The sequence below is a fragment of the Collinsella sp. AM31-2AC genome, from assembly GCF_003469285.1.
GTDB classification, from domain to species: Bacteria; Actinomycetota; Coriobacteriia; order Coriobacteriales; family Coriobacteriaceae; genus Collinsella; species Collinsella aerofaciens_AT.
Window position 1 is genome coordinate 115,344 of the sequence record NZ_QSJB01000002.1, and the last position, 52,897, is coordinate 168,240.

General features: G+C 61.1%; 42 protein-coding genes and 1 tRNA gene (1 of these 43 running past the window's edge). 33 read left to right on the forward strand and 10 right to left on the reverse strand.

The genetic code is table 11. The annotated features are described in order from the left end of the window. The 4 genes from DW796_RS01490 to glmU all read right to left on the reverse strand — a co-directional run. On the reverse strand, window positions 1-604 hold the 5' portion of the coding sequence (locus DW796_RS01490; protein ID WP_006235793.1) for a sulfide/dihydroorotate dehydrogenase-like FAD/NAD-binding protein. It extends 236 nt beyond the left edge of the window; the window shows 604 of its 840 coding nt (coding positions 1-604); its start codon is at window positions 602-604; its stop codon lies off the left edge, out of view. A 374-nt stretch (window positions 605-978) separates the two neighbouring features. Then, window positions 979-1,608: an aminoacyl-tRNA hydrolase gene (gene pth / locus DW796_RS01495; RefSeq protein ID WP_187362346.1), complete on the reverse strand. Its 630-nt coding sequence runs from the start codon at window positions 1,606-1,608 to the stop codon at window positions 979-981. Window positions 1,609-1,847: 239 nt separating this feature from the next. Next, window positions 1,848-2,834, reverse strand: coding sequence for a ribose-phosphate pyrophosphokinase (locus DW796_RS01500; RefSeq protein ID WP_117769752.1), 987 nt, complete (start codon window positions 2,832-2,834; stop codon window positions 1,848-1,850). A gap of 191 nt (window positions 2,835-3,025) precedes the next feature. Then, complete coding sequence (gene glmU / locus DW796_RS01505; protein WP_118094046.1) at window positions 3,026-4,438, reverse strand: bifunctional UDP-N-acetylglucosamine diphosphorylase/glucosamine-1-phosphate N-acetyltransferase GlmU; 1,413 nt, start codon at window positions 4,436-4,438, stop codon at window positions 3,026-3,028. Window positions 4,439-4,636: 198 nt separating this feature from the next. On the opposite strand from glmU, the gene DW796_RS01510 reads away from it, so the two are divergent. Then, window positions 4,637-5,524: an energy-coupling factor transporter transmembrane component T gene (locus DW796_RS01510; RefSeq protein ID WP_233539630.1), complete on the forward strand. Its 888-nt coding sequence runs from the start codon at window positions 4,637-4,639 to the stop codon at window positions 5,522-5,524. Beyond that, window positions 5,524-7,167, forward strand: coding sequence for an ABC transporter ATP-binding protein (locus tag DW796_RS01515; RefSeq protein WP_118094047.1), 1,644 nt, complete (start codon window positions 5,524-5,526; stop codon window positions 7,165-7,167). Before DW796_RS01510 ends, DW796_RS01515 begins: the two co-directional genes overlap by 1 nt. A 24-nt stretch (window positions 7,168-7,191) precedes the next feature. On the opposite strand, the gene DW796_RS01520 is transcribed toward DW796_RS01515, so the two are convergent. Then, window positions 7,192-7,965 carry a helix-turn-helix transcriptional regulator gene (locus tag DW796_RS01520; RefSeq protein WP_124785727.1) on the reverse strand — a complete coding sequence of 258 codons (774 nt, stop codon included), beginning with the start codon at window positions 7,963-7,965 and terminating at the stop codon, window positions 7,192-7,194. Between the two features lie 210 nt (window positions 7,966-8,175). Here DW796_RS01520 and DW796_RS01525 point away from each other — a divergent pair, with 210 nt between their 5' ends. The 5 genes from DW796_RS01525 (at window position 8,176) to DW796_RS01545 (ending at window position 13,577) form a co-directional block, all read left to right on the forward strand. Next, a complete protein-coding gene (locus DW796_RS01525) occupies window positions 8,176-9,387 on the forward strand; it encodes a nitrate/nitrite transporter (RefSeq protein ID WP_118094048.1) in 1,212 nt (403 codons plus the stop codon). Between the two features lie 2 nt (window positions 9,388-9,389). After that, complete coding sequence (locus DW796_RS01530) at window positions 9,390-11,036, forward strand: amidohydrolase (protein ID WP_118094049.1); 1,647 nt, start codon at window positions 9,390-9,392, stop codon at window positions 11,034-11,036. A gap of 14 nt (window positions 11,037-11,050) precedes the next feature. Continuing rightward, window positions 11,051-12,241, forward strand: coding sequence for an MFS transporter (locus tag DW796_RS01535; RefSeq protein WP_158567664.1), 1,191 nt, complete (start codon window positions 11,051-11,053; stop codon window positions 12,239-12,241). Window positions 12,242-12,295: 54 nt separating this feature from the next. Further along, window positions 12,296-12,757 (forward strand): hypothetical protein, encoded by a 462-nt coding sequence (locus DW796_RS01540; RefSeq protein ID WP_158567665.1) that lies wholly within the window; start codon window positions 12,296-12,298, stop codon window positions 12,755-12,757. Between the two features lie 121 nt (window positions 12,758-12,878). Continuing rightward, on the forward strand, window positions 12,879-13,577 hold the full coding sequence (locus DW796_RS01545; RefSeq protein ID WP_233539631.1) for a DUF6580 family putative transport protein: 699 nt from the start codon (window positions 12,879-12,881) through the stop codon (window positions 13,575-13,577). Between the two features lie 536 nt (window positions 13,578-14,113). Here the strand turns inward: DW796_RS01545 and DW796_RS01550 are convergent. Further along, a complete protein-coding gene (locus tag DW796_RS01550) occupies window positions 14,114-14,932 on the reverse strand; it encodes an exodeoxyribonuclease III (RefSeq protein WP_118094052.1) in 819 nt (272 codons plus the stop codon). Between the two features lie 135 nt (window positions 14,933-15,067). Here DW796_RS01550 and DW796_RS01555 point away from each other — a divergent pair, with 135 nt between their 5' ends. The 3 genes from DW796_RS01555 (at window position 15,068) to DW796_RS01565 (ending at window position 18,363) form a co-directional block, all read left to right on the forward strand. Further along, window positions 15,068-15,820 (forward strand): NAD-dependent protein deacylase, encoded by a 753-nt coding sequence (locus tag DW796_RS01555; protein WP_118094053.1) that lies wholly within the window; start codon window positions 15,068-15,070, stop codon window positions 15,818-15,820. Between the two features lie 95 nt (window positions 15,821-15,915). Continuing rightward, a complete protein-coding gene (folP, locus tag DW796_RS01560; protein ID WP_118094054.1) occupies window positions 15,916-17,661 on the forward strand; it encodes a dihydropteroate synthase in 1,746 nt (581 codons plus the stop codon). Continuing rightward, a complete protein-coding gene (locus DW796_RS01565) occupies window positions 17,662-18,363 on the forward strand; it encodes a hypothetical protein (protein WP_118094055.1) in 702 nt (233 codons plus the stop codon). A 283-nt stretch (window positions 18,364-18,646) separates the two neighbouring features. Here DW796_RS01565 and DW796_RS01570 read toward each other — a convergent pair whose 3' ends face one another. Continuing rightward, window positions 18,647-19,420, reverse strand: a complete 774-nt coding sequence (locus DW796_RS01570) for a type III pantothenate kinase (protein ID WP_118094056.1) — start codon at window positions 19,418-19,420, stop codon at window positions 18,647-18,649. Window positions 19,421-19,617: 197 nt separating this feature from the next. On the opposite strand from DW796_RS01570, the gene DW796_RS01575 reads away from it, so the two are divergent. The 9 genes from DW796_RS01575 (at window position 19,618) to DW796_RS01615 (ending at window position 30,969) form a co-directional block, all read left to right on the forward strand. Continuing rightward, window positions 19,618-19,694, forward strand: a tRNA-Met gene (locus DW796_RS01575). Window positions 19,695-20,176: 482 nt separating this feature from the next. Then, on the forward strand, window positions 20,177-21,619 hold the full coding sequence (locus DW796_RS01580; protein ID WP_117817758.1) for an ATP-binding protein: 1,443 nt from the start codon (window positions 20,177-20,179) through the stop codon (window positions 21,617-21,619). A gap of 563 nt (window positions 21,620-22,182) precedes the next feature. Then, window positions 22,183-24,213 (forward strand): bilirubin reductase, long form, encoded by a 2,031-nt coding sequence (gene bilR / locus DW796_RS01585; protein ID WP_233539632.1) that lies wholly within the window; start codon window positions 22,183-22,185, stop codon window positions 24,211-24,213. Between the two features lie 449 nt (window positions 24,214-24,662). Continuing rightward, on the forward strand, window positions 24,663-25,058 hold the full coding sequence (locus tag DW796_RS01590; protein ID WP_089573462.1) for a helix-turn-helix domain-containing protein: 396 nt from the start codon (window positions 24,663-24,665) through the stop codon (window positions 25,056-25,058). Between the two features lie 287 nt (window positions 25,059-25,345). Next, a complete protein-coding gene (locus DW796_RS01595; protein WP_118094058.1) occupies window positions 25,346-28,228 on the forward strand; it encodes a proton-conducting transporter membrane subunit in 2,883 nt (960 codons plus the stop codon). Between the two features lie 12 nt (window positions 28,229-28,240). Continuing rightward, window positions 28,241-28,825, forward strand: coding sequence for an NADH-quinone oxidoreductase subunit B family protein (locus tag DW796_RS01600; RefSeq protein WP_118094059.1), 585 nt, complete (start codon window positions 28,241-28,243; stop codon window positions 28,823-28,825). Next, window positions 28,825-29,526, forward strand: coding sequence for an NADH-quinone oxidoreductase subunit C (locus DW796_RS01605; RefSeq protein ID WP_118094060.1), 702 nt, complete (start codon window positions 28,825-28,827; stop codon window positions 29,524-29,526). The genes DW796_RS01600 and DW796_RS01605 overlap by 1 nt, the downstream gene beginning before the upstream one ends. Window positions 29,527-29,531: 5 nt before the next feature. Continuing rightward, window positions 29,532-30,620: a nickel-dependent hydrogenase large subunit gene (locus tag DW796_RS01610; protein ID WP_118094061.1), complete on the forward strand. Its 1,089-nt coding sequence runs from the start codon at window positions 29,532-29,534 to the stop codon at window positions 30,618-30,620. Between the two features lie 7 nt (window positions 30,621-30,627). Beyond that, window positions 30,628-30,969, forward strand: a complete 342-nt coding sequence (locus DW796_RS01615) for a 4Fe-4S dicluster domain-containing protein (protein WP_118094062.1) — start codon at window positions 30,628-30,630, stop codon at window positions 30,967-30,969. Between the two features lie 567 nt (window positions 30,970-31,536). On the opposite strand, the gene DW796_RS01625 is transcribed toward DW796_RS01615, so the two are convergent. Both DW796_RS01625 and DW796_RS01630 read right to left on the reverse strand, forming a co-directional pair. Then, a complete protein-coding gene (locus DW796_RS01625; protein WP_117637167.1) occupies window positions 31,537-32,166 on the reverse strand; it encodes a response regulator transcription factor in 630 nt (209 codons plus the stop codon). Beyond that, the gene (locus DW796_RS01630) at window positions 32,163-33,308 is read right to left on the reverse strand and encodes a sensor histidine kinase (RefSeq protein WP_147351002.1); all 1,146 of its coding nucleotides are present in this window, start codon (window positions 33,306-33,308) and stop codon (window positions 32,163-32,165) included. The genes DW796_RS01625 and DW796_RS01630 overlap by 4 nt, the downstream gene beginning before the upstream one ends. A gap of 196 nt (window positions 33,309-33,504) precedes the next feature. Here DW796_RS01630 and DW796_RS01635 point away from each other — a divergent pair, with 196 nt between their 5' ends. From DW796_RS01635 to DW796_RS01660, 6 genes are all read left to right on the forward strand, one after another. Further along, window positions 33,505-34,443: an ABC transporter ATP-binding protein gene (locus DW796_RS01635; RefSeq protein WP_055251488.1), complete on the forward strand. Its 939-nt coding sequence runs from the start codon at window positions 33,505-33,507 to the stop codon at window positions 34,441-34,443. Between the two features lie 9 nt (window positions 34,444-34,452). Then, on the forward strand, window positions 34,453-35,640 hold the full coding sequence (locus tag DW796_RS01640; protein ID WP_117583675.1) for an ABC transporter permease: 1,188 nt from the start codon (window positions 34,453-34,455) through the stop codon (window positions 35,638-35,640). Beyond that, window positions 35,627-36,832 carry an ABC transporter permease gene (locus tag DW796_RS01645; RefSeq protein WP_118094064.1) on the forward strand — a complete coding sequence of 402 codons (1,206 nt, stop codon included), beginning with the start codon at window positions 35,627-35,629 and terminating at the stop codon, window positions 36,830-36,832. Before DW796_RS01640 ends, DW796_RS01645 begins: the two co-directional genes overlap by 14 nt. 274 nt (window positions 36,833-37,106) lie before the next feature. After that, entirely contained in the window at window positions 37,107-37,820 is a 714-nt protein-coding gene (locus DW796_RS01650; RefSeq protein ID WP_118094065.1) for an ABC transporter ATP-binding protein, read from the forward strand. A gap of 8 nt (window positions 37,821-37,828) precedes the next feature. Beyond that, window positions 37,829-40,495, forward strand: a complete 2,667-nt coding sequence (locus tag DW796_RS01655) for an ABC transporter permease (protein ID WP_118094066.1) — start codon at window positions 37,829-37,831, stop codon at window positions 40,493-40,495. Window positions 40,496-40,696: 201 nt separating this feature from the next. Beyond that, window positions 40,697-41,902 (forward strand): DUF362 domain-containing protein, encoded by a 1,206-nt coding sequence (locus DW796_RS01660; protein WP_118094067.1) that lies wholly within the window; start codon window positions 40,697-40,699, stop codon window positions 41,900-41,902. 250 nt (window positions 41,903-42,152) lie between these two features. Here DW796_RS01660 and DW796_RS01665 read toward each other — a convergent pair whose 3' ends face one another. Then, window positions 42,153-43,118, reverse strand: a complete 966-nt coding sequence (locus DW796_RS01665; protein WP_117797342.1) for an alpha/beta hydrolase — start codon at window positions 43,116-43,118, stop codon at window positions 42,153-42,155. Between the two features lie 186 nt (window positions 43,119-43,304). Here DW796_RS01665 and DW796_RS01670 point away from each other — a divergent pair, with 186 nt between their 5' ends. The 8 genes from DW796_RS01670 to DW796_RS01705 all read left to right on the forward strand — a co-directional run bounded on the left by DW796_RS01670 (window position 43,305) and on the right by DW796_RS01705 (window position 52,519). Next, the gene (locus DW796_RS01670) at window positions 43,305-43,988 is read left to right on the forward strand and encodes a hemolysin III family protein (protein ID WP_187362347.1); all 684 of its coding nucleotides are present in this window, start codon (window positions 43,305-43,307) and stop codon (window positions 43,986-43,988) included. 110 nt (window positions 43,989-44,098) lie between these two features. Then, entirely contained in the window at window positions 44,099-45,472 is a 1,374-nt protein-coding gene (locus tag DW796_RS01675; RefSeq protein WP_118094068.1) for a hemolysin family protein, read from the forward strand. A gap of 24 nt (window positions 45,473-45,496) precedes the next feature. Next, entirely contained in the window at window positions 45,497-46,321 is an 825-nt protein-coding gene (locus DW796_RS10585) for a hypothetical protein (protein WP_222847471.1), read from the forward strand. Window positions 46,322-46,457: 136 nt separating this feature from the next. After that, window positions 46,458-46,847, forward strand: a complete 390-nt coding sequence (locus DW796_RS01685) for a YtxH domain-containing protein (protein ID WP_035136593.1) — start codon at window positions 46,458-46,460, stop codon at window positions 46,845-46,847. Further along, complete coding sequence (locus tag DW796_RS01690; protein ID WP_055252569.1) at window positions 46,847-47,602, forward strand: hypothetical protein; 756 nt, start codon at window positions 46,847-46,849, stop codon at window positions 47,600-47,602. Before DW796_RS01685 ends, DW796_RS01690 begins: the two co-directional genes overlap by 1 nt. 72 nt (window positions 47,603-47,674) lie before the next feature. Continuing rightward, entirely contained in the window at window positions 47,675-49,081 is a 1,407-nt protein-coding gene (locus tag DW796_RS01695; protein ID WP_233539633.1) for a polysaccharide deacetylase family protein, read from the forward strand. A 322-nt stretch (window positions 49,082-49,403) separates the two neighbouring features. Beyond that, a complete protein-coding gene (locus DW796_RS01700; protein ID WP_118094069.1) occupies window positions 49,404-51,248 on the forward strand; it encodes a magnesium transporter in 1,845 nt (614 codons plus the stop codon). A 74-nt stretch (window positions 51,249-51,322) separates the two neighbouring features. Further along, window positions 51,323-52,519 (forward strand): Nramp family divalent metal transporter, encoded by a 1,197-nt coding sequence (locus tag DW796_RS01705; RefSeq protein ID WP_055252163.1) that lies wholly within the window; start codon window positions 51,323-51,325, stop codon window positions 52,517-52,519. Window positions 52,520-52,897 lie beyond the last annotated feature (378 nt).

A 52,897-nucleotide genomic window follows, 5' to 3' on the forward strand; every position in this document is an offset into this window, starting at 1 on the left:
TCTGGGCGGTGAGGGTCGAGAACTTCATCATCGGAACGGGGCCGACGCAGAAGACCTGGCTCACGGCCTTGTCCTGCAGCAGGCGCTCCAGCGGAGCGGTGACAACGCCCTGCTCGCCGTAGGAACCGTCATCGGTGGTGATGTGGATGTGGTCCTCGTCGAGGAGCTCGCGGAACTGGTCCTCCATGAGCAGGAGGTCCTTGGTGCGGGCGCCCATGATGGCGTGCACCTCGTGACCGGTCTCGACCAGGTGCTTGGCGACCGGGAAGGCAATTGCCAGGCCGACGCCGCCGCCAATGACGGCGCAGGGGCCCTCGGCCATCTCGGTGGGAACGCCCAGCGGGCCCACGACGTCGCGCAGCGACTCGCCGGCCTCGTAGGTGGACAGCATCTCGGTGGTCTTGCCGATCACCATGAAGATGAACTCGACCCAGCCCTCGTCACCGTTCCAGCCGGCCAGGGTAAACGGGACGCGCTCGCCCGTCTCGTTGGCGCGGACCATGAGGAACTGTCCAGCGTGCGCATGCTTGGCGATTGCAGGCGCCTCGATGCGGAACTTGAACACCTTCTCCGAGAACTGCGTCTTCTCCAGGATCTTATACATAGAACCCCTCTCTTGTTAGGGCTGCCGAACCGTGCCTCCACGGAAATGGACGGTAGCCCGAATAAAACCGTACGCGCACAGGCGTTGTGCAGACATACGGTGCAAATTATACCCTCATGGACATGCCGTTTACGTGTATCTTCGGCGGTTGGGAAAAGGGTTTATCCACTTCGACCTACCAAATAGGGATAGGTTTATTTTGGTCGGTTTTATCAGGCAAAACGGCAAAGGGGGCCGGTCTCGGGTTGTGATGAGGCCGGCCCCCTTTGGGGTGTTATGCGTGTATGGCAGCGCGGGGTTTATTGCGATGCGGCCACCGGGGCGTTTCTGCAGATAAAACCTGCCAAAATAAACCTGTCCCTAAACGGTAGGTTTTAGTGCTTGCCGTTGGCGGAGGCGGCGCCGTTGACGTGGTCGCGGGCATAGATCACGCCGTGCACGATGGCGAGGCCCGCGGCGTCGGCCGCGCGGGCGCAGGTGTCCTGGAAATCCTCGGCCTCGCGGGCACGCAGCTGCTTGAGCACGTAGTCGGCCACGGCCATCTTGCCGGGAGGGTTGCCGATGCCGGTGCGGATACGGCTAAAGTCGCGGCTGCCCATCTTGTCGATGATGGAGCGCAGGCCGTTGTGACCGGCATGGCCTCCGCCCACCTTGACGCGCACGTTGCCGGCGGGAATATCGAGCTCGTCGTGGATGACGAGCAGCTCCTCGGCCTTGATCTTGTACTCGCGGCAGAGCTTGGAGATGGGGCCGCCCGAGGTGTTCATGTACGACTGCGGCTTGACCAGTACAATCTGGCGCTTACCGCCCTCTTCCTCGGGATCGTTGATGTTGATGAGCGCGACCTCGGCGCCGGCCTGGTTTTTCCAGTACGTGACGCCGGCCTGACGGGCCAGCTCGTCAATCGCCTTAAAGCCGGCGTTGTGGCGGGTTTCGGCATATTCCTCGCCCGGGTTGCCAAGTCCGGCAACCATGCGAATCTTAAGCGGCTGTGCAGCTGCCATATTTATCCTTCCGTTAAACAAATAGTTCAATCAACGACAAAGGCTACCACGCCCGCCGAAGGCGAGGAAAGGGTACGGCAAAGTCATTTCAGAAAACAGCTGCCCCGAGACAGCAGGAAGCCCGGTAGGCCGGGAGGGGTTATCTAAGCCGACATCCCGCAGCCGCGAAGCGGCGAGGACGTCGGCGTGATAACCCCGCAGGCCTACCGGGCTTCCGGTGAGATGCGAGGGTCAAGCGACTACAGCGCGAAGTCGCCGCCGACGAGCGTGGAGACGGGCTCCTCGTGGTAAACGGCGGAGATAGCCTGGGCGAACTCCTCGGCGACCGAGATGGTCTTGATCTTGCCACCGACCTCGACGGGGATGGCGTCGGTGACGACGCACTCGACGATGGGGGCGTCGTTCAGGCGCTCGATGGCCGGGCCGGAGAAGATGCCGTGGGTGGCGCACACGTAGATGTCGCCGGCGCCCATAGCCTTGAGCTCCTTGACGTTGGCGCACAGGGTGCCAGCGGTGTCGATCATGTCGTCGTTGATGATGCAGGTCTTGCCCTTGATGTCACCGATGATGCCCATGACCTCGGCGGCGTTGTGGCGCGGACGGCCCTTGTGGGCGATGGCCAGGTCGCAGCCGAGCATGTCGGACAGCTTCTTGGCGGCCTTGGCACGACCCACGTCGGGGGAGACGACAACCAGGTTGTCGGTGTCGAAGTTCATGGCGTTGTAGTACTGGCCAAACAGCGGCAGTGCGGACAGGTGGTTGACCGGGATATCAAAGAAGCCCTGGATCTGACCCTGGTGCAGGTCGAGGGTGATGATGCGGTCGACGCCGGCGCGCTCGAGCAGGTTGGCGACGAGGCGGGCGGTGATGGGCTCGCGCGGGCCGGCCTTGCGGTCCTGGCGGGCATAGCCGTAGTGGGTGATAACGGCTGTGATGGAGCGGGCGGATGCACGCTTGGCAGCGTCGGTGGCGATGAGCAGCTCCATGAGCATGTCGTTGACGTTGCCGCCGGCCACGGACTGAATCAGGAAGACGTCGGCGCCGCGGACAGTCTCGTCGTAGCGGGCGTAAATCTCACCATTGGCGAACTGCTTTAGCGTAAGGCCCGAAAGCTCGACCCCAAGGTACTCAGCGATCTTCTGAGCGAGGGGACGGTTGGAGGAACCGGAATACACGCGGATGGACTTGCGCATATTCTCCGACTTCTCGGGATCATTAATCGGCATTACCCTTCTCCTTTATATCGAATGCCATATAGATGCCTTGTTGCATTGTAACCGCGCGGCGGGGTTTATCGGGTCCTGATAACGTCTTTACCGTCAACGGACACGAACCGACCACTCATCCGGTCGCGCAGGTCACGATAGAAAAAAGGAGCCGTCCCCATGGAACAGCTCCTTTTGTGCTTGATAAAACGTTATACCTCGTCGTCCTCGTGCAGACGGCGGCGATAATCGGCGGCCCAGCCCTCAATATTTACCTGGCGGGCGCGGCCCAGACCGAGTGCGTCGGCCGGGACCGGCTCGGTGATGACGGAGCCGGCGGCCACGAGTGCACCGTCGCCAATCTGGGCGGGCGCGACCATCATGGTGTCGGAACCGATGAAGGCATCCTTGCCGATGACGGTCTTGTGCTTGTGGACGCCGTCGTAGTTGCAGGTGATGGAGCCCGCGCCCACGTTGACGCCGGAGCCCATGGTGGTGTCGCCGATGTAGGACAGGTGCGGAACTTTGGAGCCCTCGCCGATCGTGGACTTCTTGATCTCCACGTGCGTGCCGGCCTTGGATCCGTCGAGCATGTGGGTGCCCGGGCGCAGGTAGGCGCGCGGGCCGCAGTCGACGCCGTTCTCGATGACGGCCTCGATGGCGATGGTTTCATCGATGATGCATCCGCTGCCGACGGTGGTGTCGGTGAGGCGGCTGTTGGGGCCGAGCTGGCACTCCTCGCCCACGGTGACGTGGCCGATCAGGTGCGTCTGCGGCCACACGACGGTGTCGCGGCCGATGGTGGCGTCGGGGCCGATCCAAGCCTGCGTGGGGTCGATGAACGTGACGCCCTCGGCCATCCAGTGCTCGTTGATGCGGTCGCGCGCGATGGCGGTGAGCTGTGCGAGCTGGATGCGGCTGTTGACGCCCAGACCGTCGCGGTAGTCGTCGCAGTGGAAGATGGAGACTGCCTGGCCGTGACCCTTGAGGATCTCGAGCATGTCGGGCAGGTAGTACTCGGATTGCGCGTTGTCGTTGCCGATCTCGTTAATGTGGGCGGCGAGCTGCGCGCCGTCAAAGGCGTAGCAGCCGGCGTTGCACTCCAGCAGCGTGGCGGCCTGCTCGGGCGTGCAGTCCTTCTGCTCGATGATGCGCTCAATCTGGCCGTCGGCGCCCAGCTTGATGCGGCCGTAGCCAAAGGGATCGGGCGGGGTCATGGTCATGACGGTGCAGGCGAGCTCGCCGGTGGCGACGGTTTGCGCGAACTTGGCGACGGTGTCGGCGGTGATGAGCGGCAGGTCGCCGTTGAGCACCACGACGGGGCCTTGCGTGATGCCACAGGCCTCGAGTGCGACCTTCACGGCGTGACCGGTGCCCAGACGCTCGGTCTGCTCGACGCACTCGACCTTGGTGGCGCTGTTGGCGTAGGCGCCGTCGATAAGGGCGCGCATCTCGTCGGCGTGGCTGCCGATGACGACCACGACGCGGCTGCAGCCGGCCTTGATGGTGGCGTCGACGATCCACTGGACCATGGGCTTACCCAGGATCTTGTGCGAAACCTTGCAGTGGTTCGACTTCATGCGGGTGCCCTCGCCGGCAGCGAGGATAATTGCGGTTGCGTCCATGTGATCTCCTGTTACGTTATAGAGACGTGTGTTTGGAAACGATACACGGCGCAATATGATACCGCAGGCATATGATGAGCGCGTAACGTTTGGGCCGCGGCGGCTGGGTTTGTGGTTCCGGCGCGGCGGTTGCGCTGGTTACGAGCGGTGCCGGCAGTGCTTCGGCGTCGGTGATTTGGCGGGAGAGCGGGGATGCCTATGAACAACATGCGAGAGGGTTTGGGCGCCGAGCCCGTCGCGGCATTCTCGATGTCGCACCCGGCGGTGCCTGCGCTCTACATGACGCTAACGCTGGGGCTCACCATGTTCTCGATGCAACCGGTGCTGATCGCGCTGTCGCTCGCAGGCGGGCTGGCATACGGCTTTGCGACGCGCGGGGCTGCTCGCACACTGAACGCGTTTCGCTGGCAGCTGCCGGTGATTTTGATCATTGCGCTGGTGAATCCGCTGTTTAGCGCCTCGGGCTCGACGGAGTTGTTCCGCATCGGCATGCGCGCAGTGTATTTGGAGAGCATGGTATACGGCCTGTGTATGGGCGGGCTGTTTGTGGCGAGCGTGCTGTGGTTTGAGGCTGCGGCGTCGATGCTCGAATACGACAAGGTGCTCGCGCTGCTGGGTAATGCCGCACCGGTGATTGCGCTCATGATCTCGATGTGCATGAGGCTTATCCCGCAGTTTTTGCGCCGCGGTCGTACGGTGCTGGCGGTGCAGGATGCGATTGATGTGCCGGGCCGCGCGCTGGCCGACCCCGTACGCTCGCGCCTGCGGGCGTCGAGCGTGTTGATGGGCTGGGGCATGGAAGATTCGCTGGAGCGCGCGGACGCGATGCGCTCGCGCGGGTGGGGTGCCGCGACGCGTCGTACGACGTATGCGCGGTATCGGCTGGGGCGCGGCGACGCTGCCGCGCTGGTTGGACTTGCGGTGTTTGGTGCCGCCGCGGTGGCGGTGGCATGGACCGCGACAACGCAGTATTCGTTTTACCCGCAGCTTTCGGTGCCCGCGCCGTGGCTGGGCTATGTCGTGTGCGCTGCCTGGATGGTGCTGCCCTGCGTGCCGCATGCGATTGACGAGAAGAGGTTCGGCTGATGGCTCGGTTGGATAGTGGCCCGGTGTCGGGCGCGGCGTGCGACCCGGATATGCCGGCGATTGAGGTGCGGAGCCTGAGCTTTGCCTACCCCGGGGCCGATGCTGCGGTGCTCGAGGGGCTCGACTGGTCTGTTCCCCAAGGTGCATTTGCGCTGCTTGTTGGCGGTACCGGATCGGGTAAGTCGACGCTGCTGTCGCTGCTCAAGCCCGAGATCGCTCCGGCGGGCGAGCGTACTGGCGATGCGCGCGTGCTGGGCGAGAACGTTGCCGACATGGACGTGCGGGCATCGGCGGAGCGCGTGGGCTATGTGTTCCAGGATCCCGAGAACCAGATCGTGTGCGAAACCGTGTGGCACGAGATGGCGTTTGGCCTGGAAAATCTGGGTATGTCGCGCGACGAGATGCGCCGTCGCGTAGCCGAGACCAGCTATTTCTTTGGGCTGGAGGATTGGCTCCACCGCGATACCGATACACTTTCGGGCGGACGCAAGCAGCTGCTGTCGTTGGCGGCCGTGCTGGCCTTGCGCCCGCGCGTGCTGCTGCTCGACGAGCCCACGTCCCAGCTCGATCCTGTTGCCGAGAAAAATTTTCTGCACGCGCTGTTTCGCGTGAACCGCGAGCTGGGTTGCACGGTTGTTGTGGCAACGCACCAGCCGCGCCCGATGCTCGAATATGCGACGTGCGCGTATCGGATTGAGGGCGGCCGCGTGCGCGAGGTGGCCGACATTGCCTCCTTGGGGCATCGCGAAGAGCTGTTTTCTGGCGAGGTGCCAGGGTGGGGTGGCTCGCGGCGTGCAAAAAACGGAATTTTCAGCATCGCTGGTGGCCGGCAGGGCTCTTTAGACCCGCACGCGGACGTTGCGGGTGCGAAAAAGGGACCGAAAACGGACAAATCGGCTAAATTTGAGGCGCAAATCCTGCCGCAGGACGACTCGGGGGCGTCATCGCGCGCCGGTGGATGCAGAATATTCCCAAAAATGTACGCTGGGTCGGCTACCACCCTGGCAGGGAGCTGGTTTCGCTACGATCGAGCGTCCGGCTGGGTGCTGCGCGGACTCGATGTGGCGTTTTCGACTGGCGCGGTGCATGCGATTGTGGGCGGAAACGGCTGCGGCAAGTCGACGATGCTCTCGGTGCTGGCCAAAACGGTCAAGTTGCAGCGTGGTCGCATGGTGCGTGGGGCGGCTTCGGCTGCGCTGCTGCCGCAGAACCCCAAGGCCCTGCTGGTTGCCGAGACGGTGCGCGACGAGCTGATGGAATGGGCCTCGACCTGCGGATATGACGAGAACTTGGCGCGGGAGCGTGCGGCGCAACTGGGATTGGACGGCCTGGAGACGCGCCACCCCTACGATCTTTCGGGCGGGCAGCGTCAACTGCTTGCATTGGCAAAACTGCTGCTAATCGGCCCCGAACTGCTATTACTCGATGAGCCCACCAAGGGTTTGGACCTGGCCAGCCGCCGCATCATCGCCCGCGCCCTGCGCGACCATGCGCAGGCTGGCGGCACCGTCGTCATGGCGACGCACGACCTGGACTTTGCCGAGCAGGTTGCCGATGACATTTCCATGATGTTTGATGGCGAGATCGCCTGCATGGAGCCGCCGACCGACTTCTTTGCCGACAACGTGTTTTATAGGGCGTGAGCGGGTTCGCGGGCGAGAACGGTCTTACTGCTTGAGCGCCGTGTACTGCTGAAGGAGCGCCATGAGCCCAACGCGGCTGTTGACCTGTGTTTTTCGAAAGATGTTCTCCAGATGCTTTTTAACGGTGCCAGTGCTGATGGAGAGCTCTTCGGCGATGGCCGCGTTGTCCATGCCCGATAACACGCAACGACACACATCGATTTCGCGCGCTGAGACGTCGTAGTCGTGAGCAAATACGATTTCAGACGAGCTGCGGTCGGCGCGTACACGCCATTTTGATAGTCGGTTCGTGAGGTGTGGTTCGATGAGCTCAAGGATTTGAACTTCGCGATCGCTAAAGTCGCCCTCTTCTTTCTTGCGATTAAGATTGAGCGATCCCAAAAAGCCCTCGTCATTAAAGAAACTGACGTTGACGACGTGGCGGCCGCCAAGATAATCCTTCATATAACTGCTGTCGATATCGCCAGGGCTGAGCTGATCGGACTCGCGCAGCACCGTCGAGCGCGTAAGATTGCGGTGGGCGACGATCATGTCCTGCTGCCAGTACTTTTCGGTGTAGAGCTCGAGCATCCCAGCGGGGACATCGATGCCAAGAGGGTCAAGAAAGACGCGCGTTTTCCATTCTTGCGGGGTGGATACGAGATCCCTGGAAAGGTCGCTCAGGAAAAATGCAGCCGACTCGTAGGGGATGAGAAAACGCAGCTTTTTGAGGACGGTCGAGCGAAACTCGCGGTCGCTGTCGATGGAATTAATCGAAAGCACGAGATCGTTTAAGCAGAGCCATTCAGAATCGGACAAAAAGCTCAAGATGACCTCCGATGAGATTGCGTAGTGGTTTAGCTGGCATTTTAGTTAATTTGCGTAGAGATACTACTCCTTTTTTCGAATGATGATAAGCCGTTAGCCGAATGGTTTCGGTGAGGGGCCAATCGCAAAATATGAATACCTAAGAGCCAGGGCCCGGTTCTCCAAGCTGTTTGATTATTCCGACTTATTAAAGGAGTCATCATGGAAGAGAAGCTTCCTTCATGGCGTTGGGCGATTGTTTCAGTCGTTTGCTTGCTGTGCTTTATGGCTAACTACATGCAGTACCAGGTCTCAGCACTCGCCGTCGAGGTCATGCCTATGCTCAATATCGATACCGTCGGCTTTTCGATGCTGTTCCTCGTTCCTATGCTTACCGCCGTTTTCTTCTCAATTCCGCTGGGTGCCCTTGGTGACCGTATCGGTTCTAAGAAAGTTGTCACGGTTTGCACCGCAATTTCGGTTGCCGGCGGTTTTCTCCGCTGCTTTACGCTCGATTCGTTCACGATGCAGATGGCATCGATGTTCCTGATTGGCATGGGAATTTCGGCACTCAACGCCAACCTCATCAAGGTGCTCGGCACCTGGTTCCGTGAACAGACTGGTTTCGCCATGGGCTTGTTCCACGCGGCTTCGTGCGTTGCCATCGTTGTCGCTCAGATCTGTGCTGGCTTGTTCGGCAGCGTCTTTAACTCTTATATGGTCGCTGCTGTCGTCATGACCATCTCCTGGGTTCTTTGGATCGTGCTTGACCGAGATGTGCCCGAGGGGCAATCGCTCCCCGAGCCCGAGCCCGTGCTCGACTACCTCAAGGTTGCTATCAAGAGTCCTGGCGTGTGGCTAATCTCCATCGGCGTCGGTTTTGGACTTGCCTCTACCACTGCCTATGCCGGTTTCCTGCCTCAGGCGCTTCAGCTTGGCAAGGGCATAGACGTCGCCACTGCTGGTTTCATGGCCGCAATTGTTACCGTCGGCAGCTTTTTCGGCTGCATCGTTGGGCCTGCGTTCTGCGATAAGCTTGGGAAGTTCAAGGGTTTCCTCATCGTCACTACTCTCATCGGTGCCATATCGATGTTCGTGACGTGGTACACCCCGGTCGGCTTCCTTCTGTGGACGATTTTGGTCATCAATGGCTTCTTTACCGCCATCAACGGCCCGATTATGCAGTCCATGCCTGTTCTCCTTCCCGAGATTGGTGATAAGTATGCTGGTTCCGCTGGCGGTATCGTGGGTACCATCTCCCTGCTCATGAGCTATTTCCTGCCTATCGGTATCTCCGCCATTGCCGGTGCCGATTACACTATGAACATGGGTCTCGAGAGCCTCTGCTTCCTGCTTTCCGTGGTTCCGGTTTTCTTCCTGCCCGAGCTCGGTCGCAAGGCCATGCAGGCCGCCGTCGCTAAGGACAGTGAGTAGCCATGGAGGCGGTAGTCCCTGCCGATATCGTCCTTAAGACGACGGCGCTGTTTACGGCCGAGGAACTTGAGCCTCGCGCTGGGTGCGTTGCAGTTCGCGGCAGCGAGATTGTGGCCGTGGGCTCTCCCGACAAGGTGCAGCCGTTTATCGGTCCCGATACTGAGGTTATTGACGCCGGCAACAAACTGGTCATGCCCGGATTCAACGATTCACACATGCATTTTGCGCTTGGTTCAATCCAGAAGGATGAAGACTTCTGTTGCGATCTGATGTTCCTGCCGAGTGAGCAGGCTTGCGTGGATGCTGTGGCAAAGTTTGCTGCCGAACACCCTGACAATCCGTGGATTTACGGCCAGGGTTGGTATTCGCCTGCATGGGAAAACCCGATTGACCCTGATTGCCGCAGCCTCGATGCACTCGATATCGACCGCCCAATCGTGCTTTCGGATTTTTCGATGCACGTGGTGTGGTGCAATACCGCCGCGCTTAGGGCGGTTGGTATTGATCGCAATACACCGACGCCTGAAGGTGGTCTTATTCGCCACTTTGACAACGGCGAGCCGAATGGCTTTTTATCCGAGCCCCAGGCGACGAACATCTTGCTCGATGTTGTGCTCAATAAGCCGGACCTTGATGCGTCGTTGCTCAAGTCGATGCGCAAGTTCAACAAGCTCGGCATAACTTCGATTGGTGATATGTATCCTTTGGGCGTGACTACGCCCGGCGTGTACGACATCTATGACCGTCTGGCGAGCGAGGACCTGAGTACGCTGCGTATTAGCTACTATTCTGCGCTCGACGCTCCGATGTCAGAGTCGCAGGCCCTGCGTGTGCGTCATCACGGCGAGCGCGTCCGAATGGCAGGCCTCAAGTACATTTTGGACGGCTGTCCCGAGGCGTACACGGCCTACATGCATGAGCCGTATCTTAACGCTCCTACGGGGAAGGACTTTCGCGGCGAACCAGCATGCAACCAGGAGACGCTTGACCGCATGATGCTCGAGGCCAGCAAGAATGGCTTCGATGTTCGTATCCATGCTATCGGCGACGCATCGGCCACGATGATTATCGATGCCGTCGAGCGTGCCGAGGAGGTGTGCGGCAACAAGGGGGCGCGTTTTGCTATCGAGCATACAGATAACCTGAAGCTCGAGGATATTGCTCGCATGAAGCGCCTGGGCATTAATGCTGCGATTCAGCCGCAGCATCCCATCGGAGGCCTTGGGCAGGGCGTGTACGAGGAGTCTCTTGGCGAAGAGCGCATGAGCCACATGTGGCGCTATAGGGAAGAGGCCGATGGCGGAATCCACTTAGGGCTTGGTACTGACTGGCCTGCGGTGATGTCAATCGATCCTATCGATACCGTGTATGCTGCGGTGACGCGTAGCGAGTTTGACGGGCACCCGGCGGAGGGATACTTCCGCGAGAATGCCCTGACGCTCGGCGAGACGCTGCAAGCGCACACGCTCGGCTCAGCATATGTCGAGGGCTTTGAGCGCCGTTTGGGCAGCCTTGCCGCCGGCAAGCTTGCCGATATCGTCATCCTGTCGGGCAATCCGTTTGAAATGAACCCGATGGCGCTTCGCGATCTCGAAGTCGAGACGACGATCTTTAACGGACGCGTCGTCTATCGCAAGGATGAAGCATAGATAGGGTGATGAACGTGAGCAAAGGGACGGTCGAAAAATATGCCCTGCTGTTTGTGGTGTGCGGCATCGTGTTTGCTGCGAACTACGCGCAGTATCAGGTGTCGGGATTGGCACATCTGGTTGTGTCGGACCTGCATCTGACCTCGGCCGAGTTTTCAGCCGTCCTGTTTGCCCCGTTTGTTCCTGCCGTTGTATTCGGCATGCCTGTCGGCGTTTGCGCCGATCGATATGGCGTGAAGGTGCTCGTATTCATCGCATCGGCGATTTCTGCAATTGCAGCGGCTGCTCGCGCGGAGTGCACATCGTTTGCGACGCTGTTCACGGCGACCATGCTTCTGGGCGCGGCACCATGCGTCGTGAATGCCATCGTTCTAAAAGTGCTTGGTTCCGCTTTTGGCGGAGAAACCGATAGGGCCATGGGATGGTTCTACGCTGCGGGGTCGGGCGGAATCGCCTGCTCGCTTGCAACCTCTCCTCTCTTTGCAACGCCCGGACGAGCATATGCCCTTGCTGCCGTTTTATTTGCCGTGTTTGGATTGCTGTGGCTGCTGGTTGCGCCATCGGCAGATGTTCTGCAGGCTGCAGATGGCCTTGGCGTTCAGGGTGCGGAGCCTGCTTCGTCGTCGGCAAGTGCGTTTGCGACGGTAATCAAGATGCCGATGGTTTGGCTCGTGGCGATACTGCTTGGAGTCGCCCTTGCATCGGCTACGGCGTACTCGGGCTATCTTGTTTCAGCGCTTGAGGCTTCAATCGAACCTCAGGTCGCCGGGCTTCTTGCTTCTTTCGTGACGCTTGGGTCGATTGTCGGCAGCGTGGCCGGTTCCTACGCGCGAGCGCAATTTGGCGACTATCGCGTGTTTATGGCCATCGCCGCAATGGCGGGGAGTGCCCTTATGTGGGCCGGAGAGGCTTTTGTCTCTCAGCCTTCTGTCGGGCTCATGTTTGCGATTGGCGTTTCGACTGCCGTCGCCGGTCCGGTCGTTCAGTCGCTACCCTACATGTTGCCCGAGGTGCGCGAGGGGCTTGCGGGAAGCGCCGGTGGCGTGGTGAGCACCGTTTCGCTGGGGCTTACGTTTTTGATTCCCGTGGCCCTCTCCTTCTGCATTGGCGAGAGCTATGAAACGCTTCTATTTGGGTGCGCTGTTTTGTTTGGCGCGACGGCGCTGGCGTCTCCATTCCTGCCGTCTCCCGATTCACTTATGTAACACCTGTTTTCGCCCTTTGGGCCTGGCCGACAAGGGCAAAAGGAGTTGGTCTACTTGACACTAAAAAAGAGTACCGCTGTGACCATTCTCAACGGCATCGTTAATCCTCTATTCATGTGTTCATTTCTGCCTATTGTTGAGGGAAAGCCTGGCTTAGATTTTCAGGGACTTACTGGTTTCTGGGGGCAGCTTATTCTGGCCATCGGTATTGCACAGTTCGTGGGTTTTTTGCCGCTCTTTGGCAAAGCAATTGAGACGTGCGTTGAGTTTTTTGGTTTTGATCGGAACACTCCGGGCGCACGGATTTGCGGAACCGTTGTGGGCGCTACTCTGCTCTTCTGCATTATCGGGCTATTTGAAGTCGCGTTTCAGTCAGGCGTTGGCGTTATCGACGGTGTGCCGTTTTTCTCGCGTTGGGTTCGCCTCGTGGTGGGCGGATGGGCCTTTGTCGTTGTGGGCGGCTTGCTGTTTGATCCCTTTGTCGCGGCCATTGCCGCTAAAGTTACGGGCGAATAGCGCCAAGACCGGTCGCGTGGCGAAAGCCTGATCGACTGGCAGCCAAGGCCGGCCGGGGGATTGGTCGGCCCCATTTTGCCCGTGCTACCATAAACGGACATTCGTTTGATGGGGGCTGCCGTTGTCGCGCGTCTTGCAACATATGGAAATCCCGCTGCTGCTGGCGGTTCCTGCGGTGATGGCTGCAGCGTTGCTGGCAGGTATTGAGCAGGCGGCGCTTGCCATGCTTGTCGTGGTGGCGCTGGTGCTTGCGCTGTTCTTTGCGGGTTACGAGGCGTCGCGCCCGGGCCTGCGCCAGATTATGCCCACGCTGGTGTTGGCGGCGTTGGCCGCGGCGGGGCGCATCTTGTTTGGCCCCATTCCCGACTTTAAACCGGTGAGCGCCATCGCCATTATCGCGGGGGCGACGCTTGGTCGCCGCAATGGTTTTATGGTTGGCGCGTTGGCAGCGCTGACCAGCAATTTCTTTTTTGGACAGGGTATGTGGACGCCGTGGCAGATGTATGCCTGGGGGCTCGTGGGATACGTTGGCGGTGCGCTGGCGCATGCCGGCGCTTTTGATCGCGCCGATGGCACCGTGCGTATGCCGGCGCTGCTGACCTACGGCTTTGCTTCGGGTTTGCTGTACGGCGTTGTGATCAACGCCTACGACATTATCGGATTTGTTCAACCGCTCACGTGGGCGGGTGCCATGGCGCGTCTTGCCACCGCCGTACCGTTCGATATCACGCACGGCCTTGCGACCTGCGTGTTTTTGGTCGCCCTGTACAAGCCTTGGTGTCGCCGCATCAACCGAGTTGTCGTGAAGTACGGACTGTAGGGCTGGTTGCGCCGGGGCGGGAATCAATACTGCCGAAGTGCCATTTTAAAACTATGCCGGTTTACGGGGCCAGATTGGCACAAGCAGACCATGCCGGCTATTTTTGAAATAGGGCAAGCCGTTTACCTGCGGTTTTATTATTTCGGAATTGCGTATGGTTGGGGGTTCGCGATTCAGCCCCGTAAACCGGCATAGTTTTGAAATAGCCGGCTGATACGACGGGCATCGTGGCCCTCGGAGAGCCAAATTGATCCGTTTTCTTTCGCCTCCAGACGTTCCCAGGGAATCAGCTGAACCCGCCCGCCACGAAATCGGTCTATCTACTACGTTTGGCCCGACACCCCCAACCACAACCGTGTTTTATGAAAAACCGTAGGCTTTCTACCTGCGGTTTTCTTTTTGCGTTGTTCGCTGTGGTTGAGGGTGGTGGCTTAAACGTAGTAGATGGGCGTGTTTCGTGGCGGATGGGTCACGCGGATACCCTCACGAGGCCCAAAATGATCCGTTTTCCTCCGTCCCCAGAGGATCAGTTGGGGCTAGAGCTCTAGCGTGAGGGTGACGGGGCAGTGGTCGCTGCCAAAGATGTCGCTGCGGATGCCGGTGTCGCGTACGTTGTCGGTGATTGCGTCGCTTACCAGGAAGTAGTCGATGCGCCAGCCGGCGTTGTTCTTGCGGGCATTAAAGCGATAGCTCCACCAGCTGTAGACGCCCTCGACGTCGGGGTTTGCCGCGCGCCAGGTATCGGTAAAGCCGGCGTTGAGCAGCTCGGTAAACTTGCCGCGCTCCTCGTCCGAAAAGCCTGCGTTGCCGCGGTTGGACTTGGGGTTCTTAAGATCGATCTCCTCGTGTGCCACGTTAAAGTCGCCGCAGGTCACCACGGGCTTGCCGGTCTCGCGCTCTAGTGCGCTCAAAAAGCCACGATAGGCATCGTCCCAGGCCATGCGTACATCGATGCGCGCGAGCTCATTTTGGGCGTTGGGCGTATAGACGTCGACAAACCAAAACTTGTCGAACTCGAGCGCGCAGACGCGGCCCTCGGTTGCGGCCTGGGCGACGAGCTCGGCCTCATCGCCCTCGCTAGCGTAGGGTAGCAGTGCGTCGGCGCGCAGCACGCGCAGCGGTTCCTGGCGGCTAAAGACCGCAGTGCCCGAATAACCTTTACGCTCGGCGTAGCTCCAAGTTTGGTGATAGCCGGGCAGGTCGATATCGACCTGGCCCTCCTGCAGCTTGGTCTCCTGCAGCGCCAGGATATCGACGTCGAGTTCTTGCGCGATCTGGATAAAGCTTGGGTCCTTTTTGAGCACGGCGCGCAGGCCGTTGACGTTCCACGAGGCGAAAGTGTAAGTCTGAGGCATGGTGTCCTTTCGACGGGGTTTGCAGGCTTAAGATTAGCGCAACAGGGGCGGGGTGGGCTCCGCGCGTGCTGACTCAAAGGCCGCATGCCGGGATGTCGCCCGACGCTGCCCGACCAACATGGACGGAGGACAAACATGACGCAAGCGATAACAGATCCCAAGCAAGCCTCCGCCGCGCTGGCGGAGCTGTTCAATACCCACAAGCGCATGGTGTTCTTTGGTGGCGCTGGTGTTTCCACGGCAAGCGGCATCCCCGATTTCCGCAGCGTGGACGGCCTGTATCACCAGCAGTTTGCCTATCCGCCCGAGACCATGCTCTCGTACAGCTTTTACGAGACACATCCGGCGGAGTTCTTCGACTTTTACCGCACCAAGATGATCGCGCTTAACGCTAAGCCCAACCGCTGTCACACCAAGCTGGCCGAGCTGGAGCGCGCCGGCAAGCTTGATGCCGTGGTGACGCAAAACATCGACGGCTTGCATCAGATGGCGGGCTCGCAGCGCGTGTTCGAGCTGCACGGATCGGTCCATCGCAACATTTGCCAGTCGTGCGGCGCGGTCTATAGCGCCGAGTGGATTTGCTCGCGCGAGCACGAGGACGCCGCGGGCGTGCCCGTGTGCCCCGCGTGCGGTGGTCGCATCAAGCCCGATGTGGTGCTCTACGAAGAGCCGCTCGACGAGCATGTGTTGACCGGTGCCGTTGCCGCCATCGCCGCGGCCGATGCCCTTGTCGTGGGCGGAACCTCGCTCGTGGTGTATCCGGCGGCAGGCCTTACGCGATACTTTACCGGCGATACGCTGGCCATATGCAATTTGGCGCCTACCGATCAGGATGCAAATGCCGACCTGCTGATTTCTTGCGACATCGCGGCCGCGTTTGCGTTCTAGCCCGTGTGCGCGGATACAATAGAAAGACTGAGTGCAAAGCGACCCCGCCGCCAGCTCCCCAAGCTCGGCGGCGTGGGCATTTTAGGAGGATGTTCATGGCGAACGACAGCAAGACATGGCGGTGCGGAAAGTACGAGCTCAGCTTTGACCGTCCGCGCATCATGGGCGTCCTCAACGTGACGCCCGATTCGTTTAGCGACGGCGGGGAGCACTTCGACCCGGATGCCGCCATCGAGTATGGCCTGGCGATGCTCGACGCCGGCGCCGACATCATCGACGTAGGCGGCGAGTCCACGCGCCCTGGCTTTACCCCGGTCAACCCCGACGAGGAGGCTCGCCGCGTGCTGCCCGTGGTGCGCGCGCTGGCCAAAGAGGGCGCCATCGTCTCGATCGACACGCGCCACGTGGCGGTTGCCAAGGCGGCCGTGCGTTGCGGCGCCTCGATCGTCAACGACGTGACGGGCTTCACCGACCCCAAGATGGTCGAGTTTGTTAAGACGAGCACCTGCGGCGTCATCGTGATGCATGCCGGCGAGGTCGCCGCGCCCGCACGCACGCACGCAACGGTGCAGCTCGATACCTCGGCTGCGGCGTTTGTTGCCGAGAAGGCGCGCGAGGCGGCTGCCGAGGCCGCGCGTGAGGCTGAGAAGCCGGCTCGCCGCCGTCGCGGCAAGTTGCTGGGCGAGCCTAAGCCGGAGGCCAAGCTTCCGGGCGGCGTGGTGCAGCCCTCGTTGCCGTTTGGCGATCCGGAGCCCGCGTCCGAGCCTACGGACGAACTGGGGCAGGAGACGCCGGGCGCCGAGCAGGCCGCGCCTGCCGCCGATACCGCTGCGCCCGAGGCCACGCCCGCGGCTACCGAAACCGCGCCGGAGCCCAATGATCACCTGGCGGCCATGATGCGCCGCAGCGCCCGCCGCGAGGAAGCCTACGTGCCCACCTCGCAGCTCCGCCGCTTCACCCTGCCCGATTCGGCGCCCATCATGCGCCGCGTCATGGGCTTTCTGTCCGACCAGGCCCGTGCGCTCATCCACGCCGGCGTGTCGCGCGACCGCATCTGCATCGATCCCGGTCCGGGCTTTGGCAAGACGGCCAACGAGGACATCGTCATCCAGCGCGAGACTGCCAAGATGGCGTCACTGGGCTATCCGCTCATGTGCGCCGTATCGCGCAAGCGCTTTGTGGGCGCCGTCTCGGGCGTGACCGAGGCCGCCGAGCGCGATGCCGCTACGTTTGGCGTGTGCCTGGGCGCTATCCAGGCCGGTGCCAACGTCGTGCGCGTGCACGACGTTACCGGCTTTGCGCAGTTCCTGAACGGTTACTGGGCTGTAGCCAAACCGCAGCCGCGCCGTGCGTTTGTGGCCGTGGGCTCCAACCTGGGGCATCGTTGCGACAACATCCGCGCCGCACGCGACATGATCGCCGAGATCCCGCTCACCTGCGTGTCCAACTGCTCGCGCATCTACGAGAGCGAGCCGGCTTACGAGACGCGCCAGGACGCGTTTGCCAACGCCGTCATCGAGATCAAGACCGAGCTGGCGCCGTTGGTGCTGCTCGACGAGCTTATGAGGATCGAGGCCGAGCTGGGCCGCGACCGCTCCAAAAAGGCCAAGGCCAACGGTCCGCGCACCATCGACCTGGACCTGCTGTGGATGGACGGCGAGACCCACGGCGGCAAAAAGCTGCGCCTGCCGCATCCACTGATCGGCGAGCGCGACTTTGTGCTGGTGCCGCTTGAGGACCTGATGCACGACCCGGCGCGGTTCTTCCGCTACAACGGCGTCGAGGTCAAGGAGCCCGAGGACCGCGTGGGCCATATCGTGGGTGAATTGGGGCGTATGTAGATGATCGAGATGAATGCTGTTGCCGCTGGCACCGAGCTCGACGCGGCGCGTGACGCGGGCCGCGAGGGCGTGTCCGCGGGCTGGTGCGCGTGGAGCGTGGGCGATGCTTCGCTGACGTTTTCGCTGGTTGTGCGCCCCGATGTGAACATGCACGCCTTCCACGGCCTGCCGTTTGTGGCCGCGATGGGCATGATGGACGCGCTCGTGGGCACGGCTTCGATGCCGGGGTTGGGCCTTGCCGGTAAAGTGGGTATCCAGTGGCCGAGCGATATCGTGTGCGGTGCGCCTGCGTTTGAGGCGTCGCTCGCGCGTGTTGCCGTGAACGGCGGTGCCGGTGCTGCGGGCATGTTTGCCGCGGTGACGGTTGATATTGAACGTGCGGCGCTGGGCGAGCTTGGCGTGGATATGGCCGACGAGGTGCTGGTCGAGGCATTGGCCACCGCCGTGCTGACCCGCGTGGACACCTGGGCGGTTGCCGCCAACACACCACAGGGCGCTGCCGGCCCGCTGGCTCCGGTGCTGGGTGAGTACTTCGATATGGTGCCGCTGCTGGGTCGTCAGGTTGCGGCGGTGTCGCCCAACGGTTTGCCGCTTGCGGTCGGTGTGTTTGCGGGCCTGGACATCTGGGGTCGCGCGACCATCAAGACCGATGCCGGCGAGCAGGAGTTTCCGCCCGAGGCCGTACGGATTCGCGGACTGTAACGCGAGGTGCCCGCGCTCAAAGATAGCGATGACAACGAAGCCCTCTTCGGCCTGTGCTGGGGAGGGTTTCGCCTATCTGGGGAATGGGTTGCCAGCGCCCTATTCTTCAAAACTGAAAAATTTTCGTTTTTGAGGAATAGGAAACATGCACGATATCGCTGTGCTGGGTGTATTCGAGGAGCCGCTATTCCTCATAATTGAAAATAATTCAGTTTTGAGGAATAGGCTTGGCGAACGTTTGCGGGGGCTGTGGCATCGGGCATGCTCGACTTAAGCCCCTGTCCTACCCCAGCTCCTGCATGCGGCGGTAGATTTCGCAGATGCCCTTGATGGTGAGTTGCCCGTCGACCACGTCGAAGGCATCGGTCGAATCGGCGACAATGCCGGCGAGACCGCCCGTGGCGATAACGGTGGCATCCTCGCGGCCCAGCTCGCGCTTCATGCGCGTGACCAGGCCCTCGGCCATGGCGGCGGCGCCCATCACGGCGCCGACCTTGATGCACTCTTCGGTGTCGCGACCGATGGCGTGCTCGGGCGCCTCGAGCGGCACGCTGGCGAGCTTGGCGGCTCGGGCGGCAAGCGCGTCCATGGAGATGCGGATGCCCGGCGCGATCGCCCCACCAATGTAATAGCCGTCCTCATCGATGACGTCGATATTGGTCGCGGTGCCAAAGTCCACCACGATTGCCGGCGCGCCGTAGAAAGTCTCGGCCGCAACGGCGTTGGCGACGCGGTCGGCACCTACGGCCTGGGGGCGCGCCGCGCGCAGCTTGGTCACGGCGGCCGTCTGCGGCCCGATGACGATGGCGTCCGCCGCGATGCGGTCGGCCACGGCGTGCCACTCACGTGAGAGCTGCGGAACCACGCCGGCAAAGGCGATCGCATCGACCGCATCGAGCGAAAGGTCGTACATCTTAAAGAAGCCCATCAGGCGCACGTGGATCTCGTCGGCGGTATAGGAGCGGTCGGTGGGCATGCGCCACGACTGCACCAGCTCGTCTCCGTCAAACAGGCCCATGGCCGTCTGCGTGTTTCCCATATCGATAGCGAGCAGCATGTCTACTCCCGGTGTCGGCGTAAAAGGACGCGCACCATTGTATACGTGCCGTCGGCGGCGCTCGGCTGCGATTCGTTCACGGCGATATGGGCTGAGGGGTTTTAAATATGAAGGAATTATGCTCTACGAGATTTTCCTTGCCGTTTACCGAACTCCCACGTAATATTCTTTCTTGCGCACATGAGGCGCCCAGACATTGCGGGGTGGAGCAGTCTGGTAGCTCGCCGGGCTCATAACCCGGAGGTCGTAGGTTCAAATCCTGCCCCCGCGACCAAGAACTTGCAGCTCGTCGGCCTAGCCGGCGAGCTTTTTTGTTATTCCGGGACTGTTCTCTCAGCCCAATTCCCAACATCTCAAACAAAATCTCGATCTGTAACATCTAGACCCGATTTGGGCGGCCAGGTGTTACAGATCGAGATATACCGGTGGGTTGGGTCCCGTTTGTCTAAATCTGTAACACGAGGGACGGATTTTGCCGAGTTGTTGTTACAGATTGAGATTTTGTTGTTGCTCTCCTTTATGAGTGAATCTTGACTCTTTTTATTATGTGAGGCGGACGGGCTATCGATAATCACGGGCCGGATGGATTGACTTGTCGATTGATAGACTCCAATTGGAAGGAGCTGCGACGACCCTTAACGATCCTTAACTAGAAACAGTGACGTCTTAAAAACAATAAAGGGGCCGCTATGTAGGGGCCGTCTATACGATGCCTTTGACTTACACTTCTTTATGGAGCCATGTAAGGAGGCGGCAATGCAGCAACCCATTGCGACAAACGATGTGATTCTATTTTCCACTCTCAGGGAGAATCAGTACTTCGATCGAAAGAGCGCCCGCAAGGATGACAAGGAGATTGCGAAGCATATTAGTGCATTCGCCAACTCGGCGGGAGGCAAGCTCGTTATCGGTATCGAGGATAATGGTGAGGTAACGGGCTTCAAGCGTAACGGCGCGCGCGACATTGAGAAATTCGAGCGCGCTGCGCTCACGACTTGCACGCCAACCCCTATTGTCCGCAAAGACCGAATCCCCGTGGTCAATTCTTCGGGCGAGGAGGACTTCGTTCTCGTTTTGGACATCGATGCCTCGACCAACCACTCTGTTGCTCGCGTGAGCGACGGCGAGGTTTTCTTGCGGCAGGACGACAAGAGCGTGAGGCTCAGCCGCGAACAGGTATTTGCCCTCGAGTACGATAAGGGGCAGAGAATCTTCGAGGACGAGCTTGTTGAGGATTCCTCCCTAGATGACGTGGACCATGAAGTGCTTGATCGCTACAAAGGGATTCTTGGAACCGAAGTTTCCGACGAGCAGGTCCTTAGAAGTCGTCGTTTTATGCGTGACGGAAAGCTGACCGTTGCTGGAGCCCTGCTATTCGCGCTGGATCCGTCCGCGATGATGCCACAGGCGCGAGTCCGTGTCCTGCGCTACGACGGCGTCAAAATGGAGACGGGCGAGCGTCTCAACATCACGAAAGAACGAAGCTTCTGTGGGCCGCTGCCTAAGGTGATCCAAGACGCCTACGAACTCATCTCGAGCATGCTCCGCGAATTTCAGTTCCTGGGGCCCGACGGGAAATTCCAGACCGTGCCTGAGTATCCTGAGTTCGCCTGGTTCGAGGGCTTGGTCAACGCGGTGACACATCGCGACTACTCGTTCCGCGGCGACTACATCCGGGTCTCGATGTTCGACGACCGTTTGGAAATCATCAGTCCAGGCGCGCTTCCCAATATCGTGACGCTCGACAACATGAGGACCACTCGTTACTCGCGCAACCCACGCATCGCGCGCACGCTGGTTGAATTTGGTTGGGTTCGGGAGCTAAACGAGGGCGTCAAGCGCATTTATACCGAGATGCAAAACTCTCTGCTCAATGATCCGGTCTACACGGAACCTGATGGGGCAAGGGTTCAGCTAACGCTTGAGAACAATATCGTTGCCAGAACCGTAAGGAGAAGCGAGGCTCTCGAGGACAAGGTATCACCGGAGGTGATCGCCTCATTGGGGGAGTATGAGCTCGCCGCCGTCAGGTTGGCCTTTGCGAACGGAAGGGTGACAGCAAGGGAGCTTGCAGCGCACATCGGGAGAAATCGCCGCACAGCAAGCCGGGTGCTTGGTAAGTTAATTGAGGAAGACGGGCTGCTCGAATGGCACGGCTCATCCCATAACGACCCAAAACAGTTCTACACGATAAGGTAAGGTGGTCGATCTATTTCGCACCTCTGTCGCAGTAATGTCGCACCTCTGTCGCAGTAATGTCGCACTTCTGTCGCAGTGGCTTCGATGACGCGTGGATATAGTCCCTCGGCAAATCTCAAACAAAATCTCAATCTGTAACGGGTAGGGGTCAAAAGCGGGCCTAGATGTTACGGATTGAGATTGTTGAGGATGGGCCGAGGGGAATGTCTTGATCTGTAACACGTGGGGCCGTTTTTGGCCGATAGATGTTACAGAACGAGATTTTTCGGCAGCCGGCCCCCGTTTATCTAATTCTGTAACACGAGGGATGGATTTTGCCGAGTAGCTGTTACAGATTTAGATGTTCTAGCGGGCCGGGTTGGTTTGTCTCGATCTGTAACAGGTGGAGGCCAAAAGTGGGCCTAACTGTTACGGATTGAGACAAACCGACGGGCCGCCCCGCCCCATCCACCTGCCGCTACCTGCTGTCTGCCGATTTCCGTTGCGCCACTGTGCTCCCATGCCATATCCTCTAAACAACTACGCGGCAACATCGCCGCCGCGCCTACAAGAGAGGAATGTCCATGACCGCACCCGCATCCAAGCTGCTCCAGCCCATTACGGTTGGCCCCCTTGAGCTCAAAAACCGCATTATGTTCCCGCCGCTAACCACCGGCTATGAGGAGCGCGACGGCTCCATCGGCGAGCGCAGCCTGGCCTTTTACGAGCGTCTGGCCCGTGGCGGCGTGAGCTACATCGTTATTGGCGACGTTGCTCCCGTTATGACCGCAAGCCCCACGCCCAAGTTGGCGACCGACGCCCAGATCCCCACGTTTAAGGCGCTGGCCGACGCCGTTCACAAGCACGGCGCCAAGGTCGCGCTGCAGCTGTTCCACCCCGAGTACGACGTGCCCGGCGTCGGCCGCATGGTCATGGGTTCCATGGCCGCCGCCAAGGCCGCGCAGGAGGCCAAGGCCGCCGGCGACGAGGAGACCTTTGCCGCCAAGATGGCCGAGTCCAACGAGATCCGCAAGCAGGCCTACGCCAAGTTGCACCACGATATGCAGCACTTTGTGAACGAGGCGAGCGTAGAGCAGCTCACCCAGATCAAGGAGGCCATCGCCGCCTCGGCCGCCCGCGCGCAGCAGGCCGGCATTGACGCCATCGAGGTCCACGGCGACCGCTTGGTGGGTTCGCTATGTTCGGCCATCCTCAACAAGCGTACCGACGAGTACGGCGGTTCGTTCGAGAACCGCGTTCGCTATGCGCTCGAGGTCGTCGCCGCCATTAAGGAAGCCGCGCCGCAGCTGATGGTGGAGTACAAGCTCCCCGTGATCATGGAGAACCCCGACGGCACGCCGCGCGGCAAGGGCGGCCTGCAGCCCGATGAGGCCTGCGAGTTTGCCAAGCTGCTCGAGGGCGCCGGCATCGACATGATCCAGGTTGCACAGGCCAACCATACCGGCAACATGGGCGACACCATTCCGCCCATGGGCGCCATGCCCTACAACTGGACGCTGCCCGTGGCCGAGCGCGTCAAGGCCCTGGTCTCCGTGCCGGTGGCCACTGTCGGCCGTGTTGTTTCGGTCGAGGCCGGCGAGAAGATTCTTGAGGACGGCGCGGCCGACATTATCGCCTATGGCCGCTCGCTCATGTGCGACCCCGACATTGCGCTGAAGGCCGCCACGGGTGAGCCCATTCGCGAGTGCCTCAATTGCAACAAGGGCTGCGTCGACGCGATTCAAAACCGCAAGTACATCTCGTGCGTGCTCAATGCCGAGAACGGCGACGAGGCGACCATCGCCATCAAGCCGGGCGAGGGCGACAAGAAGGTCGCCGTGGTGGGCGGCGGTATTGCCGGCTTGGAGGCCGCGCGCGTGGCGGCCAAGCGCGGCTACGACGTGACCGTCTATGAGGCGAGCGATCACTTGGGCGGCCAGATTGTGCTGGCAGCCGCGCCTCCGCGCAAGGACGAGATCATGCGCTCGGTCGAGTACTACGAGAAGATTCTGCCCGGCCTGGGCGTGAAGGTCGAGCTCAACCATGCCGCTACGGCCGAGGATCTCAACGCCGCCGACGCCGCGATTGTGGCCGTGGGCGCACACGACGTGGTCATCCCCGTTCCGGGTGCCGACTCGGACAAGGTCGTCTCGAGCTGGGACGTGCTGGCCGGCAAGGTGGAGCTCAGCGGGCGCGTCGCCGTCATTGGCGGTGGCCTGGTGGGCACCGAGACTGCCGAGTACCTGCTGCAGCACGGCTGCGAGGTGGCGATCGTCGAGATGCTCGACAAGATTGCCGCGGGCGAGTCCGAGACCATTCTGCCGCTGATCATGAGCGACTTCGCCGCCCACAACGTGGAACAGCACGTTAAGACCCGCCTGACCGCCGTTACCGACGAGGGCGTGGAGGCCGTGCACACCACCGAGGACGGCCCCGAGGAGCCGGTGAAGATCGCCTGCGATTACGTGGTGATGGCCGTGGGCTCCAAGGCCAACGCGTTTGACCTGGATGGCGTGACGGTGCCCGTGACCTGCGTGGGCGACTGCTCGGGCGAGCGCACCGCCGACATTGCGAGCGCCATCCGCACGGCGTATCACGCGGCCAACGAGCTGTAGTTGAACATCGCGGCCAGGCGGGGCGGTAGCACGGATCCGCCTCGCCCGGCTACGTCCCGTCGGGTGTCAACCGGTGCGGGGCCTGCAAGCGCAGCAGGCCCCGCCCTTTTTGTTTTGCTCCGGTGGATGGCAATGCGCGGTAATCATGAGGAGTAAGGACGTCTACTGCCTTGCCGATTGCTCAAAATTATTGGGGGAGGGGTTAATAACTATATCCTCTATGCCAAAGGACATAAAGAGATGTCAATTTTGTTGACAAGCGAATGACGATTAGCTGCGAGCCAGCTACCAGCGTAAATAATCGATAAAGAAATGTCGTAAATTGGTGCCAAATGCCCAGATAACACCGCGTCTATTTTAATTAACTGCTTTGAGCAAACAGTAAAATGCTACTATCTAACTTGCACGTAAGAAAGCAGATTAACGGTTAAGGCTAAGAAGTGGCAGGTATGTCGGAAGCAACTAGGACTCGCACGCATGCGCCCGAGGTTAGGCAGCGCGCCGTCGAGATCCTCCAAGAGGGGGTCGGTCATCGCGCCCTCGCCGCGGAGCTTGGCATTCCCCAGGCCACGGCTCGTCAGTGGGCCCGCGCGTATGCCGTAGGCGGTGCCGACGCCGTTCTCAACGCCGGTTCGCATCATCACACCTATTCGTACGAAGTTAAGCTCGCCGTGGTCAAGGACCGCTTGGAAAACGGCTTAACAGTTCGCGAGGCCATGATCAAGCACAAGATTCCCAGCGAGTCTTCGGTCAAGGCTTGGTGCCGCCAGTATCGCGAGAGCGGTGAGTCCGCGCTGGTTGATAAGCCGCGCGGTCGCAAGCCGCGCGTTAAAAAGGCGGAATAGCGAACGGGATGGTGCGCCCACAGGGGCGCATTTTTCTTGCCGCGCCAACTTTTTGGACCGTCGTGAGCCTACTGGAACATCCTCCAAAGTGGTTAATAAACCGCGCGCAGTGGCCCGTGCGCCCGCCGCCGCGATAGGGGGAGCGTCGCCTCTCTGCTCCAAAGCGGACAGACTCGTTACCCCGTACGCCTAAAATTCCCCAGTTGACCGAAAACCCGCCGCCGCTACTCCTCAACTGAGCTATAACGTTAAACAATTGCAGCGTTTTTGCATGGGGGAGTGATGGTATGACGCTACTGTATTTCCTTACCCTGTTTCCGCTGGTACCGGCGCTGGGCATGCTGCTCGCGCGCGGTGACCGCGCCCGCGATGCGGTAGGGCTTGTAGGCTCTGGCATCATTATGGCGGTGACGGTTGTAGTCGCCGTCATGTTTTTTGGCACGGGCCCGCAGGGCTTCGAGGTTGCCCCCGGCACCTCGCGTGTGCTCTCGATCATCAGCTCCGTCATCGACGTGATCCTGTGCGCCGTCATCCTGTACAACGCGCGTAAATATAAGAGCACGCTCACCACGGTGCTCGGCGTGGTGCAGCTGGTGGGTTCGGTTGCCTTCGCTGCCATGACGCTGCCCGCGGCCGAGGTTGTCACCGCCACGCCGCTCTACCTGGATTACATGAGTGTGATCATGGTGCTTGCCGTCGGCATTGTCGGCAGCCTAATCTGCGTGTATGCCCTGGGCTACATGAAGGACTTCCAGGCCCACGACGAGCACGAGGCAGCGCTGCACGGGCAGACCGCGCCCGACCGTCGCCCGCAGTTCCTGGCGCTTATGTTCCTGTTCCTCTCGGCCATGTTCGTCATCGTGACAAGCGACAACCTTGAGTGGCTGTTCTGTGGCTGGGAAATCACCACCGTGTGCTCGTTCCTCATGATTGGCTACACGCGCACGCCCGAGGCCATCAAGAACGCCTTCACCCAGATCATCCTCAACATGCTGGGCGGTATCGCGTTTTTGGTGGGCCTTATGTTCTTGCACGTTAACGGCATGTCGCTGACCATTTCGGGCATGATCGAGCTTTCCGGCGCCGGAACCGCGCAATCCGCGCTGCTGGTGATGCCGGTCCTGTTGCTGTCGCTTGCCGCGCTCACCAAGGCCGCACAGATGCCGTTCCACACTTGGCTGTTGGGTGCCATGGTTGCCCCCACGCCCACGAGCGCCCTGCTGCACTCGTCCACCATGGTCAAAGCCGGCGTGTTCCTGATGGTCAAGCTGAGCCCGCTCTATGCCATCTATCCCGTGACCGGCTTTATGGTCACGAGCGTGGGCGCCATCACGTTTTTGCTCGCTGCCCTCATGGCCATCTCGCAGAGCAACGCCAAACGCGTGCTTGCGTACTCCACCATTTCCAACTTGGGCCTTATCAGCGCCTGCCTGGGTGTCGGCGCGCCAGAGGCCGTGTGGGCCGCGATCTTCCTGATCCTGTTCCATACGGTGGCAAAGTCGCTGCTGTTCCTGTGCGTGGGCACCGCCGAGCATCATATCGGCAGCCGCAATATCGAGGACATGGACGGTATGTTCAGCCGCATGCCGCACCTGACGCGCCTGATGATGCTGGGCATCATGGGCATGTTTGTGGCGCCGTTTGGCATGCTCGTGTCCAAGTGGGGCGCCCTGGTGGCGTTTGCGCAGACCGGCAACGTGCTCATGATCATGGTGCTGGCCTTTGGCTCGGCCGCGACGTTCTTCTTCTGGGGCAAGTGGCTTGCCAAGCTTTCGGGCGTCGACCCCACGGCTCAAAACGTTGAGGTCAATGTCCATAAGACCGAATGGATGGCCCTCAACACCATCGCCGCGCTGCTGATTCTGTGCTGCGTGGCATTCCCGGTTATCTCGAGCGGTCTGGTGTCGCCTTACTTGGCCATGGTGTTTGGCCGCGTGCCGTACGTTATCGGCAAGGATGCCATGTATCTGATGGTGGTTATCGTGGCGTTCATCGCCGTGGTGCTGCTGACTTCATTCCGCGTGAGCAATAAACCGCACGTAAACGTATATCTTTCGGGCGTGGGAACCGACAATTACCGCCATTTCCGCGGCTCGATGGGGCACGAGCTAAAGGCCGAAAAGCGCAATTGGTACTCGGAGGACGCCCTTGGCGAGAAGCGTATTGGCCCCGCGGGTAGCGTCGTGTGCTGCAGCATTATCTTGTTTGCGCTGCTGTGTTGCGCGTGGATTGGGCCCGAGCGACTTGCCATGAGTGCGCCCTCGGTGCTGCGCGGCAAGTATTTCGAAGGCTCGGGTGTCGTGGGCATATTAATTGGCACCGTGGCGTTTGCCTTGCTGGCGCCTTTGGTTGGTGGCCTGATCGACGGCCTTGACCGTAAGCTTTCGGCTCGCATGCAGGGCCGCGTGGGCCCGCGCTTGCTGCAGCCCTTCTACGACGTTGCCAAGCTGCTGCGCAAGGCCCCCGCCAGCGTAAACACCATGGACGACACCTATATGGCGTGCGCGCTCATCTTTACCGTGGTGGGCGGCGGCATCTTTGTGTCGGGCTCCAACACACTGCTGTGCGCTTTTATGGTGACGCTCGCCGCGATCTTTGTGGTGTTGGCGTCCGCCTCGACGCAAAGCCCGTTTGCCCAGGTTGGCGCCGATCGTGAGCTGCTGCAGGTTATGAGTTACGAGCCCGCCGTTCTGCTGATGAGCGTTGGCCTGTACCTTGCCACCGACAGCTTTGATTCCATCGCCGTGACGGGGCAGTCGGCCCCCATCATCGTGTACAGCGCGCCCATTTTCCTCGCGTTGCTCGCGGTGCTTACCATCAAGCTGCGCAAGTCGCCGTTTGACCTTTCGTACTCGCATCACGCGCATCAGGAGATCGTCCAGGGCGTCGCCACCGAGATGAGCGGCGGCACGCTGGCCAAGATGACCCTTATGCACTGGTGTGAGATCGTGCTGTTTTTGATGTGGGTGGGCATGTTCTTTGTTTGGGATAACCCGGTGAGCTGGGTGGTCGCCCTGGTCGTTATGGCCGCGACGTACTTTGTCGAGGTGCTGATCGATAACACCTTCGCACGCAGCACCTGGCGCAGCTGCTTTAAGCTCGGCTGGGGCGTGGCGCTGGTGTTTGGCCTGCTCAACCTTATGCCCATCCTCGTCGACGTGTTTATTTAGGAGGCGGCATCCATGGATCATAAAATGTCGCGCTCACCGTGGGTTATTCATTACGACGGCTCGAGCTGCAACGGATGCGATATCGAGGTGCTGGCCTCGCTTACCCCACTGTTCGATGCGGAGCGCTTTGGCGTGGTCAACACCGGCAATCCCAAGCATGCGGACATCTTTTTGGTGACGGGGTCGGTCAATGCCCAGAACCTGCCCGTCGTGCGTCAGATTTACAACCAGATGCTCGAGCCCAAGTGCGTGGTGGCGTGCGGCATCTGCGGGTGCTCGGGCGGCGTGTTCCGCGATGCCTACAACGTGATCGGCGGCGTGGACCGCGCGATTCCCGTGGACGTGTACGCGCCCGGGTGCGCCATTCGCCCCGAGACGGTGATCGATGCCATCGTGGAGGCGTGCGGCATCTTGGACCAGAAGGAGGCCGTGATGCGCGCCGGCGGCGATCCGCTCACCGTGGGCGGCGCCGCCACCTGGGACGGTGGCGTTGAGCTGGGCGAGGACGGGTTTGTGGCCGCGGCTGAGGCCGGCGACGCGCCCGCCGCTGGCGACGCACCTGCTGGGACACCCGCCGCTGCAAAGGAGGCCGAGTAATGCAAAAGGCTATCTATACCACCGTTGGGATCGACGAGCTCCTGTCGCATGTCCAGGCGCTCAAGGGCGTCGGCGCGCGCTTTGTGCAAATGCACACCGAGCGCAACGTCGACGACGGCTCGTATCGCTTGGTCTATACGTTTATCAACGTTCACGCTGCTCAGGAACATATTGCGCAGGACGGCAGCTATGCGATCGAGAATCTGGTGGTTGAGGGCATCGACCAGTACCAGGAGATTCCGTCCATCAGCTCGTATTACCCCGCGGTGTTCCCATTTGAAAATGAGGCCCACGACCTGTTTGGTCTTGCCATTACCGATATGCAGATCGACTTTAAGGGCTTTTTCTACCAGGTTTCGACTGCCGAGCCCATGAGCGTTATCACGCCCGAGGTGAAGGCCGCGCGCGAGAAGGCCATGAAGGTCCGCGCGGCTGCCGAGGCCAAGGCGCGCAAGGCCGCGGCCGAGAAGGCCGCCGCGGCTGCGGGGGAGGGCGCTGGCGGTGCCGCGGGCGATGTCGTTGCTCAGCCCGCTGCGGCTGCCGGCTCCGATGCTCAGCACGATGAGGCTGCCGCCAAGGCCGCGCTCAAGGCTGCCGAGATGGAGGCAAAGCTCGCCGCCATGGATCCCGAGAAAGCGGCCAAGGTCCGCGCGGCGCTTGCCGCCAAAGTCGCCCGCGACAAGCAGAAAAAGGAGGCGTAAGGTCCATGGCACATCGCTCCGTTATTCCGTTTGGCCCGCAACACCCGGTGCTGCCCGAGCCGCTTCATCTGGACCTAGTGATCGAGGACGACCGCGTTCTCGAGGCAATTCCGCAGATCGGCTTTGTGCACCGCGGACTCGAGAAGCTCACCGAAAAGCGCGATATGCACCAGTTTGGCTACATCGCCGAGCGCATCTGCGGCATCTGCGCCGTGGGCCACAGCTACGGCTATGCCAGCGCCTGCGAGCGCATGCTCGACATCGAGGTGCCCGGCCGCGTGCAGTATATCCGCACCATTCTGCACGAGCTTTCGCGCATTCACTCGCACCTGCTGTGGCTGGGCCTGCTCGCCGATGCCTTTGGTTTCGAGGCGCTGTTCTATCGTTCGTGGACGCTGCGCGAGCAGATTCTCAAGATCTTCGAGAGCACGTGCGGCGGCCGCGTGATTCTGTCGATCAACGAGATCGGCGGCCTTAAGCACGACATTGAGGACTCCGAGCTGGCGGGCATTGTCCAGACGCTCGATGCCATGCGCCCCGATTACGAGGCCCTGGTGCATACGTTTTTGGATGACGACAGCTGCGGCGAGCGCTTGCATGGCGTGGGCGTGATCAGCAAGAAGGACGCGCTGGGGCTGTCGATGGTCGGTCCGTTTGGGCGCGCCTCGGGCGTGGATTACGACGTGCGCATGTTTGGCGACGGCGCCTATGCGGACCTGGCTGCGTTTGAGCCGATTGTCGCTACCGACGGCGACTGCTATGCCCGCTGCCAGGTGCGTTGCGCCGAGGTCACGCAGGCCATGGACATTATCAAGGAGCTTGTGGACAAGATTCCGCACGACGGTATCGGTGGGCGCACCAAGCTTACGCCGACCGACGGCGCGCGCGGCGAGGTTGTGATTGAGCAGCCGCGCGGCGAGGCGTATTACTATGTGCGCGGCAACGGCACCAAGAATCTGGACCGTTTCCGCGTGCGCACGCCGACGTCGCAAAACCTGGCGGGTTTGACGCATGCGCTGCAGGGCGTGCTTATCGCCAACGTGCCCATGATTATCCTGACCATCGACCCCTGCATTAGCTGCACGGAAAGGTAGGCGCGGCATGAGTTTACTGACATTTGCCAAGACGGCCTTGGGCTCTATGGTCAAGCAGCCGGTAACGGTGTGCTACCCGCAGGAGGAGCTGACGGCGCCCGAGCGCTTACGCGGGCATATCGTCAATGACATGGACGTGTGTATTTGTTGCGGCATGTGCGCGCGCCGCTGCCCGGCGGGCGCGCTCGCGGTCGATCGCAAGGGCGGAACGTGGTCGATCGACCCGTATGCCTGCGTGGTGTGCGGCGAGTGCATCGAGAGCTGCCCCAAGCACTGCCTGACTATGGATGCCGCCCGTACTCCGGTTGCGGCGGATAAGACTCCCACGGTAGAAACCAAGCCGGAATAGCGCGAAAACGGGGCCGGTGGGGCAAAATTGCCCCACCGGCCCCGCGCGTGAACGCGTGTGCGGGCCGCCACGCGACCCGTCCAGCCCGAAAATGACCCGTCTGCCATGAAATGGGCCCATCTACTACGTTTAAGCCGCTACCCTCAACCATGGCAAGTAATGCGAAATAAAAACCGCAGGTAGAACGCCTGCGATTTTTCATGAAAAGCGGGTATGGTCGGGGATATTGAGTCAAACGTAGTAGATGGGCCGATTTCGTGGCGGGCGCTGTCAGCCGGTTTCCGCGGGTGGAGGAAAATGGATCATTTTGGTCCCGCGAGGCTTGCGGAGGCACTCGTGCAGGGCCGCCCGAACAAAACTATGCCGGTTTACTACGATGAATTCGACATTCCCGACCATGACTGCATTTTTCTAAATAATGCAAGCGTTCTACCTGCGGTTTTGTAAGCGCGCAATTTGCCGTGGTCGAAGGCGGGCGATTCATCGTAGTAATCCGGCATAGTTTTGAAATGGCATTAAATCGGTGGCAGCCATTTTACTTTGCCGGGGTGGTCGGTTGTTGGGTAATTACCCTCGCAGGTAGGCGATGGCGATCTGCGTGCGGTTGCGCAGGCCCATTTTGGCTAGGATCGAGCTAATGTGGTTGCGCACGGTGCCTTCGCCCATATAGGCGGTGGCAGCGATCTCCTTGTTATCGAGGCCGCGGGCGATGAGCTCGGCGACTTCGAACTCGCGGTCGGTCAGGCTGGCAAAGGCTGCGGGCCGGCGGGGCGTGCCCGTCTTGTCGCCCATCCCGTCAAAGTCAACATCTTCGATCGCCTTGCCCTCGAGCACGCGTTTGCCATCCATGACCTGCGCCAACGCTGGCGGAATGGCGGCGACATCGGTCTTGATCAGGTAACCGCGGGCGCCCAGCTTGAGCGCCGATACAATGTACTCGTCATCCGAGAATGTCGTCAGAAACACCACGCGTGCCGCGGGGTCGTGCTCAAGGATTTCGCGCGCCGCCGAAAGCCCGTCGCGCCCCGGCATCTGAATGTCGAGCAGCGCGATATCGGGCGCGTGCTCGGCGTAGAGTGCCACCGCGTCGTTGCCGTCGGCTCCGGTGCCCACCACTTCGATCTGCGGCTGGGCGCCCAGGATAATCTTGAGCGAATCGACTACCAAGCGGTCGTCGTCGACAACTATGAGCCTCATCGGGCGTCATCTCCTTGCTGTTTGGGGACGGTGGCAAACACGCGCCAGCCGGGGGCGCCGGCGCGCAGGCCGGCGGTGAAGGTTCCGCCAAGCGCCTCGACGCGCTCGCGCATGGAGACGAGCCCCATGCCCTCCGCGGCGCCGTGGCCGCTTGCTTGAACCCCGCCCGCGCCATCGTCGGTAACGATGAGCTGGTAAAACGACGGATGCTCCATGCAACGTACAGTGACAGCATGGGCGCAAGCGTGGCGCATGGTGTTGGAGAGCGCCTCGCGCAGGACCGCCGCAAAGCAGTTCGCGACGTTTGCGGGCGCATGTTCGGTCATAACTTCAAGCTCAATCCGCGGACCGCCGTCCGAGCGCGCGCCTTCAACAATGCGTTCGAGCTGCACGGAAAGGTCGACGGCGTTGTCGTTGAGCGCGTGGACGCTGGCGCGCACGAGCCGGAGCGCCTCGTCAACGGTGTATTTGACGTCGGCGAAATCGGCGGCAACGCCGGGCTCGTTGGCATGGACCACGCGCAGGGCTTCGGTTTGAAGCGAAGCGCGCGTGAGCTGGTGGCCCACGTTATCGTGGATCTCGCGCGCGATGCGGGCGCGTTCGGCGAGCGTCGCGAGCTCGACTTCGTAGTCCTGGCGGTCGGCGAGGTCGCGGTTGCGTGCCTCGAGTGCCAGGGCGCGTTCTTGCAGCTTGTCGCGGGTGCGACGCATGCGTTCCTGTTCGCGCTCCAGCTGCGCGGTGCGCAGCGACAGCAACGTGGCGGCGACCGAAAGGATGGCGGTTAGCAACAGCGTTCGGGTGGTGAGCGCGCCGCAGCGAAGGTCCGTGGCAAGTGCGCAGGCAAACACGGAGCCAATTGCCAGCGCGGGCCAGATGCGTTCACGGCGCACGCGTCGCGCGATGTCATAGAGGGCGAGAGGTGCGAACGGCACAAACGGCGGCACGAAGACAGCCGCGATGACGTAGGCGTAGCTGCCGGCCTCGCTGGCGCGACGGGCGCGTTCTCCCTGCGCGACCTCGGCCAGCGCGGCGATGACAACGCCAAGGCAAAACGCCGCGACCAGGCGAGCATCCACAGCAAGGCCCGTGGCGGCTGCGATGCAGCACGCCAGCACGATCGATTTGTCGAATAGCCTGTTCATACGGGTATTGTACGCGATGCCGCGCACGGGGGAGGCGCCACTCAAAGCAAGCGTGACATTCCTCCCACGCGGCGGGGCGGTCGCGTCAGCAGGCTACGCGACCGCCCCGCACTCGTGACAAAGCTCACTGGTGCGCGCCGTCAGCTCCTGCGATGATGCAATCATACCGGGCCACAAGCAACAGAAGGGCCGCCTCATGACAGACATCGTCCACGTCGAAAACCTCGTTAAGCGCTACGACGACCTTATTGCGCTCGACCACTTTAACCTGAGTATCGCCCCCGGCGAGATCTTTGGCCTGCTGGGCCCCAACGGCTCGGGCAAGACCACGTCCATCAACTGCATCCTGCAGCTGCTCGCCTACGACAAGGGCACCATCGAGCTGTTCGGCGAGCGCATGACGCCCGCCCGCTACGATCTCAAGCGCCGCATCGGTGTGGTGCCGCAGCAGGTGGCGGTGTTCGACGAGCTCACCGTGCGCGAGAACATCGACTATTTCTGCAGTCTCTACGTCAACGACCGCAAGCGCCGCCGCGCGCTGGTGGACGAGGCGATCGACTTTGTCGGCCTGGGCGACTTTACCAAGTTCCGCCCTGGCAAGCTCTCGGGCGGCCTGGCGCGTCGTCTCAACATTGCCTGCGGCATCGCGCACAAGCCCGAGCTCATCTTTTTTGACGAACCCACGGTGGCGGTCGACCCGCAAAGCCGCAACGCCATCCTGGAGGGCATCTGCCGCCTGCGCGACGAGGGCGCCACGGTGGTGTATACCAGCCATTACATGGAGGAAGTCGAGCAGATCTGCAGCCGCATCATGATCATGGACGGCGGCCGCGTGCTGGCGCAGGGCACTAACGACGAGCTCAAGCGCATGATTCAGATGGGCGAGAAGATTGTAATCGAGGTCGGCGAGGTTCCGAGTGCGGCGCTCGGTGCCGTCGCAAGCCTGCCGCACGTTCTGGACCTTTCGGCAACGGCGGGACAGCTCACGTTTTCGTGCGAAGCGAGCCCGCACAACCTGACGGACATTCTCGATGCGCTGCGCTCGCATGACGTGCCGCTCGGCCGCATCTATTCCGAACCGCCGACCCTCAACGACGTGTTCCTCGAGATCACCGGCCGCGAGCTGCGCGACTAGGGGGCGGCCATGTTCAACACCATCATCACCACGGTCAAGACGCTGCTGCGCCGGCCGAGCACGTGGGTCTGGGGCGCTCTCTTTCCTATCGCGCTTTCCACGATGTTCATGTTTATGTTTGCGAACCTCAGCTCCGACGGCACGGTCGACCCGGTGCCGGTTGCCGTCGTGGCGGACGAGGCCTGGGATGCCTCGACCTTTAAGGATGTGGCAGCTTCGCTTGCCAAGGCAGGCGACGACCAGCTGCTCGATGTGAGCGAGTACGAAGACTTGGCTGCCGCGCGCAAAGCGCTCAAGGCCGGCGAGGTCGCGGGCATCTATACGGTTGATGCCGCGGGCACGCCCAGGCTCACGCTGCTATCGAGTTACGACAGCTCGCGCGCCTCGTCGGTGCTTACCGACCGCAGCATCCTTGAAACGGTGGCAAGCTCGTATACGCAAAATGCCGAGCTCATGTCCCAGATTGCCCAGGACAACCCGGCGGCGCTCGCCGATCCGGCGGCGGTTGCGCGCGCCCTGTCGCTCGAGGGCGGAACCCGCCGCGTGAGCCTGACTCGTGCCACGCCCGATGGCACGGTCATCTACTATTACGCGCTTTTTGGCCTGGTCGCGATGATGTCTGCCGAGTTTGCCGCCTTGAGCGTCGTCGATTTGCAGCCCAATCTGTCCGGCCTCGGCGCGCGCCGCTGCGTGGGCGGTCTTTCCAAGACGGCGTCGCTGGCCGGCATTTTTGTCGGCTCGTGGCTGGTTTCCTTTGCATCGATGGCGGTTGCGATCGGCTACGTGCGCCTGGTCGTGGGCGTTGACTTTGGCGGGCGCGAGGGGTTGTGCCTGCTGGGCGGGGCTGCATCCGCGCTTGCCGCCACGGGCCTGGGGCTTTTTGTGGGCACGCTTCCCGTTAAGGGCGGCAAGGCATCCAAGTCGGGCATCCTCACGGGCTTTGCCACCACGTGCGCCCTGTTCGCCGGCCTCTACGGCGAGCCGGCGATGGCGCTTGCCGACGACGTCGCCCGCGCTTGTCCGGTCGAGTGCTGGCTCAACCCCGTCAAGCTCATCTGCGACATGTTCAATCGCCTGTATTTCTTTGAGGACCTGGGGCCCTTCGCTGTTCGCGCCGGCGCGCTCGTCCTGATGGCCCTGGTGTTTGTCGCCGCCGCTACGCTGATCTTTGGAAGGAGCCGCTATGAGCACCTTTAAGACCGCGCTTCGCATGGCGCTGGCGCACCCGTTCTACCTGCTCATCTATACGGTGTTCATCTCGCTCATGGGCGTATTCATCGCGGCTTCGGTGAGCTGGAACTCGTCGCAGCTTACCGAGTACAAGCCCTACGACACCAACGTGATCGTGGTCGACCGCGACAATAGCGACCTTTCGCGGGCGCTTACCAAGCACCTGGGCTCACGCTTTGACCTGGTCACGGGCGTCGGCGACGACACATACGACCTTGCTGACGCGCTCTCCAAGAGCAACAGCGCCAAAGGCAGCGCCGACTGCGTGTTCTTTATCCCGGAGGGGTTTGAGGACGATCTTGTTGCAGCCGCCCGCGCGGGGGAGTCCCTGCCCAAGCTCGATGTGACCTACGGTGCCGGCACCATGGCGGCGGCGCTTTCGTCTGCCGAGGCCTCGCGGTGGATCTCGCTCGCGGGCGCTGCGGCCGCACTAGAGCCCGCTGCCTCCAACGGCGACGTCGCAAGGGCCGCCGAGCACGCGGCCGCAAAGCGCGCGGAGGTCCAGATCGAGCAGGTCAAGGTCGACTCGACTGCTGCTACCACGCTCGAGTCGTACTTCAACTTTGGCGCGTACGCGATCATCTCGTCGGTCATCGTGTCGGTGGGACTGGTGTTCTCGGGCATGAACGAGCCCGAGCGCGTGCGCCGCATGGATGCCAGCCCGGTCTCTGAGCGCCAGCGTTCGCTCGCTGTGTTCGCGGCCGCCGCCGTGCTCACCGTCTGCATCTGGCTCGTGTCGAGCATGATGGGCGTCGTGGGCTTTGCCAGCGCGGTTGCCGAGGTCGGCGTGGGTCGCGTGTGCCTGGCGCTGGCGGCAACGTTTGCCCTGGCGTGCACGCCGCTGGCCGTTGGCTTTACGCTGTCGAGCCTGGGCGCGCGCGAGGAGCTGCTCAACGGTGTGGGCAACCTGCTCGGCATGCTCATGACGTTTTTGGGCGGCGCCTGGATGCCGCTGTCGCTCATGGGCTCGGCCGTGCAGACGGTGGCGCACTTTGTGCCGACGTATTGGGTGAACGACGCGATCGGCAAGGCGCTCGCTTCGGACCTGACGTCTGCCGTGCTGGGCGACATCGCCTGCGACCTGGGCGTCACGGTGCTCTTCGCCGCCGCCATCGCCGCCGTAGGCCTAGCCCTCGCCCACAACAAATCCCACGCCTAGCCACAACCCGTCACTTGGGAACCCGTCACTTGGGGACGTTCCTTTTCTGCCGGCAGATGGGGACACTCCTTTCCACCTAGTCATTGGGGACGTTCTTAAACGACGACCACTCATTGGGGACAGACTTAAATGAGTGGTTTCAGTCATTTAAGTCTGTCCCCAATGAGTACCCAATGACTGGTTTGGAAAAAATTGCGCCTGTCGCTTAAAAATAGTTCGCCTGGGTTTACTATTACCCTAGAAAAGTAGCTGAAGGCTAACAACGGGGGATAGCATGGCGACAAAGCAAGCGTATGTCCAGGTCAGCGGGCTCAGGAAACACTACGGCGACGGTGATGCGCGCCTGACGGTACTCGATGGCATCGACACGTCCATCAACCGCGGCGAGATCTGCGTCATGCTGGGGCCCTCGGGCTCGGGCAAGTCGACCTTTCTCAACCTGATCGGCGGCCTGGAGGATGCCGACGGTGGCTCCATCATGGTGGACGGCTGCGACCTCACGGTGCTCAAACCTACCGATCTGGGCGAGTATCGCCGCCGTGAGCTGGGTTTTGTCTTCCAGTTCTACAACCTGGTGCCCGATCTCACCATCAAGGAGAACATCGAGGTCACGGCGCACCTGTCCAAAAACCCGCTCAATGTCGACGACCTGCTGCGTTCGCTGGGCCTCTACGAGCACCGCAACAAGTTCCCGCGCCAGGTCTCGGGCGGCCAACAGCAGCGTTGCGCCATCGGCCGCGCACTCGTCAAAAACCCGGGCCTGCTGCTGTGCGACGAGCCCACCGGCGCGCTTGACTACAAGACATCCAAGGAAATCTTGCAGCTCATGGAGGATGTTAACCGCACCTACGGCTGCACCATCATCATCGTCACCCACAACGCCGCCATCGCCCGCATGGCCAACCGCGTGCTGCGCCTGCGCGACGGCCGCATCGTCGAGGATGAGCTCAACGAGTCGCCCGTTGCGGCCGCCGAGCTCGATTGGTAGGCGATGCCATGACACCTCTCGCAAAGCGACTCCCGCGCGAGCTGCGCCGCAATATCGGCAAGTACCTGGGCATCTTTTTGCTTATGTGCGGGGGCATCGCTCTCACCTCGGGCTTTTTGCTCGCGGCGCATTCCATCGGTTGCCTTATCGACGACATGCGCGATGCGTACACGATTGAGGACGGCCGCGTGACTACCTCCTTCGAGGCTACCGACGACCAGCTCAAGGCAGCCGAGGATGCAGCCGACGACGTCGGCGGCGTCACGCTCTACAAGAATTTCTTCATCGACGCCATCATCAAAAAGACCGCCGGCGACGACGGCACCAAGCGCACGTTGCGCACCTATGCGCACCGCACCAAGGTCGATATCGCGTCCTACTGCGAAGGCAAGCAGCCCAAGACGGACGATGAGGTGGCTATCGACCGCGTTTTTGCCACCAACAACGACCTTGTCGTGGGCGATAAGGTTGAGCTTGAGGGCCGCACCTACACCATCTGCGGCATCATGACCCAGCCCGATAGCCAGGCGCTGTTCCTCAACAATTCGGACTTTACGGTGAACACCATCACCTATGGTGTGGCCGAGGTCACCGACGCCGGCTTTGCCGCGCTCGAGGATGCCGGTGGTGCACCTGCCTACACTTACTCCTTTGCTTTTACCGATCGCGACCTCCCCACCGCGGATCGCATCGATGCGGAGCAGGATATGGTCGAGGCGCTGACCGATGCCGATGCGCGCGTGGACGATCTGATCGATGCCGATTCCAACCAGGGCATTGGCTATGCGCGCGACGACGTGGACGGCGACTCCATGATGTGGATGACGTTGCTCGACATCATCATCGTGATCATGGCGTTTGTCTTTGTGGTGCTCACCGACGCCACCATCGAGGAGGAGAGCGCCATCATCGGCACGCTGCTCGCCAGCGGCTATCGCCGTCGCGAGATCGTGCTGCATTACCTGGCACTTCCCGCCATCGTGGGCGTGCTCGCGGCACTTTTGGGCACCGCACTCGGCGTTGCGTTCTTTACCGAGCCCATGCGCGGTCTCTACTACGGCTCGTACAGCCTGCCGCCCTTCCAGGTGTACTGGAGCTGGGAGATCTTTGTGAAGTGCGCCGTGGTTCCTGCCGCCGCGCTCATCCTCATCACGCTGGTGGGCCTGCTTCGCAAGATGGGCAAGACGCCGCTGCAGTTCCTTCGCCACGAGGCGAGCGGTAAGTCGGGTACCAAGCGCGGTCTGCAGCTGCCGGAACGCATGGGCTTTGTCTCGCGCTTCCGCCTGCGCGTCTTCCTGCGCAACCTGGGCAACTTCGCCACGCTCTTCGTGGGCATTGCGTTTGCCTCGCTGCTGCTGCTCTTTGGCCTGGCGATTCTGCCCACGATGACGCACTACGCGGACAACCTCGAGACGAGCCTGGTCGCCGAGCACCAGTACACGCTCAAGGCGCCGCTGGAGCTCGAGGGCACTGCCGAGGAGCGCGAGCAGTGGTCGGCACTCGAGCGCTTGCAGTCGGTTGACGGCGCGCTGCTTTCTGCCGCCCAAGATGCCGATGACGAGCTTGACGACGCGGCCGATGCGGCGCAGGCGGCAGCCGATGCCGCGACCAACTCTCCGTCTGCCGAGAGCCTGGCCGGAGCGCAGGACGCGCTTGCAAACGTCCAGGACAAGAAGGATGCGCTCTATGCGCGCCTTGACGATCTTGCCGATGCCCTCGGCTGCAACCGCGATGAGGCCATCGATCTGATCGACAAGGCCTCTAAGATCGACACTGACAACGACGATATCCACCCGGTCAATACGACCGACAGCGGCGCGGACGCAATCGCGCAGGCCGAGAAATATGCCGTTTACCAGCTGCAATACGACCGTGGCGATGGTAATGGCGAGGAGACGATTTCTGTCTACGGCATCTCGGCAGACTCGCGCTACTGGAAGGACCTCAACGTCGGCGATGGGCGCGTCGTCTTTGGCGGCGGTCTGCTCGATAAGTTTGGCTGGAGCGAGGGCCAGAAGGTCACGCTCAGCGACAAGTACGAGGGCGAGCATTATTCCCTTGAGTATGCGGGCAAGGATTGTGCCTGGGGCTCCAAGTCGGACATGAATATCTATATGAGTATCGACGACTTTAACGAGCTGTTCGACAACGACGCCGCCTACTTTAACGGCTATGTGAGCGACGAGAAGCTCGACCTCGACGCGCGCTACTTTGCCGGCGACACCACGCCCGACGACATGCGCGCCGTGGGTGACCAGTTCATCGGCATGATGAGCAAAATGATCGGCATGATGGTCGGGCTCGCGGTGTTTATCTTCCTGCTGTTTATGTACCTGCTAACCAAGGCCGTTATCGACCATAGCGCCCGCTCGATCAGCTATATGAAGGTCTTTGGCTATCGCGATGGCGAGATCTCGCATCTGTACATCCACTCGATTACGCTGTGCGTGGCGGCATCGCTCGTGCTGAGCCTGCCGGTCATTATTGGCTCGCTCACGGCCATCTTCCGCTCGATGCTGCTCGCCTACAACGGCAATATCGAGATCTACGTGCCCGCTTGGTCCATGGCTGCATGCGTCGGCATTGGCTTTGCGACCTACCTGGTCGTGGCGCTGCTACACACGCGCTCTATCAAGCGCGTCAGCCTGGCCGAAGCCCTCAAGGTGCAGGAGTAGTCATTGGGGACGTTCTTAAACGACTAGTCGTTGGGGACAGTCTTTGCCGGATCGCCGGCTCGCCGGCCGGGCGGCAAGCACTCATTTAAGTCTGTCCCCAATGAGTGCCTAACGACTCGGCGTTGCGCTTGACTTCGACCCTACTTCAACGGGTACCATCCTCTATGTCTGTAACGCCATATAGACCGAGGGGAAATATCTATGACCGCAACTGCACCCGTCGCACCAGCAAAGGTGTACTTCACCAACCTGCGCACTCATGCTCGCGAGAGCCAACTCGACAAGCTTAAGCGCCTCATTCGCCGCGCCGGTATCGAGCAGATCGACTTCGAGAACAAGTTCGTCGCCATTAAGATTCACTTTGGCGAGCTGGGCAACCTGAGCTTTTTGCGCCCCAACTACGCCCGCGCCGTCGCAGACGTCGTGAAGGAGCTGGGCGGCAAGCCCTTCCTCACCGACTGCAACACGCTCTATGTGGGCAGCCGCAAAAACGCGCTCGAGCACATCGATACCGCCTACCAGAACGGCTTTACCCCGTATGCCACGGGCTGCCAGATCATCATCGCCGACGGCCTCAAGGGTACCGACGAGGCGCTCGTCCCGGTCGAGGGCGGTGAGTACGTGCGCGAGGCAAAGATCGGTCAGGCGCTCATGGACGCCGACATCGTGATTAGCCTCACCCACTTTAAGGGCCATGAGCAGGCCGGCTTTGGCGGCGCCATGAAGAACCTGGGCATGGGCGGCGGCAGTCGTGCTGGCAAGATGGAACAACATGCCGCCGGCAAGCCGAGCGTCGATACCACCAACTGCGTAGGTTGCCGTGCCTGCGAAAAGATCTGTGCGCACAACGCCATCACGTTTGACGACACGCGCGAGCGCGAGCTTGCCAACGGCAGCACCCGCACGGTTCGCGTGGCTGCCATCGACCACGATCGCTGCGTGGGCTGCGGACGCTGCATTGCGGCGTGCAACCAGGACTGCATCAAGCCCGACTATGATGCCGCGGCCGACGTACTCAACTACAAGATCGCCGAGTACACCAAGGCCATCGTCGACGGCCGCCCGAGCTTCCACATCTCGCTCGCCATGGACATCAGCCCCAACTGCGACTGCCATCCCGAGAATGACACGCCCATCGTCAACGACATCGGCATGTTCGCGAGCTTCGACCCGGTCGCCATCGACCAGGCCTGCGCCGACGCCGTCCTGGCATCCGAGCCGCTGCCTAACACCGAGCTTACCGACAGCGCGGCCAAGATGGAGCATAATCACGAGCATCTGGAGGGCGAGCAGGCCAAGGATCCCTTCTGCATCACGCATCCCGACACCGACTGGCGCGCGTGCATCGCGCATGCCGAGAAGATCGGCCTGGGCACGAGCAAGTACGAGCTCATCGAGGTCAAGTAGCACCTAACTATTGGACATATCAAGCGCTTTTGTAGTGCAACGTTAGTAAAAGCCGCCCGCGAGCACAGTGCCCACGGGCGGCTTTTCGGAAGTGCGGTGAAAAATCGAATACCGCCGACCACAAACCGTTTTTTGACAACAAAACCCCTGATAAATTGTTGGTAAAACTGTGGTCTGGTCGGGCTTCGTGCGATTTCCCCGCACTTCCGAAAACAGGGGGTCAGATAGACAAGTAAACCGTACTATTTGCCTAAAAATTCTCGTCGAGGAAGCTGTCGACCGTGTTCCAGTAGAGTTCGGGGTCGACTTGCGCGCTCTTGGCATGGGTGGCGCCGTGGATAGTGAGCTTTTGCTTGACCTTGCTGGCGCACGCCTCGTAGTTTTGGTCGAGCATGCTGTACGGTACAAAGGTGTCTTGGTCGCCGTGGATAAATAGCATGGGAACCGTCGCGTGTTTGAGTTGCTCCACACTGCTCGCCTTATGAAAGTCGTAGCCCGCGCGCACGTTGCACACCAAGTTTGCTACATCGAGCAAGGGAAAGCTGGGCAGGCCGAACACGTCCTTGAGCTGCAGAGAAAACTCGTCCCAAACACTCGTATAACCACAGTCCTCGATAATGCATTTCACGTTGGACGGCAAAGATTCCCCCGCGACGTCCATGGCGGTTGCCGCACCCATCGACTCGCCAAAGACCAGGATGCGCGCCTCGGGGTCAGCCTGAACGATCCGCCCAATCCATGCAACGACATCGAGCCGCTCGGGCCAGCCCATGCCGATATAGTCGCCGCCGGAGCGCTCGTGGGCACGGGCGGCAGGCGCGAGCACGTTCATGCCGCGGTCATGGAATCGTTTGGCGTATCGGGCCATACCGATGGGCTCATCGGTGTATCCGTGTAGGCAGATAGCGTAATTGTGCGTGCTCTCTGGGGCGGCAAAATACCAAGCGGAGAGCTCGGTTCCGTCATCTGCGGTGAGGCTGCTGCTCTCGCGGTTCTCTTTAAACCATGCCCGCGCCTCGGTTCCCTCGGCATCCGGCTGCTCACTTTCTTTGTCGTCCTTGCCGTCCTGCATCATCTTCATGGTGTATGGCGCGCGGGGATTCAGCGCGAAGTCAAACAGAAAGTTGCCGGCAAATCCGAGCAGCACAATGACAACCACCAGTGCAACGATGCCGGCTATCTTGAGCTTTCGATGGGAATGTTCGTTTTGAGCCATGCGGTATTCTCCTATAAGATGTTAATACATCAACATTTAAAACAAGCGCATTATGGATGTTCGCCGTTGATGCGTCAACAAGCAAAGAATGGGTAAACAAAGGGTCACGTATGGTGCAAATTTCGCACGTAACCAGACGCTTTGATATAGTGTTGAGAACTCTTTACATTGGAGGATGTAACCGGCATGTCCGATTCGAGCGACAGTTCCAAGCCGCGACCCAAGATCGCGGCCGTTCCGCACTACACGGTGGGCGAGGAGATCATGAACTCCGTCACCCATGGTGTCGGCTGCTTGCTGGGTATCGCGGGTCTGGTGCTCCTGATCGTATTCGCTGCACTGCGCGGCGGTGGCCCGGCCCACATGGCCGCGGCAATTGTCTATGGCGTCAGCATCATCCTCGAGTACCTAGCCTCCACGCTCTACCATGCGATTCAACCCGCGCGCGCCAAGCGCGTGTTCCGCATCATCGACCACAGCTGCATCTACCTGCTCATAGCCGGCAGCTATACGCCGTTTTGCCTCATCACGCTCGCAAACGACGGCGGCGCTGCGCTGTTCTTCGCCGTATGGGCCATCGCCATTATCGGCATTGCCCTCGAGTGCTTTATGCGCGAGCGCCAGCCGCACTGGGTAAGCGGCCTGGTCTATCTGCTGATGGGCTGGCTCGTTGTCTTTAAACTGCCCGCACTCGTGGCGCTGCTGAACCCCGTGGCGCTTGCCCTGCTCGCCGTCGGCGGCGTGTGCTACACCGTGGGCGTGCCGTTCTATATCGCCAAAAACGTGCGCTATCTGCACAGTGTTTTCCACTTGTGGGTGCTCGCCGGCAGCATCTTCCAGTTCATGGCGGTGATTCTCTTCGTAATCTAGCGACCGCGCCCGCGCGCCCGCGTCCTCGTTTGGGCGCCGGTGCAATTGCCGTATCCGTCATCAACGTTTTGACCTGACGTCCCGAATCTTGGAGGTTCGAGAAACTCCCGATGGACATAACCATCTCCCTTATCACTACCCTCGTTTTGACCCTCATCAACGGCTACTTCTCTATGTCCGAGATGGCGCTCACCACGGCCAAGCGCGCCGTGCTGGAGCATGAGGCCGAGGAAGGCGACAAGCGCGCCGAGCGTGCCATTAAGCTGGCCGCCGACTCCGACCAGCTGCTCGCCACCATCCAGGTCGCCATCACGCTCGTGGGCTTCGCCTCGTCCGCCGTCGCCTCGACGAGCCTGTCCGACCCGCTTGCCACGTGGCTCATGAGCTTTGGCATCGCGCCGCTCTCCGCCATCGCGCGCGGCCTGGCGCCGGTCATCATCACCGTCGCGGTCGCCTTCGTATCCATCGTGATCGGCGAGCTCGTCCCCAAGCGCATCGGCCTGGCCAATGCCGAGGGCGTGTCCAAGCAGGTCGTGGGACCGTTGTCGTTTTTCCAAAAGATCGCCCGTCCGCTCGTGTGGCTGACTGGCGCTTGCTCCGATGGCCTGGCCCGCATCCTGCGCATCAAGAGTGCCGACGACCGTCAGAATGTCTCGGAAGAAGAGATCAAGTACATGGTCTCGGAGCAGGACGACCTGCTCGACGAGGAAAAGCGTATGATCCACGAGATCTTTGACCTGGGCGACACCGTTGCCCGCGAGGTCATGGTGCCGCGCGTGGACACCACCATGTGCGAGGACGACGAGACGGTCGCCGACGTGTTGTCCACCATGCGCCAGACCGGCTTCAGCCGCATCCCCGTCTATCACGAGGACCCCGACAACGTCGCGGGCATCGCGCACATCAAAGACCTGATCCAGCCCGCGCTCGATGGCAAGGGCGACCAGCCCATCGCCGGCTTTTTGCGCGACGCCACCTTTGTGCCCGACACCAAGGACATCCTGCCGCTGCTGTCCGAGATGCAGACCTCGCACGACCAGATCGTGGTGGTCGTGGACGAGTACGGCGGCACGGCCGGCATCATCACCATCGAGGACATCGTCGAGGAGATCGTCGGCGAGATCGAGGACGAGTTCGACCCCGACAACAAGTATCTCACGCGCCTTTCGCGCCGCGAGTGGCTCGTTGATGGGCGTTTTTCGTGCGATGACGCGATTGAGCTTGGTTGGCCGCTCGAGGAAAGCGATGATTATGAGACCATCGCCGGCTGGATTTTGGAGCTTTGCGACTCGGTGCCCGACATCGGAGAGGTGTTTGAGGTCGCGGGGTACAAGTTTAAAGTGCAGTCGATGCGTGGCCAGCGCATCTCGCTCATTCGCGTGATCGCTCCGGCCGAAACCGATAAGAAGGATTCCGAGTCTTCGGCAGACGAGCCGACGACGCCGGGTGCGGGTTCCGCGAATCCGCATGACGGCGACGAGTAGGACAAGGAAGAGTAGGGGAGAGTTATGGCAGGCCTGTTCAACATCCTTAAGGTCACCGTCAGCGAGGACAAGATCTGCGCGCATGTGCTGGTGAACCCCGGCATGCCGCTGATGACCTCGGAGGACATCGAGGCCACGGCGCGCGTGTACTACCTGGTGCCGGCGATTGCCAAGCATCTGTGCCTGGGCGATTCCGGCCGCGAGTTCCAGGACTGCATGGGTCAGACCGAGCTCTGCCATCTGCTGGAGCACGTGACGGTCGAGCTCATGAACGAGACCGGTCTTGCCGGTAGCATCTCGTGCGGCCGCACGCGCGTAAGCGAGCACGATGAGCGTGTCTTTGAGGTTGAGCTTTCGTGTCCCGACGACGCGCTGGCCATCGGTGCGCTGTCTTCGGCCACCTTTATGATGGACTGGGCCTATCTGCACGCCGACCAGCCGGCTCCCGATGTGGACGGTACGGTCGCGGGCCTGCGCAACCTGGTGCTAGGCATGCGCGCCGAGGCCGAGGGCAAGGATCCTCACGAGGCCGTCGCTGCTGCGAACGGCGAAGATGCTGCCGAGGACGAGGGCGCTGACGAGGGCGATGTGCCGGTCGACGCCGAGCCCGTTGCCGATGCGACCGCCGAGCCCGTTCCCACCGAGCCCCAGGGCGTCCCCAACTTTGACGACGAGCCCCAGGTGGCGATTGATACCGAGGGCGCGGTTGCCGAGAACCACGAGGCCTCCGCTGCCGTCTTTGGCGGTGCGGCGACGGTTCCGGCAGGACCTGCGCATGAGGGCGGCCTGCCGCTCGTGGACGGTGCCGGCGAGGACCCGGGTGCCACGGTGGCTATGCCTCAGGAGTAGGCCTACGCGTTTATCACCATCACGTACCTGCGCCTTTGCCGTACGCAGATGAGCGGAGCGGCAAGTGATGCGCTGCGGGTATAATGGACAGCATTCAAACGGTGGGCACCGACGTGCCCGCAGGAGAGGAATGATCATGGGTAAGACTTTCAGCTTTGTCTCCGGCGCACTTTTTGGTGCCGCTGCCGGCGCTATTGTCGGTGTTGCTCTGGCCCCGCGCTCGGGCGCCGAGACCCGCGCCATGGCTGCCGATATCGCCAACGACGCTTGGGACAATATGCGCGACACCTACGAGCACAGCGCCGAGGAGGCCCGTGCTGCGGTGAATGACTTTGGCCCGATGGTCGACGCCAAGACCGACGACCTGCGCGCCAAGGTCGACCTTGCCCGCGAGCGCATGGACCAGCTGCGCGAGCAGCTCAACGACGCCATTTCGGGCGGCAACGTGACGCCTGCCGCCGACGTCGTGGTCGAGAACGCCGTCGAGGCTGATACCGAGGCTGCGGAGCCCTCGACCGAGGCATAATGCGCGCCGGGGATTTTGTCGGCGCCAAGATTTATCGCAAGCCTACCGAGGACAAGCGCACCAAAAAGGACGGCACGCCGCGCAGCCCTAAAAAGCTCGGAAAGATTCACTTTCCGGTCTTTACCCCGGGCGGTACGCGCGTGGTCGGCTTTATGGTCCGCCAGTCCGATATCGCGGGCATGATCGAGCGCCCCGACCGATTCGTAGCGCTCGACGCCATTGGTGTCTACGAGGGCGCCATTGCGGTCGATGACGTCAAGGACACGTACGATGCTGCCGCCGCCAAGCGCCTCGACATCAACCTGGACGATTGCATCATCTGGGTTGGTATGGACGTGCGCACGGAATCGGGCGATGTCGTGGGCTATTGCTCGGACGTTGAGTTTAAGCCACGCTCGGGCATCGTGCAGGCATTCTATGTGACCGCCGGTGCTGCTTCGAGTGTTTTGGTTGGTGACACGCAGGTGCCACCGACGATGCTGCGCGGCTACGAGAACGGCGCGATGGTCGTCTCGGACGAGGTCAAGTCGCTCGGGTATTCGGGCGGTGCGGCTGCCAAGGCCGCCGAGGCCAGCGTCGTGGTGGGCGATAAGGTCAAAAAGGGCGCCAAGGTGCTCGACGACAAGGGGTCGGTTGCCGTGGACAAGGGCAGTCGCGCACTGGGCAAGCAGCTCGGCAAGACGCGCGGCATGTTCAAGGCCTTTAAGGACGAATACCAAAAGGCGAGCGGAGGCTCGTCAAAAGCTACAAAATAGCGACGTACCAAATGATGGGAGGCAAGCCGGAGACCTGTTGCTCCGGCTTGCTGTGTTTATGGGGGAGGGCATATGCGCCAAAACGGATCCAACTTAAACGGGCGTTCGGGTACGCGTCCGACGGCGCGCCGCGATCTTGGGCAGCTGCCCAGCGGTCAGCGCAAGCGTCACCGTAAGCCCGGCGCGATGTACCTCAACCATAGCCGCGGCTTTAGCGATCGCAGCGCGCGCATCGGCAACAGCCGTACGCCCCGTCGTTCGTCTCGCCTGCCCTATGCGCTCATCGCCGTGGGTTGCGCACTCGTGTTGTTTATCGCTGCCGTCGTGGGCTACGTCAACCGCAGCGTGGACGTGGAACTCAACGGCCAGAAGACCGCGGTGCGCGTGGGCTCTACGCTGCAGAATCTCATAGACGACCAGGAGTTGACTGACACCTACGACGCAGGCGACCTACTGGCCGTCGATGACAGCGTGCTGACCCGCCATGGCGGCGAAAAGCTGTCGGTTAAGGTGGACGGCAAGCGCATTAAACAGGGTAAGTGGAAAAGCCGCGAACTTGAGGGCGGCGAGAAGGTGGCGGTCAAGGACGGCCGCAACGTGTACGAAAAGCACGAGGTCCAGGCCACGACTATCGAGCCAAAGCTTAAGGTCGAGGGCACGGGTGCCATTGAGTATGTCAAAACCTGGGGCGTTCAGGGCCGCTCCGAGGTATGGGTCGGCGAGCAGTCGGGCAAGACGCAGGACCGCGGCGAGGTCGTGCCCGCCACCGACTGCGTAGTCGAGTGCGCAAGCGTAGCGCCCAAGGGCAACGAAAAGTACGTGGCCCTGACATTTGACGAGGGTCCGAGCGGCGCGACCAAGCAGATCTTGCAGGTGCTCAAGGAAAAGGGCGTCACGGCGACGTTCTTCCTGTCGGGCGATGCCGCGGAAGCCTCGCCCGCTACTGCCAAAGCGATTGTCGATGCCGGGTGCGAGATCGGCTCCAACAGCTACAGCGATGATTCGCTCAAGGGCGAGGATCGCGAGACGGTGCGCAAGCAGATCGCGAAGGGCACCGAGGCGATTAAGTCGGCGACCGGCGTCGAGACGATGTTGCTGCGTGCCCCCTACGCCGCGTTTGACGAGCAAAACTGGATCGACTCGATGGACCTGGTGTCCGCCGTGGTTTCGTGGAATATCGATTCGGGCGACTGGCTGCTCAACGGCGCTGACGAGCAAGTATCGACCGTGCTCGATTCGGTGACGCCGGGCAATATCGTGCTGCTCACCGATAGCGATGAGTGCGCCGAGCAGACGCTCGAGGCACTGCCGCAGATTATCGATGGCCTTGTCGCCGACGGCTACAAGATCGTGACGCTCAGCGACCTGGTCAAGACGGACACGGCATTGAGCAAAAAACTCACCTCGCTCACCAAGGTTTCCATGCCCAAAAACGCCGTGTTTCCCCAACTCCCCGAGGACGACGACACCACGGACTAATCATGTAAGAACGTCCCCAATGACTATGTCGCGGATACGTCAGTGTTTGGTATGCCTGCAATGTGCAGCGCATAAATTCGGTGCCGCAGCGCGATGCTGATGCTATAGTTACTGCGGTTAATGAGGGTCAAGAGAAAGGTTACAGGTGAAATCCAAACCTCGACCATACAGTCGATGACCCCATGCAGGTGCTTTCTGCGCGTGCACGGGGTGTGAGCGTCGAGCGGCGTGCCGCCCGCGCATGCGTATACATGTCTAAAAGTCCACGGATTGCGTGCCGGCATGGCCACGCGGTCCGCAGGAATAATGATGGGGAGCACCAGTGAATTATCTGAGTGAGATGCTCAAATTGCCGGTCTTGGACGTCGACGGCGAAAAGCTCGGCGTGGTCAACGATTTTGGTATTGCTACCGGCGAAGTTTTTCCGCACGTGACGTCGCTCGCGTTCCGCGGACCCGGCAAGACGCCGTTTATGATCAGTTGGCGCAAATGGGTCGACCGTATCGACGAGACGGGCGTTCATCTTAAGTCGCCGGCCACCGAAATCCGTTTTTCGTACTTGCAGCCGACCGAGCTGTTGCTGGCTCGCGACGTGCTCAACAAACAGATTGTAGACACGCAGGGCATGAAAGTCGTGCGCGTCAACGACATCAAGTTCTCCATGTCGGGCGAAAATCAGTTGCGCCTGCTGGGTGCTGAGGTCGGCGCCCGCGGTCTGCTGCGTGCAATCAGCCCCGCGCTCGAGCACGTCGTCGAGGGCTTTATGAAGCACTTGGGCAAGCCGCTCAGCGAGGACATTATCGCCTGGTCTTACATGGACCTGCTCGATCGCTCGACTAAGAACATCCAGCTCTCGGTGTCGCACAAGACGCTTGGCGAGCTGCATCCTGCCGACATCGCTGACATCATCGAGCAGCTCGATCCGCGCCTGCGCGCGCAGGTGTTCGCCCAGCTCGATACGGCACAGGCCGCCGAGGCCATCTCGGAGTTCGATGACGACGAACTCATGACCGAGATGCTCGAGGGCCTGTCCGACACGGACGCATCGTCGATGCTGGCCATGATGGACCCGGACGACGCTGCCGACCTGATCGACGAGCTCGATTATGAGAAGGCCGAGAAGCTCCTGCGCCTGATGGGCGTCAAGGAGGAGAAGGCGATTCGTAATCTGCTGGGCTACGAGGACAACACCGCCGGCCGCATCATGACCTCGGAGTTTGTCTCGCTGCCCGCCACAGCGACGGTCGGCGATGCCATCGAGGCGATTCGCAAACTCGACGAGGACTTTGAGAGTGTCTATTACGTCTATACCGAGGATCCGAGCGGTATGCTGACGGGCGTGCTTTCGCTGCGCACGCTGATCGTGGCCGACCGCGACGCCACGCTGGGCCAGCTCGCCTATCGCGATCTGGTCTACGTGTCGCCCGACGAGGACCAGGAAGACGTGACGGACGAGATGACCAAGTACGACCTGGTTGCCATCCCCGTCTGCGACGAGAACCGTCATATCCTGGGTATCGTGACCTTCGACGACGCCATGGACGTTATCGCCGAGGAGCATCAGGAGGACCTGCAGATCGCCGGTGTCGGCTCGGGCGATAGCGCGTCGGACGACTCGACGAACGTGCTCAGCTGGTTCGTGCATCGTCAGTACTGGGTTGTCGTGTGGGGCATCGCCTCGTGCATTATGGCGACGGTGCTGGGGACGGCGCTGGGCTCCGCGCATCTGGTGGTGTTCCCCATGTGCGCCATGCCGCTCGTGCTGCTGGCTGCCTCGCGCATGGTGTCGTTCGTCAAGAACTACTTCCTCGAGTACGACGGTCACGACGACGAGCCCAAACCGTACCTGGGATTCTTCTTCCAGAGCACGGGCATGGGTCTGATCCTTTCGCTTGTTACTTACCTGTGCGCGCAGCTGGTGCGCACCGCTGCGTTCCCCGATGCCTCTATGTTTGAGGAGCAGCTCTTTACCGGCTGCTTTAACATTGCCGCCATCATCTGCCTGGTGGGCAACATGAGCGCCGTGATTTACCTGATGGTGCTGTTCTGGCGCGACGAGCACGACCTTAACACGTCGGGTACCGCCATGAACGTTATTGCCGTCATGATCTCGTGTGTGGCGTACTGCATCGCCGCGGTGCTGCTCACCATGTCGGTCATGGGATAGGTGGTCGCGTGCAAAACACGAAGCAAAAGGCGAGCGCCAAGCAAAAGCTGACCATCGCCGCCATCTTTGGCGCTATGGGCCCCGGTCTGTTGGCGGCGCTTTCGGGTAATGACGCCGGCGGCATCGCCACGTATTCCAGCGCGGGCGCCAGCTATGGTTACAAGATGCTCTGGATGCTTCCCGTCATGACCGTGCTGCTCATCGTGACGCAGGAGACCGCGGCGCGCTGCGGATGCGTCACGGGTAAGGGCCTGGCGTCGCTCATTCGCGAGCGCTTTGGCGTGCGCAAGAGCGTGCTGGCCATGGCGGCGCTGTTGATCGCCAACACGGCCGTGACCATTTCGGAGTTTGCGGGTATCGCGAGCGGACTTGCCCTGTTTGGCGTGCCGGCGAGCATTTCGGTGCCGCTCGTGGCGCTGCTGGTGTGGATGCTTACCATGTCGGGCAGTTTCCAGCGCATCGAGAAGATTTTGCTGCTGGTAAGCTGCGTGTTCGTGACCTACATCGTCGCCGCGTTTATGGCCGGCCCCAACTGGGGCGAGGTCGCGGTCGACTTGGTCGTCCCCAATATTCAAAACGACCCCAGCTACGTGTCGCTCGTGGTCGCAACGATCGGTACCACCATCGCACCGTGGATGATCTTCTTGGCTCAGAACAACGTGGTCGATAAGAATGCGGGCGAGGACGACATCGTGCTGCAGCGTATTGATACCGTGAGCGGCTCGATTGCTGCTGATATCATTGCGGGCTTCATTATCATCACGACCGGTACGGTGCTGTTCCCGGCGGGTATTCAGATTAGCGATGCCGCCGATGCCGCCCGCGCGCTGGAGCCCATCGCGGGCCAGTGGTCCACGGTGTTGTTTGCCTCGGGCCTGGTCGCAGCGAGCTTTTTGGCTGCCTGCGTGCTGCCGGGCGTTACGTCGAGTGCCATCTGCGAGGCATTTGGTTGGGAACGAGGCGCCGATCGCAGCTGGGACGAGGCCCCGGTCTATCGCGGCATCATTACGGCCATCATCGGCATTTCTGCCGTGTTGGTGCTCATGCCCGGCGTCGATTTGTTCCAGATTATGATGACCTCGCAGGTCATCAACGGCGTGCTGCTGCCCGTAGTTTTGGTATTCCAGGTGGTTATCGCGGCGGATCGCCACATTATGGGGGCCAACCGCAACGGTCGCGTGTGGAACGTGCTCACGTGGGCGACTATCGGCGTGATTACGGTGCTGACGGTCGTCATGTTTGTGCTGCAAGCGATGGGCTACAGCGCGTAGCGCCTCTTTTGGGTTTCGAGCGGGCCGCGGCCATGGGCTGCGGCCTCTTTTTTGCCCGCTACAGGGGGTCAGTTATATAACGATGGGCAAAAAATGCCAAATATGAGTACTGTTGCTAGACTGATGACATTTACGGCCAAGAAGATAATGAACATAACCTATAGTATGTTCATTAAAATTGGCTCCAATACACCTTAAACAAGTCAGGTTGGCTGCTTTAGGGGGTTGTAGGGGTTGCTCGGACGTCATTTTGGGTGGTTTTGCCTGCTACTAAAATGGTAACAGTACTCATATTTGCCACTTTTTGTCCACGACCTCTTGGAGTCGGGTGGCGCGCGCAGACGTGGTGTAAGAGCGTCCCGAGGTCCGTCGCTGCAA

Excerpts from the sequence above, each read along its gene's own strand:
- DW796_RS01640 (WP_117583675.1), top strand. The coding sequence starts at position 34,453 with ATGTTCAACACCATCATCACCACGGTCAAGACGCTGCTGCGCCGGCCG.
- DW796_RS01625 (WP_117637167.1), bottom strand. The coding sequence starts at position 32,166 with ATGAGGCTCATAGTTGTCGACGACGACCGCTTGGTAGTCGATTCGCTC.
- DW796_RS01705 (WP_055252163.1), top strand. The coding sequence starts at position 51,323 with ATGGGCCCCGGTCTGTTGGCGGCGCTTTCGGGTAATGACGCCGGCGGC.
- DW796_RS01605 (WP_118094060.1), top strand. The coding sequence starts at position 28,825 with ATGCAAAAGGCTATCTATACCACCGTTGGGATCGACGAGCTCCTGTCG.
- DW796_RS01595 (WP_118094058.1), top strand. The coding sequence starts at position 25,346 with ATGACGCTACTGTATTTCCTTACCCTGTTTCCGCTGGTACCGGCGCTG.
- DW796_RS01695 (WP_233539633.1), top strand. The coding sequence starts at position 47,675 with ATGCGCCAAAACGGATCCAACTTAAACGGGCGTTCGGGTACGCGTCCG.
- DW796_RS01660 (WP_118094067.1), top strand. The coding sequence starts at position 40,697 with ATGACCGCAACTGCACCCGTCGCACCAGCAAAGGTGTACTTCACCAAC.
- DW796_RS01690 (WP_055252569.1), top strand. The coding sequence starts at position 46,847 with ATGCGCGCCGGGGATTTTGTCGGCGCCAAGATTTATCGCAAGCCTACC.
- pth (WP_187362346.1), bottom strand. The coding sequence starts at position 1,608 with ATGGCAGCTGCACAGCCGCTTAAGATTCGCATGGTTGCCGGACTTGGC.
- DW796_RS01600 (WP_118094059.1), top strand. The coding sequence starts at position 28,241 with ATGGATCATAAAATGTCGCGCTCACCGTGGGTTATTCATTACGACGGC.
- DW796_RS01515 (WP_118094047.1), top strand. The coding sequence starts at position 5,524 with ATGGCTCGGTTGGATAGTGGCCCGGTGTCGGGCGCGGCGTGCGACCCG.
- DW796_RS01510 (WP_233539630.1), top strand. The coding sequence starts at position 4,637 with ATGAACAACATGCGAGAGGGTTTGGGCGCCGAGCCCGTCGCGGCATTC.
- DW796_RS01555 (WP_118094053.1), top strand. The coding sequence starts at position 15,068 with ATGACGCAAGCGATAACAGATCCCAAGCAAGCCTCCGCCGCGCTGGCG.
- bilR (WP_233539632.1), top strand. The coding sequence starts at position 22,183 with ATGACCGCACCCGCATCCAAGCTGCTCCAGCCCATTACGGTTGGCCCC.
- DW796_RS01685 (WP_035136593.1), top strand. The coding sequence starts at position 46,458 with ATGGGTAAGACTTTCAGCTTTGTCTCCGGCGCACTTTTTGGTGCCGCT.
- DW796_RS01565 (WP_118094055.1), top strand. The coding sequence starts at position 17,662 with ATGATCGAGATGAATGCTGTTGCCGCTGGCACCGAGCTCGACGCGGCG.
- glmU (WP_118094046.1), bottom strand. The coding sequence starts at position 4,438 with ATGGACGCAACCGCAATTATCCTCGCTGCCGGCGAGGGCACCCGCATG.
- DW796_RS01630 (WP_147351002.1), bottom strand. The coding sequence starts at position 33,308 with ATGAACAGGCTATTCGACAAATCGATCGTGCTGGCGTGCTGCATCGCA.
- DW796_RS01525 (WP_118094048.1), top strand. The coding sequence starts at position 8,176 with ATGGAAGAGAAGCTTCCTTCATGGCGTTGGGCGATTGTTTCAGTCGTT.
- DW796_RS01650 (WP_118094065.1), top strand. The coding sequence starts at position 37,107 with ATGGCGACAAAGCAAGCGTATGTCCAGGTCAGCGGGCTCAGGAAACAC.
- DW796_RS01530 (WP_118094049.1), top strand. The coding sequence starts at position 9,390 with ATGGAGGCGGTAGTCCCTGCCGATATCGTCCTTAAGACGACGGCGCTG.
- DW796_RS01590 (WP_089573462.1), top strand. The coding sequence starts at position 24,663 with ATGTCGGAAGCAACTAGGACTCGCACGCATGCGCCCGAGGTTAGGCAG.
- DW796_RS01610 (WP_118094061.1), top strand. The coding sequence starts at position 29,532 with ATGGCACATCGCTCCGTTATTCCGTTTGGCCCGCAACACCCGGTGCTG.
- DW796_RS01580 (WP_117817758.1), top strand. The coding sequence starts at position 20,177 with ATGCAGCAACCCATTGCGACAAACGATGTGATTCTATTTTCCACTCTC.
- DW796_RS01645 (WP_118094064.1), top strand. The coding sequence starts at position 35,627 with ATGAGCACCTTTAAGACCGCGCTTCGCATGGCGCTGGCGCACCCGTTC.
- DW796_RS01500 (WP_117769752.1), bottom strand. The coding sequence starts at position 2,834 with ATGCCGATTAATGATCCCGAGAAGTCGGAGAATATGCGCAAGTCCATC.
- DW796_RS10585 (WP_222847471.1), top strand. The coding sequence starts at position 45,497 with ATGGCAGGCCTGTTCAACATCCTTAAGGTCACCGTCAGCGAGGACAAG.
- DW796_RS01615 (WP_118094062.1), top strand. The coding sequence starts at position 30,628 with ATGAGTTTACTGACATTTGCCAAGACGGCCTTGGGCTCTATGGTCAAG.
- DW796_RS01675 (WP_118094068.1), top strand. The coding sequence starts at position 44,099 with ATGGACATAACCATCTCCCTTATCACTACCCTCGTTTTGACCCTCATC.
- DW796_RS01670 (WP_187362347.1), top strand. The coding sequence starts at position 43,305 with ATGTCCGATTCGAGCGACAGTTCCAAGCCGCGACCCAAGATCGCGGCC.
- DW796_RS01570 (WP_118094056.1), bottom strand. The coding sequence starts at position 19,420 with ATGCTGCTCGCTATCGATATGGGAAACACGCAGACGGCCATGGGCCTG.
- DW796_RS01635 (WP_055251488.1), top strand. The coding sequence starts at position 33,505 with ATGACAGACATCGTCCACGTCGAAAACCTCGTTAAGCGCTACGACGAC.
- DW796_RS01550 (WP_118094052.1), bottom strand. The coding sequence starts at position 14,932 with ATGCCTCAGACTTACACTTTCGCCTCGTGGAACGTCAACGGCCTGCGC.
- folP (WP_118094054.1), top strand. The coding sequence starts at position 15,916 with ATGGCGAACGACAGCAAGACATGGCGGTGCGGAAAGTACGAGCTCAGC.
- DW796_RS01655 (WP_118094066.1), top strand. The coding sequence starts at position 37,829 with ATGACACCTCTCGCAAAGCGACTCCCGCGCGAGCTGCGCCGCAATATC.
- DW796_RS01665 (WP_117797342.1), bottom strand. The coding sequence starts at position 43,118 with ATGGCTCAAAACGAACATTCCCATCGAAAGCTCAAGATAGCCGGCATC.